The sequence below is a fragment of the Janthinobacterium amylolyticum genome (assembly GCF_051380655.1).
In the GTDB taxonomy this organism is placed as follows: Bacteria; Pseudomonadota; Gammaproteobacteria; order Burkholderiales; family Burkholderiaceae_D; genus Janthinobacterium.
The window spans coordinates 111788-167415 of the sequence record NZ_JBNYXL010000004.1 but is presented as its reverse complement, the minus strand read 5'-3'; the positions used below and the strand labels follow the sequence as shown (position 1 = coordinate 167415).

Genomic DNA, 55628 nt, shown 5'->3' with positions numbered 1-55628 from the left:
AGGCGCCACCGCCGCGCAAGTGACGCAGGCGCTGCACCTGGCCGACCTGGCTGCCGTGGCACAGGCGCAGCCGGCCGTCATGCTCAGCGATGGCGGCCAGGGCCTGTCCGGTGGCGAAGCCGTGCGCCTGGCGCTGGCCCGCGTGGCACTGCATCCGCACGCGGACTTGCTGCTGGTCGATGAGCCGACGGCCCACCTGGACAGTGAAACGGCGGCGCGCGTCACGGATGCCCTGCTGGCCCTGGCCAGGGGCAAGACGATGCTTGTTGCCACGCATGACCCCGTGCTGGCCAGCCGCCTGCAGCGCACGCTGCTGGTCGATGCCCGGCCGAGTCATCAGGAAGAAGCGGCGGTGCGCGCATGAACACTTCGCTCGCCTTGAACCCTGTGCTGCGGCAGTTGCTGCTGGCCCAGCCGGGCAAGCTGATCGGCGGCGCCATGCTGGCCGCCCTGACGGTGCTGGCCGGCATGGCCTTGCTGGGACTGTCCGGCTGGTTCATCACGGCCACCTCTGTTGCCGGCCTGCACGCTTCGACGGCCATCGTGTTTGATGTCTTCGGCCCATCGGCCGGCATCCGTTTGCTGGCCATCGGCCGCACGGGGTCGCGCTATGCGGAACGGCTGGTCACGCATGACGCCACGTTTGCCGCGCTGGCCAGCATCCGCGTGCAGCTGTTCCGTGGCTGGTCGCGCCCGGAAGCGGCCAGCCGTTTGCTGCGCCAGCCCGCCAAACTGCTGTTCCGCCTGACGGCCGATATCGACGCGCTTGAATCGCTGTACCTGCGCCTGCTGGTGCCCGCCTTCACGGCCCTGTGCGCCGCCTTGCTGGCGGGCGTGGCGCTGGGCGTCATGCAGTGGCAGCTGGGCGTGGGCATGGCCGTGTGGCTGCTGGCCGCCGGCGGCGGCATCAGCTGGATCGTGGCGCGGCGTGCGCGCCGTCCCGCCATCGTACGCTCGCGCGCCATTGAAAAGCTGCGCTCGGGCAGCATCGACCTGGTGGCGGGCCAGACCGACCTGGTGATGGCCGGGCGCATCGACGCCCAATGCGCCGCGCTGGCCCGGATCGACCAGTCGCTGGCGCAGGCCGACCTTGCCTTGCAGCGCCTGGAAACTTCCGCCGGCGCCGCATATGGCGTGGCCGGCAGCGTGACCCTGGCCGGCGTGCTGCTGGCCGTGGCCGCGCTGGTGCAGCAGCAGGCGCTGGACCTGCCGCTGGCGGCCCTGGCCCTGCTGATCGCCCTGACGGCCGTCGAGCCGTTTGCCGGACTGCGCCGTGGCGCGCTGGAAGCGGGCCGCATGCTGCTGGCCATGCGCCGCCTGGCGCCGCGCCTCGATGGCAGGCAACAGCCTGCATCGTGCATCGGGACGGCACCGGGCCTGCACCTGGAACATGTCAGCGCCGCGCATGCGGGCAGCCAGGTGGCCATCCTGCACGACATCTCGCTGCACATCGGCGAGGGCGAGCGCGTGGCCTTGATCGGTCCCAGCGGCGCGGGCAAGTCCACCTTGCTGGCCATTGCCGCGCGCGAGCTGGCGCCGCTGGCGGGCACAGTGCATGCGGGCCGCGCCTGTCTGTTCACGCAGAAAACGGAACTGTTCCAGGACAGCCTGCGCGACAACCTGCGCCTGGCCGATCCGAGCGCCAGCGACGCGCGCCTGTGGGACGCGCTGCACGCTGCCGGCCTGGACGAGGAAGTGCGCGCGTTTGCGGGCGGCCTGGACACCATGCTGGGCGAGGGCGGCCTGGGCCTGTCCGGCGGGCAGGCGCGCCGACTGGCGCTGGCGCGCCTGTTCCTGCACGCATCGAACGTGTGGCTGCTGGACGAGGCGACAGAGGCGCTCAATGCGCAGACGGCGGTTGACGTCCTGCAGCGCCTGCGCGCGCGCAGTGAAGGGCGCAGCTTGCTGATCGCAACCCACTTGCGGCGCGAGGCGGCGCTGGCGGACCGGCTGGTGACATTGCGCGACGGCCGCATTGCGGGCGACGCGCTGCGCGGTACGCCAGCCTTCGAGGCGGCACTGGCGCGATTGCGCAACGATTGAAGAAGAGCAGGGGAGACGCAGGCGGCGCTGCCTGACAGCTTTACAACACCGGCGCCAATCGAACAGCATCAGATAGATACCAAGTTTACAATTACAGTAGGGAAACACCAAGGAAATCATATGGACTTCGATATTGTCGCTTTATCCAGACTGCAGTTTGCGCTGACAGCTCTGTACCACTTTATATTCGTTCCGCTGACGCTGGGCCTGTCAGTGATCCTGGCCATCATGGAAACGGTTTACGTGATGACGAACCGCACCATCTGGCGCGACATGACCAAGTTCTGGGGTGTCTTGTTCGGCATCAACTTCGCCATGGGCGTGGCGACGGGCATCGTCATGGAATTCCAGTTCGGCATGAACTGGAGCTACTACAGCCATTATGTGGGCGACATTTTCGGCGCGCCGCTGGCCATTGAAGGCTTGATGGCCTTCTTCCTGGAAGCGACCTTCGTCGGCCTGTTCTTCTTTGGCTGGGACAAGCTGTCGAAGCGCGGCCACCTGGTCACCACCTGGCTGGTGGCCATCGGCTCGAACTTCTCGGCCCTGTGGATCCTGATCGCCAACGGCTGGATGCAAAATCCCGTCGGCGCAGCCTTCAATCCGCAGACCATGCGCATGGAAGTGAGCGATTTCGGCGCCGTGCTGACGAATCCCGTGGCACAGGCGAAATTCGTCCACACGGTATCGGCCGGCTATACGGCGGCGGCCGTGTTCGTGCTGGGTATTTCCGCCTGGTACCTGCTGAAAGGCCGCCACGTGCAGCTGGCCAAGCGCTCGATGACGGTGGCCGCCTCGTTCGGCCTGGCCGCCTCGCTGTCGGTGGTGGTGCTGGGCGATGAAAGCGGCTACCTGTCGTCGGAACACCAGAAGATGAAGCTGGCCGCCATCGAAGCCATGTGGACCACGGAGCCGGCGCCTGCCGCCTTCACGGCTTTCGGCTTCCCGGACGCGGAAGCGCGCGAGACGCATTACGCCGTGCACATCCCGATGGTCATGGGCCTGATCGGCACGCGTTCGCTGACGACGGAAATCCCCGGCATCGAGCAGCTGGTCGACCGTGGCGAACTGCTGATACGCGACGGCATCAAGGCGTATGACGCGCTGCAAACCATCCGCGGCGTGCCGCAGGGCGCGCCGGTGCCGCAGGAGGCGAAGGACATGTTCGAGTCGAAAGGCCAGTCCATGGGCTACGCCCTGCTGCTGAAACGCTACGTCGATGATCCGCGCCAGGCCACGCCCGAGCAGATCCGCAAGGCCGCGCTCGATACCGTGCCGCCCGTCGCGCCGTTGTTCTGGTCGTTCCGCGTGATGGTCGGCCTGGGCATGTTCTTCATCTTGCTGATGGGTACTTTCTTCGTGCTGTCGACGCGCCGCACCCTGGACAAGCACCGCTGGCTGCTGAAGGTGGCCGTGTTCGCCATTCCGCTGCCGTGGGTGGCCATCGAGGCGGGCTGGATCGTGGCCGAAGTGGGCCGCCAGCCGTGGGTCATCGAAGGCGTGCTGCCGACGGCCGTGGCGGTGTCGAATCTGGGCGCGACGACCTTGCTGCTGACCATCGCCGGCTTTGCCGCCATCTACACCGTGCTGTTGATTATCGAAATGAAGCTGCTGCTCAAGGCCATCCGCAAGGGGCCGGAAGAGACGGCGCCGGCCCCCGTGCCTGCCGCCCCGGCCATTCATACTCAACACGCCTAAGGAGGGCAGACCATGATTTTGCATGAAATGATTTCGTATGAAACACTGCGCCTGATCTGGTGGCTGCTGATCGGCGTGCTGCTGGTCGGCTTCGCCATCACGGACGGCTTCGACCTGGGCACGGGCATCCTGCTGCCGTTCGCCGGCAAGACGGACCTGGAACGCAGAGTCATCATCAACAGTATCGGTCCCGTGTGGGAAGGCAACCAGGTGTGGCTGATCCTCGGCGGCGGCGCCATCTTTGCCGCCTGGCCGCAGCTGTACGCCGTCTCATTCTCGGGCTTTTACCTGGCCATGTTCGTCATCCTGGTGGCGCTGATCATCCGCCCCGTGGCCTTCAAGTTCCGCAGCAAGCGCGAAGATCCCCGCTGGCGCGCCCGCTGGGATGCGGCCCTGTTCGTCGGCGGCTTCGTGCCGGCCCTGATCTGCGGCGTGGCGATGGGCAACGTGCTGCAAGGCGTGCCGTTCCGTTTCTCGCCAGACATGCACATCTTCTACGACGGCAGCTTCTTCGCGCTGCTCAACCCGTTCGCCTTGCTGTGCGGCCTCGTTTCGGTCGCCATGCTGGTGATGCACGGCGCCACCTGGCTGCAATTGAAAACGGACGGCGCCGTGGCCGAAAGCGCACGCCGCTATGGCAGCGTGGCGGCCCTCGCCACCGTCGTGCTGTATGCGCTGGCCGGCGTGGCCCTGTGGCTGTGGGTCGATGGCTACCGCGTCACCAGTACGGTGGTGGTCGACGGCCCGTCGAACCCGCTGCTGAAAACGGCCGAAGTGCACGTGGGAGCGTGGTTCCTCAACTTCGCCGCCCATCCGTGGATCTGGATCGCGCCTGCGCTGGGCTTGCTGGGTCCCTTGCTGGCCTTCGCCTTTTTGCGCGCGCGCCGCGAAGTGCCTGCCTTGCTGGCCAGCGCGGCCAGCATCGCCGGCATCATCCTCGGCGTCGGTGCGGCCATGTTCCCGTTCATCCTGCCATCGTCGATCGACCCGCGTGCCAGCCTGACGGTATGGGATTCCTCGTCCAGCCACCTGACCCTGTTCATCATGCTGGTCGTCACGGCCGTCTTCATCCCCCTCATCGTCGCGTACACGACGTGGGTGTATAAAGTGCTGTGGGGTAAGGTTGATGCAAAAGCAATTAAAGATGAGAGTGGTCACGCCTACTAAGCCTGATCGTCCCATACGATCTAGTTGGAATTAACGAAAGGAAATAATTATGTGGTATTTCGCCTGGATACTGGGTCTGCCGCTGGCGGCGACCTTCGCCGTGCTCAATGCGATGTGGTATGAAATTGCCGATGGCGACACGACGCCCGAGCAGTACCGCGACTAGATCCACTGGCCGCAGTACGGACTGAACAGCCCCGCCCGGCGCAATGCCCGGCGGGGCTTTTTGCTTGCTACAGCAAGATGAATTCGCCGCGGATGCGCAGCTTCATGCCGCGCGGCGCGTCGGCACCCGCCGCCACGGCCCAGGCGGTGACCCAGCGCGCGCAGCGTTCGCGCGCCGCCGCATCGGCCAGCGCCTCGTTCAGCCGCCGCAGGCGCGCATCGGCAAGGTCGATGCGCTGGGCCAGGTACAGGCGCTGGTCCATGGGATCCGTCTTTTTGCTGTAATGCTGCATGGCTTTCCCTTTTCGCGTGGCAACAAATCAGGTGATGGCATAGCCATCTACGCACGGGAGCGCCATTTGGATGCGGTGCAGGCACAAAAAACCACCATGGCGGTGGCTTGGCACGCTTGCAATGGTGGCGTCGGCTTACGCGCTGCACGCCAAGCCGACCTACGGGCTGGTGGATGAGTTAGCGGGGATAGGAAGTAGGTCGGATTAGCGGGGCGAAGCCACTCGTAATCCGACAATATTGTTGGCCGCGACGTGGTGTACAGCGGGTTTGTTCAGGCAGACGGCTTGCCCGCCGGCTTGGGAATGGCAATGGCGATCGGGTCGCTGGCCGGGAAGCTTTCCTTCAGCGCTTCATCGAGGATTTCCTCGGCGTGGCTTTCGCTGGCCGGGGTGGGCGAGTCGCGCTCCGGTGGCGGGGCGGGTGCGGTGGCGGCGTTGGTGCTGGAATGCATGATGATCCCCTTGCAGTCAGTGTTCGGCAACGCCATGCGGCCGGGATGGCCGTGGCGCGGGCTGATGCTTGCAGACTAGCACATCGCCCGAAAATGGCGCGCCCGCCGCGCCAGCCACGGCGCTGGTCAGGCCGGGTCTGCTACACTGCGCTCCACTTTTATCGATGGAACCGCCATGACCTTGTCTTCCTTGCCTTACCGCGCCACCGCCACCGAAGCCTGTGCCTGGCTGGCTGAACAGACGGGTTCCCCGTGGACCCTGGCGCGCCTGCTGGAGCAGGGCGGCTTGCCGTATGTGTGGCTTGACTACAGTGAGCAATGGGCCGAACTGTTCCATGACGGCGTGACGCGCTACGCGGCGCCCGTCGTATTTATCGGCGACAAGCAGCACCTGGCCTCGGGCGCCGACGATGTGTGGCTGCGTTTTACACGCGACTCGGGCAATCTCGCCATTGAACTGAAGGGCGATGGCTTGCGTGCGCCGAATGACGGCCTGCATTTCCAGGAACGCGATCTGCTGCGATTGTTGAAGGAACTGCAGCAGCCGCAGCCAGCCGAGGCCGGGCATGAACAAGCCGCACCCGCCGTCCTGCCCAGCGCCTTGAAGGGCCTGGGACGCGAGCAGATTTTGCTGGCCTTTGCCGGCGTGGGCAAGATCGACCTGGACAAGGGGCTGGCCAGCGGCGTGGGCATCTTTGGCGACGATGGCGCCCGCGTGCGCAAGAATTCGCGCGGCGGCAAGAACAGCCACCTGTGGCATCCGGTGACCTTGGCGTTCGGCCTGCACGACGTGCACCGCGTGCCGATGGCGCACCTGAAGAAGGCCTTCGCCACGCAGCCCCTGCTGCGCGAGTGGCAGGCGGACTGGCTGGAATCGCTGCGCCTGCTGGGCGAGTGAAGGCTGGCAGGCTTATAGTTCGATCGGCGCCACCTCGGTGCCGATATCGGGTGCCGCGTAATGCAGGCTGAAGTACACGAAGGCGCCGATATTCATGGCGACCGTGATCCAGAACAGGATACGGAACGAGCGCTTGCTCGACTTGTGGCGCAGCCATTGCTGCGCCAGCATGGCGCCCGGCCAGCCGCACAACAATCCCAGCAGCAGCAATGTACGTTCCGAGGTGCGCCAGCGGCCCTGTTTGGCGGCGGATTTGTCGATCGCATAGGCAACAAAGCAGCTCAGGCTCAGCACGCCATACACGAGGGCGACCAGCGCGGGAATGTGGAAAAAGAAGGTGGCCAGCAAATACAGGACGACAAAGAACAGGATGACAAGGTAGGACATAGGATGTGTAGGCTTGAGCGGAAGGCGTGAGTATCCCACAAGGGGCGCGCTGCCGTTGCCTAGAACAGGCAGCCTTGCGCCGTATCGATGTGCACGGCGCGGCGGCGGGCGTGCCCCGTCTTCAGTGCTTCGCGGTCGCTCGACAGGGCGATGCCTTCCAGCGCCAGTAACGTTTCCTTGGCATGCAGGCCGCCCGCGAAGCCTGTCAGCTCGCCCGTGGCGCCGATGACCCGGTGGCAGGGGGCGATGATGGAAATGGGATTCTTGCCGTTGGCGGCGCCGACGGCGCGCACGGCGGCGGGGCGGCCGATCTGGCGCGCGATCTCGCCATAGCTGCGCGTCTGGCCGTAGGGTATCGTCAGCAGGGCGCGCCAGACTTCCTGCTGGAAAACGGTACCGGCGAAATCGAGCGGCACGTCGAAACGCTGCAGGGTGCCGGCAAAATAGGCGCGCAGCTGGCGCGCCGTTTCCTGCAGCACGGCGCTGCTGTCATCGACGCGCATCGTGCCCAGGCGCACACGGCTGGGCTTGTCGTTTTCCCACAGGATGGCGGCCAGGGCTTCCCCGCGCGCCACCAGGGTCAGCTCGCCGACGGGCGAGGGCACCACAATATAGACGTATTCCATTGCCGTTCCTTGTGCACGCCGTGCACGATGAGATGAGCGCCAGTGTAGCAGATGCCGGCAAGACGCCTATTGCGTGTAGCATGGGGTTTTTCGGCATGGAGAATTTGCTTTGACGACGATCCCCACCTATGACGCCATCCGCGCGATTGCCGTGCGCCTGGTGCGCGAACGCTATCCCTCGGCCGTGGTGGCCATCATCGGCGGTTCGTTCGCCACAGGCCGCCAAACGGCCAGTTCCGATATCGACTTGCTGCTGCTGTTCGACCATGTCGAGTGCGCGTGGCGCGACACCCAGGTCGCCGAGGGGCGCACGGTGGAATTGTTCGGGCACGACCTGGCCACGTTCGATTATTTTTGCCGTGAAATGGATGCGCCCGGCGGCAAGGTGCCGCTGGCGATGATGGTGGTCGAAGGCGAAAACATCCTGGATGCCGGCGAAGCCCACGCACGGCTGCATGCTCTGGCGCAAGCCATCGACCTTGCCGGGCCGCCCGTGCTGGACGAGGAAAACCTGCGGCGGCGCCGTTACGCCGTCACCACCGCGCTGGAAGACCTGGTTGACAGCACGCAGCCGGGCGAGGCGCTGGCCGTCGCCTGCCAGTTGTACGAATGGCTGGCCGACCTGCATTTGCGCGCGGCTGGCCAGTGGAGCGGCGGCGGCAAGCACCTGTTCCGCCGCCTGCAGGCACACGACGCCGATGTCGCCGCCCAGCTCGACGGCGCGCTGCGCCTGGCGGCCAGCGACTTGCCTGCCGGCCAGCAGGCGTTCGGGCAGGTCGCCGCCGCCGTGCTGGCGCCCGTTGGCGGCCCCTTGCTGGCCGGCTTTACCTTGCCGGCACCGGCGCACTGGCGCAGCACGCCGGCCTGAAGCGACGCCTTAGAACATGCCGCGCACGCTCAGGCTGATGTTGCGCGGCTCGCCCCAGAACACGCCGTCAAAGAAGCCCACGTTGCGGTAGTATTTTTTGTCCAGCAGGTTATTCACGTTCAGCTGCACCATCGCATGCTTGTTGACGGCGTAGCTGGCCATGGCGTTAAGCAGCGCGTAGCCGGCCTGCGGGATGTCGGTGATGGTGCCCGAGGGCGGACGGCCGTACCACGACTCGCTGTAGGTGGCGCTTTGCGCCGTCATGCTGCCGCCCACTTTCAAGCCCGCCAGCTGGCCGTTGAAACGGTAGCTGGTGGCCAGGCGCAGCAAGTGGCGCGGCTGCGTGGTGGCGGCGCGGCGCCCGTCGGCCTCGGCCGCGTGCAGATAGGTATAGCCGCCGTTCGCTTCCCAGGCGGGCGTGATCTGCCCGGCCACGTCGAATTCCACGCCCTTGGCGGTCACGCCGGCGCCGTTGGCCACCATGGCCTGGCCGCCGTCGGGCAGCAGGAAGCCGGGCGGCACGGTGCGGTCGAGTTCCGCCAGGTTCTTTTTCTTCGTGTGGAACAGCGCGGCCGATGCGTTCAGCTTGCCTTCGTAGAATTCGCCCTTGATGCCCAGCTCGGCGTTGTCGCCCGTTTCCGGCGACAGGAACTTGTCGTTGCGGTCCTTGCTCGTTTGCGGGTTGAACAGCTGCGTGAAGCTGGCATAGGCCGAATACTGCTTGCTGATGTCGAACACGGCACCGACATAGGGCGTGACTTCATTGCGCGTTTCCACGAAGTCGCTGCTGCCCGTGTACACGCCCTGCGTGTCGTAGTTGCGCGTGTCCGTGCGGTAAGTGCTGCTGCGCGCGCCGATGATCAGGTGCAGCGGGTCGGCCAGGCTCAGGCGCGTAGCCACGTAGCCGCCCGCCAGGCGGGTAACATCCACCGTGTGCGAGCCGTCAGCGCGGAAGACGGGGCGGGGGATGTTGCCCGTCCAGCTGCGATAGTCGGGAATGGCGGCCGGATAATTGATTTCCGCCTCGCCGCCCAGCGAGCGGGCGCGCTGGTTGCCGCCGTTCCAGCCGATGATGGCCGTGTGCTTGCGCCCCAGCAAGGTGAACGGGCCGCTGGCATACAGGTCGAAATTGTCGTTGGTGGTCTTGCCGGGGCCGTAGGCGCCCGTCCACAGGCGCATGCCCTCGCCGGTGGCCGGGTCGGGATGGCCCGCGCCCGCATACGCGACCGTGGTGCGGTTGGTGCTTTCCGTGCGCGCATAGCCGAGGTGCATATTCCAGTTGCCCGGCAGGCGCTGGTCCAGCGACGTGAACAGCGTGTGCTGCTTGTTGGCCCAGGTGCTCCACGGGGTCGTGAAACTGGTGTTGCGCGGCAAGTTCGCCAGGCTGCCATCCGCATTCCAGTAGGGCACGGCGCCCCAGGTGGCGCCCGTGGGCTTGTTGTCCTGGAAGTCGACGCCGGCCGTCAGCAGGGTGCCGGGGCGCAAGTCCGCTTCAAGGATGGCCATGCCGACCGTCTTGCGCTCGTGATACATGTCCAGGTAGGAATCGCGCTTTTGCCATGCCAGGGCCGCGCGCGCCCGCACGCTGCCGTCCGCGTTCAGCGGCGCGGAAATGTCCGTCTCGAGGCGCTGGTCATCCCAGCGGCCCATGCTGAGCCCGGCGCTGGCCTGGAAGGCTTTCGTTGGCCGCTTGCGTATCATGTTGATGGTGGCCGACGGGTCGCCCTTGCCGCCCATCAGGCCGGTGGCGCCGCGTATGACTTCGATGCGGTCATACAGGATCGTATCTTGCAGTGGCGCATTGCCGCCGCGCGCCATGCCGTCGATCTGGATGTTGTTGATGCCGAAGCCGCGCGCATAGAACGTCGTGCGTTCCGTATCGTTCTGGCCCACCTGGATGCCCGTCGTCTGCGCCAGCGCCTGGTCCAGGCGCACGGCACCCAGGTCGTCGAGCAGTTGGCGTGTGATGATGCTGACCGATTGCGGCGTTTCGCGCAGCGACAAATCCATGCGCGTGGCGCTGCGCGCTTCGCCCGCCGTGTAGGAGCCCGTGCCTTGCGTGCTGGCCGTCGACTGGCCGAGGATGGTGATGGCGGGCATGGTCTTCTCGGCCGCATCGGCCTCGGCTTCGGCCGCCAGTGCCGGCAGCGACAGGCCGGCACACGCGATGCCGGTGGCCAGGCTGAGCAGGCAATTGTGTAGCAAACGGGGCAGGGGACGCAAGGCGGGCTGGCGGGAAGAGCATGGTACTGGAGTCGATTGCATTATTTTCCTGGAATATTCTAGTCGTGAGTTTTCCTATCTCGTCTGGCGAGTGGCGCAGTGGCTGGAAGGGTGGCGTGACGCTGGCCCGGGATCTGGCTCGGATAGCAGTTCCACCATGAAGCCCGGCGCGGATGGGCGTGGAAAAGTAGTGCGCGCATTGCTTGGGGTCTTGCCTGATCCTTGCTCTTTTTGTGAATAAGAATCATTATCAATATAAGCTGTGTTTGCCAAATATGCAAGCGTATGCACCAATTGAGTGCGCGCTGCCGGTCCACGGCGGCTTGCGTGGGCATCTGCGATAATGCAGGCGCTGACCAATTATTTTCCTCAATGAAAGAAATGCATGCGTACATGGATTGCCTGTGCAGGATGGTTGTGTGTCGTGTCGCTGGCCCAGGCCCAGGAACACGCGCCGCCAGCGGCTGCGCCCGCGCCGCCGCAGAGCGCCAGCGTGCCGCCGGCCGCCGACGCGCCGCAGCCGGCCACGCCGGCCACGCCCGCCGTCGCGCCGCAGGAACAGAGCGCGGCGCCAGCCCAGGATGCCTTGCCGCCACAAACAGTGACCATCACGGCGAATGCCGACGCCAAGCCGCCGCGCGTGCATTTCATGTCTTACCGCGACAGTTATCTGACGGCCCGGAAAGTCTGGCAAGTATCGAGCGGCAATGTTGTCATGGCCCTGCGGCTGATTCCTGCCAAGCTGAGCGCCACCATCGACGACGTGCGCGTGGCCTTGCAAGGCCATGGCGTGGCGATGCCGATCAAGGTGAGCGAAGGGGGCGTGTTTGTCGTGCCCCTGAACGACGATATCGCCGCACAGGATGGCCATTTCCTGGTGAACAAGGGACGTGGCGAATTGACGGCGAATATCGTCATCCAGCCCGCTGTCGCGCGCGACGCGTGGAATGTGACGCGCGTGGGCCAGGTATTGCAGGATGCGCGGCGTGCCGTGCGCGCCATCACGCCGTGGTACAAGCGGCCGTTCGCCAATGACGTGCAATCGCTGGCCTTTTGCGAGGCTGAGCGCGGCAGTGCCTTGCAGCTGATGGATGGCGAGCAGCTGATCGCCACCTTGCCGATGAACGAAGCGGCCGTCAATGACATCAACCAGCCCGTGTACTGCAAGATTTTTGACGGCGAAGACAAGTACCCGGGCCACTACCGCGTCGTCTTGCCGGAGCAAGCCAGCGTGCTGCTGCTGTAAAGCGTCTTAGTTGGGCTGGCGCTGCAGCATTTCCAGCGCCGCCGCCAGGGCCAGGTCCATGGTGGCCTGGTGAAATACCAGCCATTGCGGCAGCAGCGACAAGGCATGGCGCCCTTGCTCCAGGTCGCCTTCATCGACCGCCGCCCAGGCATGATGCAAGCCGCTGAGCACGCGCGCATGCTGCTCGCGGTGGTTCGCCAGTGAAGGAAAGCCGATTTCCTCCATCAATTCCTCCTCCTCGCGGAAATCGCGCTCGACGGCCGCGATCAGGTCGCGGAACGCCACGCTGAAATGCTGGTCGCTCAATTGCGACAAGCGCGCCAGCTCCAGAAACAGCGCCTCATGCGCCTCGTCGATGGCAGGCACCCCCAGCGCCATCTCCTCTTTCCAATGCGAATCATGCATAGCGAACCTCCCCGTTAAACCCGTCCCGATGCGAAGCGGGCTGTTCCAGTGTGGGCGCAGCGAAGAGGTAAATCCATGATCTGGATCAAGAGAGTGGTGAAGAGGGAGTGAGCGGGAGCGCTGAAAAAACGGATGGGGAACAAATGAGCGGGATACGAATCACGTCCCACTGAAAAGCAGGTTTTAACGCTGCGCTTCGTTACCGGGCGCCGCTGAAAAACGTCGCTGGCAAGGCGTCTTTGACCCAGGCAGTACCAGACAGTACGCTAGTGCGGCAAGTCAAAGCAACGCAGCCAGCGGTGCGCCTGTTCAACTGTTCTCAGCCGCGCGTATTACTCGGGCTTAGTGCTTGGGCCAGTGCGCCCACAAGGCCTGCGCATCCACGTTCGGCACCTGCATCAGTTGTCCGGCCGACGTCTGCATGGTGTCCCTCAGCACGAGGGGAGCGAGCAACAGGGCCGACAGGGCAAGGCAGGCCAGCACTTTCAGCGTCAACATGGTCGTCTCCTGATGAGCCGGTGGCGGCGCGGGGATGCGGCGCCTGCCGGTCACTTCAATCGCGTGCGCATATCTTTCATATCCTGCTTGCAGTTTAGTCCACCTGATTGAAACTTCAACTAATTGCTGTGATGCACTGCACCAGTTTGCCTGCCCGCCACGCTGCTATCTGGCGCTATTCTGATGTGGCGCCGTTATCTGGCGCCGCTATGTGGCGCCGTTATCCAGATTTCCTGCGCTTGCGCGGCTGGCCCGCAGCCGGCAGGAAAGAGTCGATCCACACTTGCGTCAATTGCCGGGTATTTTTTGCCGCCTCGCGCTTGACGGCCGCCGTGGCGTGGCCGCGCGCCGTGTTGGCGATGCGGTTGGCGGCGCTCAGATACATGCTCATCCAGGGGTTTTTCATGGCTAGCCTCGCAGAAGTGGGTGGGGGCGGCATGCCTGCCGCCATGTCCCCACTGTAGTCTGCTGGCCATGTTTCACCGTTCGCCGCCGCACACAGGGCGCCGGCAGGCAAGGTGGTTTGATATGCGTCAATACACGTCGCGGCGGTAGCGTCCTGCCGCCAGCAGGGCATCGACGCCATCCTGGCCCAGGATTTCTTGCAGTACAGCATCGATTCCTGCCGCCATGCCTTGCAGGCTGCCGCACACGTAGAGTATCGCTCCCTGTTCCAGCCAGGCGCGCAGTTCCTGCGCACTGGCGCGCAGGCGGTCCTGCACGTATTCGCGCTGGCCAGTCTCGCCATCGCGCGAAAAGACGCGGTCCAGGCGCGCCAGGTGGCCATTGTCGAGCCAGCCTTGCAACTCTTCAGCGCAGATGCTGTCAAACGCTTGCTGGCGTTCACCGAATAGCAGCCAGTTGCGGGCCAGGCCCGCCCGCTGGCGCGCGCGCAAATGCGAGCGCAGGCCCGCCAGGCCGGAGCCGTTGCCGATATAAATGCAGGGCACGTCGACCAGCGCGGGCGCGAAGGCAGGGTTGGCTTGCAGGCGCAGGCGGATGGTGCCGCCCAGCGGGGCGAAGCGCGTGAGCCAGCCGGAGCCGAGGCCGTAGCCCTGCCTGGCGCCATCCGCATGGGTTTCCTGGCGCACCAGCAATTGCAGCTCGCCGTCCGACGGCAGCGAGGCGATCGAGTAGCTGCGCGGGGCGTGGTGGGCGTTGCTGGCCTTGCTGGCGCAATTTGCGTTGCCTGCAGTGCCGACGTTACCATTCTCGCCATCGCTGCCATCGGCATTGCAGGGAATGATTTCAGCCAGCGCGCCCGCTTCCCATGTGGCGCCGGCAGGCATGGCCAGGGTAATTTCATGCAGCTCGCCGCCAGCGCTGCCTGCATTGAGCAGCACGCGGCGCGTCAGGCGCCACTCGGCATAGGACGCTTCTTCCTGCACGCCGATGGCGTCGATGGCGCTGCCGCTGCAGCGGGCCAGCGCTTTGGACCAGTCGGCCAGGGCGGCGGGGTCATGCTTGTCCACTTCGATCAGCGGGAACAGCGCGCGGGCACCCAGCGCGTGCAGCTGACGCGCCAGAGCATGGCCAAAGCCGCAGAACTCGCTGTAATGGCGGTCGCCCAGGGCCAGCATGCCCACTTCCAGGCCGGCCAGAGGCGTGCCCGTGGTCGCTTGCAGCAGGCGCGCGAAGCGGCGCGTGCCGTCCGGCGCCTCGCCTTCGCCAAAGGTGCTGGCGACGATCAGGGCCCGTTCATACTGGCGCAATTGGGCGGGGTCGAACTGGTCCAGCGACTGCACGTCGACGGCCACGCCCGCCTGCTGCAGGGCGCGCGCGCTTTCCAGCGCCAGGCGTTCCGCTTGGCCAGACTGGCTGGCGTAGGCTACCAGGGTCGGCAAACCTGTGTCCGTGTTGCCTGGCGCGCCGGCGCCCAGCATGGCGCGCTGCGCCAGTACGGCCCGTTTGGCCTTGCGCCGGCCCAGGTACAGCATCCAGCCCGTGATGGCGAACAGGGGCAGGCCCAGGCTGGCCAGGGTGACGATGATGCGCCCTGGCAAGCCAAAATACGTGCCCATGTGCAGCGGATAAATGATGTTGACGAGGCGCGAGCCCAGTCCCTGCTGGCTGTATGGTTCGTTTTCCGTGATGCTGCCGTCGGCCGCTGAAATCGCCATGCGGCTGCGCGCCCGCTCGTGTGGCGCATCGCTGGCCAGCCATGTGAATTGCACGGCTTCGCCGGGGCGCGTGGGCAGGCGCACGCTCGATAGCGTCCAGCCGGGAGCGTGTTGCTGGAAGCTGCGCCAGGCCAGGCTGATGTCGATGGCAGCTGCTTCCTGCTTCTCTTTGGGCGGGCCTTTCTTGCCGGGCGCCTGCGCCACGCGGGGCGGCTTGCCGGCCCAGGCGTCGATATTGTCGCGCACCACGTCATAGCTCCAGTAAATGCCCGTCAGGGTCAGTGCGACGTAGACCACCAGGCACCAGGTGCCGGCCACGGCGTGCAAATTCCACAGGAAGGAACGGCCTTTCAGTGCGGGATCAAAGGTCAGCCAGGTGCGCCAGTCCAGCGGACGGCGCGGCCAGCGCAGGTAGAGGCCGGACAATGCCAGGCCCAGCAAACACAGGGCCAGCGCGCCCGCCACTTGCCGGCCAGGGTCGCGCGGCAGCAGCAGCCAGCGGTGCAGGGATTCCGTCCACTCGAAAAATGCCGCGCCCGCCAGCGCCGGCTGGGTGGCGCCCGTGTACGGGTGCATATAAATCGACTCGCCGCGCCGCTGGCCGTTCTTCGGCGCGAAGAACAGACGGGGCGCCGCGCCCGGCTCGGCGTACATGGTGACGGAGGCAACGCGCTGACCATGCTCGGCTGCCGCGATGCTGCCCAGCTGGGCTGGCGTCAGCGCTGCGCGCGTTTCCACGGGCACATGGCGCACCCCAGGATTCATCAAGTCCAGCAATTCATCCTTGAAGGCCAGCGTGGCGCCGCTCAGGCCGATAATCACCAGTACCGTGCCGGCCGTGATGCCGATAAACCAGTGCAGCTGGAACCAGACCTGCTTCCAGTTCCAGTGCCAGCGCCGCTGTTGTGGCGTGGCGGCAGGCTGGCGCTGCTGTTGGCTAGCCGGCGCCGTGTCGGCGCTGGCGCGGGGCAGGGGCAAGGAAGGAGAGGTCGTCATGAATCAGCTTTCGATTGCGCCGCCATGCTGGGCGTCACGCATGGCGGGGAGAAGATGGAAGGCTGACATAGTATCGCAAACGAGAATCATTCGCAAATGAAGCCGCCAAGGCCTGATGGCGCTAAATGGCTACGGAATGCAAAAATGATGAGCTTGATAATTTACATCGCAGTGAAATTGTGTGAAAATGAAAATCATTCTCATTCGTGATTCATTCGTGATCATGCGCTATGCGCAGGCATGCCGATCATGGAGCGTGAGACAGGCTGACCCACTTGGCAGGCAAGTTCGGCAGCCCCTTTGCTCGTTTTCCCGTGTCCACCATTTCTCCCTCCATCGACGTATTCAGTGAGCTGTACAGTAGCCATCACGGCTGGCTGGTCAACTGGCTGTGGCGCAAGCTGGGCTGCCGTGATGGCGCGGCCGATCTGGCGCAGGACACTTTTCTCCGCATGCTGGCCACCGAATCGGCGCACAGCCTGCGCGAACCGCGCGCCTACCTGAGCACGGTGGCCAATGGCTTGCTGGTCAACCACTGGCGCCGCCTGACCCTCGAGCGTACCTTCCTCGCCGCCCTGGCCAGCCGGCCCGAATTGACAGCGCCGTCGCCGGAAGAGCGGGCCCTGGTGGTCGAAGCCCTGTGCCGCATCGATGCCATGCTCGATAACCTGTCGCCACGCGCGCGCCAGGCCTTCCTGCTGGCGCAGCTCGACGGGCTCACCTATGCGCAGATCGCCGGCCAGCTGGAGGTGTCCGAGCGCATGGTGAAAAAATACATGGCGCAAGCCATGCTGCAATGCATGCTGTGCATGGACGATGCGGCCTGAGCCAGCCATGCCGCCAGCGCAGCGATCCTCTGATTACGCCATCTTGCAGGAGGCGGCCGAATGGTTCGCCGTGCTGCGCGGCGACGCTGCCGGGCCTGCCGAGCAGCAAGCCTGGGAACGCTGGCATGCCAAGTCTGCCGCCCATCGCGCCGCCTGGCGCCGGGTGGAAGCCGTCAGCGCCGAATTTCGCCATTTGCCGGGCGAGCCGGCGCGCCAGGCGCTCGACGATGCGGGCCCGCGCAATACTGATGCTTCGCGCCGCAAGCTCGTCAAGGGCTTGCTGGCACTGTGCCTGACAACGGGGCTGGGCGGCGCCATGCTGCTGCGGCGCGACACGCGCAGCTGGGTCGCCAGCCTGAACGCGGCCGAAATGACGCCGGTCGGCACGATACGCGAGCTGGCGCTGGCCGACGGCTCGCAACTGTGGCTCAACACGGCCACCTCGGTCGACATCGATTACAGCGCGCGCCTGCGCCGCATTGCCCTGCACGGCGGCGAAATCTATATTGCCTCCGCGCGCGACCACCAGCGGCCGGCGCGTCCGCTGGTGGTCGACACCGTGCATGGCCGCGTGCGCGCGCTGGGCACGCGTTTCAGCGTGCAGCCGCAAGGCGAACGCACCTTGCTGGCCGTCTACGAGGGCAGCGTCGAGGTCGCGCCCCGCGATGGCGGCGTGCCGCGCATCGTGCCGGCGGGCCAGCAGATCCGCTTTGGCGATGGCGATATCGGCGAGCCATTCGCCGCCGACCCGCATGCGGCCGCCTGGATCGAGTACCGCCTGCAGCCTGAGCAGATGCGGCTCGACGATTTCCTCGCGCAACTGTCGCGCTACCGGCGCGGCCACCTGGGCTGCGCGCCCGAAGTGGCGCACTTGCGCCTGGTGGGCAGTTATCCGCTGGCCGACACGGACCGCATCCTGGCGGCGCTGGAAGCCACTTTGCCCGTCAAGGTCAGGCGCGTGCACGACTGGTGGGTGACGGTGGAAGCCCTGCATCGGCCAGCGCAGAACAAATAAAATATTTTTTCAAAGTCGGTTCCCTTTTTGCACAGTTGTTTGGCAAGGTAGAAGTAACTGCCCTACACAAAAGGAATGCCGTGCCCCTGTCTTTCATTTCCCCGCCGTTTGCCCGCTGCCTGCTGCCATGCTCCATGGCCGCGGTGCTGCTGGCCGCGCCTGCCATGGCGCCGGCGGCGGAGGAGGCCGCGCGCACCTTTCGCATCGCCGCCGCGCCGCTGGGCCAGGCCTTGCGTCAGTTCGCTGGCCAGGCGGGGATCTTGCTGTCGGCCGAAGGCGGCTTGACGCAGGGCAAGCGCAGCACCGGCTTGCACGCCAGCGTGCCCACCAGCCAGGGCTTGCAGCAATTGCTCGCAGGCACCGGCCTGGTGGCCGTGCAGTTGCCGGATGGCAGCTTCATCGTGCGCCTGGCACCCGCGCCCCTGCGCGCCGATGCGGGCGGGGGCGCCGGCCTGCAAGTGCTGGCGCCCGTGACGGTACTGGGCAGCAACGATGCTGGCTACCGCCGCAGCAGCTCGGCGGCCGCCAGCCGCAATGACACGGCCTTGCGCGACACGCCGCAAGCCGTCAGCATCGTCAGCGGCGAACTGATACGCGACCAGGACATGCGCAGCCTGGCCGACGCCATGCGCTACATGCCGGGCGTGGGCACGGCCGCAGGCGAGGGCAACCGCGATACGGCCGTGATGCGCGGCAACAGCTCGACCTCGGATTTTTACCTGGATGGCATGCGCGACGACGTGCAGTACTACCGCGATTTCTACAATATCGAGCGTGTCGAAGCCATCAAGGGAGCGAATGCCATGGTCTTTGGCCGTGGCGGCGGGGGCGGCGTCATCAACCGCGCCACCAAGCAGCCGCAATGGACCAACGGCGGCGACGCCACGGCCAGCCTGGGCAGCTGGCGCAACCGGCGCGCCGCGCTCGACGTGCAGCACGTTGTCGGCAGCGACGTGGCCGTGCGCCTCAACGCCATGGCGGAAAACAGCGACGCGTTTCGCCAGGGCGTCAACGTGCGCCGCAGCGCCATCAATCCCGTCGCCGCCTGGCGCTTGTCGCCGCGCACCACGGTGCTGGCCAGCTATGAGCATTTTCGCGACAACCGCGTGACGGACCGGGGCGTGCCGTCTTACCAGGGGCGGCCGTTCCAGACGGACCCGTCCACCTTCTTCGGCATCGCCGGCAGCAGCCCGTCGTGGGCGTATATCGACGCGCTGGGCGTGACGGTGGAGCACGATCTGGGTGGCGGCGCCAGTGTGCGCAACCGTAGCCGCCTGGCCGATTACGACAAGCTGTACCAGAACGCCTTTCCCGGCCCCGTCAGCGCGGACGGCACCAAGGTAACGGTGCTGGCGTACAACAGCGCCACCCGGCGGCGCAACCTGTTCAACCAGACGGACGTGGAATGGACGCTCGACAGCGGCGCCGTGCGCCACCGCTTGACGGCGGGCCTGGAACTGGGCCGCCAGACGACGGACAATCTGCGCAACACGGGGTATTTCACCACCCTGGGCGACGGCGTCACGCACATCAGCCTGCCCACGGCGCACCCGGTGACGGACTTGCCCGTGACCTTCCGCCCCAGCGCCACGGATGCGGACAACCATGGCGTGGCCGACACGGCCGCCCTGTATCTGCAGGACCAGCTGCGCTTGAGCCCGCAATGGCAGGCGGTGGCGGGCCTGCGCTATGAGCGTTTTGCCGTCGATTTCATCAACAAGCGCAACGGCGCGCGCATCGCCCGCACGGATACGCCGTGGTCGCCCCGTGTGGCCCTCATTTACCAGCCCGTGCCGGCGCTGTCGCTGTATGCCAGCGTCAGCCAGTCTTTTCTGCCGCGCGCGGGCGAGCAGCTGGCGTCGTTGACGCCCAGCAATGCCGTGTTCGAGCCCGAGCGTTTCCGTAACGTGGAAATGGGCGCCAAGTGGGACGTCACGCCGGATCTGATGGCCAGCGCGGCCGTGTACCGCCTGGAGCGCAGCAATGTCGCCGTCACCGACCCTGTCGACACCACGCGCGCCATGCTGGTCGACGGCCAGCGCAGCGAGGGGCTGGAACTGGAAGTCAATGGCAAGGTCCAAGCTGGCTGGAGCATCGTTGGCGGCTATGCCTGGCAAAAAGCCGTGCTGACGGCCACGCAATCGTCCACGGCGCTGGCCGGCGCCACGGTGGCGCACGTGCCCAGGCACAGCCTGTCGCTGTGGAACCGCTACGATTTTTCACCGGTGTGGGGCGCGGCATTGGGCGTGATCGCCCGCAGCGCCGTGTATGCGTCCGTGTCGGATACGGTGGCGCTGCCCGGCTTTACGCGTGTTGACGGCGCCGTCTACTTCAAGCGGCAGGGGAAGTTCCAGCTGCAGCTGAATCTGGAAAACCTGTTGAACAAAAAGTATTACGCCTCAGCCCACAGCAACGACAACATCGCGCCCGGTTCGCCCCGGGCCGTGCGCATGACGGCGCTGTGGCGCTTCTGATTTTGTTGTATCCAAGTTTGCAGTACCAAGTTTGCAGTACCAGGCAATCAATGAGCCAGCCATATTTAATCCATCCGATAGATTGAAAGATAGCAATGACATCGAAAGACACAGCGGGCGTCACCATCCGCAGCCGCAAGCACCACACCACTTCCACGCCGCGCCTGCATGGCACGGCACTGGCCGCGTTTGCCACCCTGGCCATGCCGCTGGCGCTGCACGCGCAAACGACGGACAAGCCGCAGCAATTGCAGGAAGTCAAGGTGGTGGGCACGGCCGAGCGCCTGATCCAGGCGCCGGTCAAATCGGCCAACGACAAGCTGACGGCACCGCTGCTGGACACGCCGAAATCCGTCACCGTGATTCCCGCCGAGATCATTTCGCAAACGGGCGCCGTCTCGCTGACGGATGCGCTGCGCACCGTGCCGGGCATTACCATCGGCGCCGGCGAAGGCGGCAACCCTGTGGGCGACAATCTGTTTATTCGTGGCTACAACGCGCAAACGGATACGTATATCGATGGCATCCGCGACACAGGTTCGCAATCGCGTGAAATCTTTGCGCTGGAACAAATCGAAGTCGTCAAGGGCCCGAACTCGGCCTACGGCGGACGTTCGTCCGCAGGTGGCGGTGTCAACCTGATCAGCAAGACGCCCAAAGCCGACAACTTCAGCAACGCCACCGTGGGCCTGGGCAGCGCCAAGTACCGCCGCGCCACGGCCGACGTGAACCGTGTCATCAGCGATGACGTGGCCGTGCGCCTGAACGTGATGGCGCACGACGCCCACGTTGCCGGCCGCGACTTCATCAATGGCGACCGCTGGGGCATCGCGCCATCGATCACCTTCGGCCTGAAGTCCGCCACGCAGGCGACCCTCAGCTACTACCACATGCAGGCTAGCGAGTTGCCGGATACCGGCTTGCCGTTCAACAACCCGTTCTCGTCCGGTGCCAACGTGTCGAAAAACGGCAACGGCACGCCCGTCAACGTGCCGCGCGATACCTTCTATGGCCTGGTGAACCGCGATTTCCGCGACACGCAGAGCGATATCGGCACCATCGACGTGCGCCACGACTTCGGCAACAAACTGGTGCTGCGCAACGTGACGCGCTACGGCAAGACCAGCAACGACTACGTGTGGACCCAGCCCGACGATTCCAAAGGCAACACCATGCTGTACGGCACCGTCTGGCGCCGCGCCAACACCCGCGTCACCGACACGGACGCGCTGGCCAACGCCACCAGCCTGGGCGGTGAATTGATGAGCGGCACGGTCAAGCATACCTACACGCTGGGCATGGAAATCAGCCGCGAGGAAACGGACCGCAGTTCGTACCTTTTCAAGCCGGGCACGAACAACCTGCTGACCGGCACCACCGCTTGCCCGACCTCGGGCGCCGCCACCGGCTACAACTGCGCGCCGCTGCTCAACCCGAACGCCAACGACCCATGGGTCTACACGCGCTCGGTGTCGCCGGCACGCACCAACGTGGTCACCAACACGCGTTCCGTGTACGCTTTCGACACCTTGGAATTCACGCCGCAATGGCTGTTGAACGTGGGCATCCGCTGGGATGACTACAAGAGCTCCCTGAACACGCCGCAATACACGCTCGACGGCAAGACCACCGCCGCCACCAGCGCCAACGTGCACGCCACGTTCGCCAGCTACCAGGCGGGGCTGGTGTACAAGCCATCGACCAACAGCAGCGTGTATGTTTCCTACGGCACCTCGTCCACGCCGCCGGGCAATGACGGCGGCGACGGCATCGACGGCCTGTCGGTGGCCATCCAGAACCTCAAGCCGCAAGAAAGCAAGAGCTTCGAGCTGGGCACGAAATGGGAAGTATTGCCAGGCGGCCGTTTGTCACTGAGCGGTGCTTATTTCCAGAGCGACATGAGCAATGCGCGCGTGACGGCACCCGATGGCAGCACGCAGAACGTGGGCGACAAGCAAGTCAAGGGTATCGAACTGGGCGTGAGCGGCAACATCACCCGTGAATGGTCGGTCTTCGGCGGCTACACGCACCTGAACGCCATCGTGGAAAACAATGGCTACGTGACGAACGGCGTCGTCAATGGCGTGACGCAATACGCACCGTCGCCGTACAACGGCAACCAGTTCCCGACCACGCCGAAAAACAGCGCATCGCTGTGGACCTCCTACCTGGTGACGCCTGCCATCACCATCGGCGGCGGCGTGAACTATGTCGATAAAGTCTACGCGAACGTGGCCAACAACAAGTATGCGCCGGCCTACACCCGCTTCGACGCCATGGCCAGCTATGTGCTCAGCCGCAACGTGACCCTGCAGCTGAACATCCAGAACCTGACGAACAAGCTGTACTTCGACAAGGTGTCGTCGCCGCATTACGCCGGCGTCGCGCCAGGCCGCTCGGCGACCCTGACGGCCAACATGAAGTTCTGATGTTTTTCAAGTTGATGTAGCGCAAGGCGCCGTTTCAGTGACTGAAACGGCGCTTTTTTCATTTTACGGTTCCCTTTTGAGCTTCTCGCTTGGCAATGTCAGTAGAGCAGAACGCAGAAGCGGAGCATTCCATGCAAGACATTCACCCGCAGGACAATGGCCGCGTGTTCGAACGCCTGCGCACCGTGCGCCTGCGCCCGACCAGCGCGCGCATCTGCATCCTGCAGGTGCTGGCCGGCACGCAGCGGCAGGCGATGAATGCGGACAGCATTTATCAGCAACTGCTGCACATCGGCATGTCCGTGAGCCTGGGCACGATCTACCGCGTGCTGAAGGAAATGGAAGGGGCGGGCTTGCTGCTGCGCGAGCGCGAGGCCAGCGCCAGCGGCAACAAGGCCCGCTATTTGATCAAGCCCGACCAGGTCGAGGCGGACAGCTGCTACCTCGTGTGCCGGGTCTGCGAACGCAGCGTGCTGGTGCAGGACGCGCCGCTGGTGGAGCAGTTGCGCCAGGCGGCGGCCACCTACGGCATGGAAATTGGCGCGCACGTGATTTCCGTGCAAATGCGCTGCAGCCATTGCTCTGGGGAAGCGCAGGCAGGGCGGGGCAAGGGCTTGCGCCCCGGCTGACGCAGACGTTGGCTTGCTGCGCTGCAACAGCAGAGGTGGGCGCTTGCACTCCTCGCCTGGCGGATTAGGCGCTACAATAGGGCACCTCTTTACTCTCCACTCGTTTCTTGCTGCCATGACCACTTCCACACCGAATCTTGTCGTCACCCCATCCGCCCACCCCTTGTCCGATAGCGAACGCGCCGCGCGCATGGTCAGCCCGGCGTTTGGCCGCATCTTCACCGACCACATGGTGGTGATTCCTTACCGCGACGGCAAGTGGCAGCAAGGCGAACTGAAAGCTTACGGCCCGCTGATGCTGGACCCGTCCGCTTCGTCGCTGCACTACGGCCAGGCCATCTTCGAAGGCTATAAGGCGTTTGCCCAGCCGGATGGCAGCATCAAGACGTTCCGTCCGGAACAAAATGCCGAGCGCTTCAACCGCAGCGCCGCGCGCCTGGCCATGCCGGCCATTCCTGTCGAGCTGTTCCTGGAAGCGGGCGACGCGCTGATCGCGCAAGACCGCAACTGGGTGCCGAAGAACACGGGCGAAAGCCTGTACATGCGTCCGCTGATGATCGCCACCGACCCTTACCTGGGCGTGCGTCCGTCGGAAGAATACCTGTTCGTGCTGTTCGCCTCGCCGGCTGGCGCCTATTTCCCGAAAGGCGTGAAGCCTGTCACCGTGTGGATCAGCGAAGACTTCGTGCGCGCCGCGCCAGGCGGCACCGGTGAAGCCAAGTGCGCGGGCAACTACGCGGCCAGCCTGATGGCCCAGTCGCAAGCACAGGAAAAGGGCTGCGACCAGGTCGTCTGGCTGGACGCCGTGCACCGCGAATTCATCGAAGAAATGGGCGGCATGAATCTGTTCTTCGTCTACAAGGATGGCGAAAAGATCACCGTCGTGACGCCGGAATTGACGGGCACCCTGTTGCCAGGCATTACCCGCCGCAGCCTGCTGGAAATGGCGAAAGACCTCGGCTATGCGACGGAAGAGCGTAAATTGTCCGTCCAGCAATGGCGCGACGACATCGCCTCGGGCCGCATGACCGAAGTGTTCGCCTGCGGCACGGCCGCCGTCATCACCCCGGTGGGCGTGGCCAAGGCCAACGGCTTTGAAATGACCATCAACAACAATGAAAACGGCGCCGTCACCCTTGCCCTGCGCGAAGCGCTGCTGGGCTTGCAGCATGGCACGGCGGCCGATACGCATGGCTGGATGCACAAGGTCTGCTGATAAATGTCACCTGACCAAACCTGCTGCGCGTCGCGCTTTGCGGCTGGCGATGCTCACCGTACTACAGTACGGTTGCGCTTCTCGGCCACAAATCACTGCCGCTCGCTACGCTTTTGCCAGGTGTCGTGACTGATGTTTTCGCTCTGATTGCGCCGGCACTGTGTTGCCGGCGTTTTATATTCTGAAAGGGAAACCTGATGCAATTCCGAACTGTCTTGCCCGCGCTGGCCGCCGTTTTCCTCAGCCTGTCCGCCAGCGCCGCCCACGCGGCCGACGCCAGCTGCGCCATTCCCCGCAACGTCAGCTACGTCGATTACGACGTGAAACCGTCGGACGAGAAAAACACCTGCTACAAGCAAAACACCAACGTGCCCACCGATCATTTCATGCTGGCGCTGTCGTGGTCGCCGGGCTTTTGCGACAGCCAGCGCCGCCGTGGCGAAGTGTCGAAGAAGGCCGCCTTCCAGTGCGCCGAGAGCAATCACTTCGGCTGGATCGTACATGGCTTGTGGGCGCAGTCGGACAACCCGGCCACCTGCGAAGACATTTCCGTGACGCCGCCGCGCAAGACGGACTTGCATCCGCGCTACTGCAAGGGCAATTTGCCGAAACTGGCGCCGTCGGACATCCTGCCGTATATGTGCATGCAGCCGGGCGAAGCCTTGCTGCAGGGCGAGTGGGAAAAACATGGCGCCTGCGACTTCGACACGGCCAAGCAGTATTTCGAGAAGGAACGCGAACTGTTCCAGGCCTTGAAGTTGCCGGACACCACCATGCCAAAGAACGAACTGTTCCAGTGGATGAAGCAGCACAACCCGCAGCTGAAAGGCCGCTGGCTCGGCTATGAGAAGCACTCGGGCGAATTGCGCATCTGCTACTCGAAGGACTTCAAGGTCATCGATTGCAAGAAATAACGTTCCCGTAGTCATCCGATAACAGGCCGGCCGGCTGCCGGCAGACTGCGTTCATCCATGCTAGTGTGTTGCCTGCGGCCATATTGCTGGCAGTACCAACAAGAAGATGCCCGGCGCAGGCGTTGCCGGCGGCGCGGCATGGCATTCGTATCGGATAGATGATGTTCAAGCAAAACAGGGCGCAGCCCTTCCTCGTGGGCGAGGACGGCTTGCCGCCCAATGCCCGTTTGTGGGCCATGCTGTCGCTGGCCATCGGCGTGGGCATGGCTTCGCTCGATACGGCGATCGCCAACACGGCCTTGCCGGCCATCGCCAGCGAGCTGCACACCACCCCGGCCGCTTCCGTCTGGATCGTGAATGTGTACCAGCTGGCCATGGTGGCAACCTTGCTGCCGTTTTCCGCCCTCGGCGAAATCGTTGGCTACCGCCGCGTGTTTATCTCCGGCCTGTTCCTGTTTACCCTGGCCTCGCTGGCCTGCGCGCTGGCCTGGTCCTTGCCGTCGCTGGTGGTGGCGCGCCTGTTCCAGGGTGTCGGCGCCAGTGCCATGATGAGCGTCAATACGGCGCTGCTGCGCGCGCTGTATCCCAAGCATCTGCTGGGCCGTGCGTTTGGCAACAATGCGCTGGTGGTGGCCGTCGCGTTCGCCATCGGTCCCACGGCCGCTTCCCTGATCCTGGCGACGGCGTCATGGCCGTGGCTGTTCGCCATCAACGTGCCGCTGGGCGTGCTTGGCTTCTTCCTGGCCAGCCGCATGCTGCCGGCCACCAGGCTGTCCGGCCACACGCTCGATGCGCGCACGGCGCTGTACAACGTGGGCGCCTTCGGCCTGCTGATCCTGCTGTTTGGCGACGCCGCCCATCACGCGTCACTGTCGACCTTGCTGCCGGAACTGCTGGCCGTGGCGGTCTTCTTTATCCTGCTGCTGCGCCGCCAGGCGGGGCATGCGGCGCCCATGCTGCCCGTCGACCTGTTCCGTCGCCCGCTGTTCCTGCTGTCCTCGCTGACGGCCATCTGCACGTTTGCCGCGCAGGGCCTGGCCTTCGTGTCTTTGCCGTTCTATTTTGAAGTGACATTGGGCCGCTCGCCCGTGGAGACGGGATTTTTGATGACGCCATGGGCCGTGCTGGTGGCCGTGATGGCGCCCGTGGCCGGACGGTTGAGCGACCGTTATTCCCCAGGCGTGCTGGGCGGCATCGGCCTGGCGGCGCTGGCTGGCGGCTTGCTGACCCTGGTATGGATACCGGCGCAGCCCAGCGCCTTTGACATCGGCTGGCGCATGGCCGTGTGCGGCATCGGCTTCGGCTTTTTCCAGGCGCCCAACCTGAAAGCCATCATGGGCAGCGCGCCGCCCGAGCGGGCCGGCGGCGCCAGCGGCGTGGTGGCCACTTCGCGCCTGATCGGCCAGGCCACGGGCGCGGCGCTGGTCGCCTATTGCTTCACGGTCTCCGCCACCCGGGGCACGACGTTTGCGCTGTGCCTGGCGGCAGGGTTTGCCGCTGTGGCCAGCGTGGCCAGCTTCTCGCGCCTGGTGGTGGCGCAGCCGGCGTGGCTTGCCGGCAAGCGCGACTGAGCGATCGCGGCCGTCAGACGTCGATGGCCTTGTCGGACTGCATGCGCTTGCGCAGTTCGAACTTCTGGATCTTGCCCGTCGACGTGCGGGGCAGGGGGCCGAAATAAATGGCTTTCGGCACCTTGAATCCGGCCAGGTTGTTCTTGCAAAAGGCGATCAGCTCCGCTTCCGTCACCGTGCCGCCTTCGCGCAATTCCACAAACGCGCATGGCGTTTCGCCCCATTTTTCATCGGGCTGGGCGATGACGGCGGCGGCCAGCACTTGCGGATGGTGATATAGCGCGTCTTCCACTTCCACGCTGGAAATGTTCTCGCCGCCGGAGATGATGATGTCCTTGCTGCGGTCCTTCAGCTTGATATAGCCGTCCGGATACATCACGCCCAGGTCGCCCGTGTGGAACCAGCCGCCCGCGAACGCTTCCTGCGTGGCCTTTTCATTTTTCAGATAGCCTTTCATGCAGATGTTGCCACGGAACATGATCTCGCCGATCTGTTCGCCGTCGGCCGCCACCGGCTGCATGGTGTCCGGATCGAGCACGGCCACGGCGCTTTGCAGATGGTAGCGCACGCCCTGGCGCGACTTTAAAACGGCGCGCTCTTCCTGCGACAGCGCGGCCCATTCATCCTGCTCGGCGCAAATGGCGGCCGGGCCATACACTTCCGTCAAGCCATACGAGTGGATCAAGTCGAAACCCATGGCTTCGATCTTCGCCACCATGGCCGCTGGCGGCGGCGCGCCGGCCACCATGCCGCGCACGGTCCAGTCGATTCCTTCGCGCCAGTTGGCGGGCGCATTGGCCAGGGCCGCGTGGACGATGGGTGCGGCGCAATAATGGGTGATGCGCAGTTCACGCATCAGGTCGAACACCAGCTTGGGTTCGAACTTGCGCAGGCACACGTTCACGCCCGCGCGCGCGGCAACCGTCCACGGGAAGCACCAGCCGTTGCAGTGGAACATGGGCAAGGTCCACAGATACACGGCATGCTTGGGCATGTCCCATTCCAGGATGTTCGACAGGGCGTTCAAGGCCGCGCCACGGTGGTGGTAGACCACGCCTTTCGGATCGCCCGTGGTGCCGGACGTGTAGTTGAGGGCGATGGCATCCCATTCATCGGCGGGCGGCTGCCAGTCATACTCGGGGTCGCCGCTGGCCAGCAAGGCTTCATAGTCGAGCTCGGCGAAGGCGTCCACTTCCGGGCCCAGCACATCGTTGACCTGGATCACGCGCAAGCCGGGAATTTGCGCTGCCATCTGGCGCGCCAGTTCCGCGAATTCCGTGTCGGCCAGCAAGACTTTCGCCTGGCCATGACGCAGCATGAAGGTCAGCGAGGCCAGGTCGAGGCGGATATTCAGGGCATTGAGCACGGCGCCGGCCATGGGCACGCCAAAGCTCGCTTCCACCATGGCGGGCGTGTTCGGCAGCATCACGGCTACCGTATCGCCCGTGCCCACGCCCAGCTTGACGAGTCCTGAGGCCAGGCGGCGCGTGCGCGCATATGTCTCGCGCCAGCTCTGGCGCACGGCGCCATGTGCAATTGCCAGGCGATTGCCATATACTGCGGCTGCCCTGGCGATATAGTCGAGCGGGGTCAGGGCCGCGTAGTTGGCGCTGTTTTTGCCGAGGCCGGTGTTGAAATCAGCTGTCATGCTTGTCTCCTGGTAAAAGAATCTGGTAGCTCCCTGTTTCGGGATTGATAGGGCTTAGCATAGCACCGGCGCTGGAAAATCACTGTCATCTTAGTGACAGCTGCGGTGTGAAACTGAAGGATGGAATGGATAGCAGCGATAGTGTAGACCGTGCGGTGCCTGAACTCGACAGCCACGAGTGGTTCACGGCCCTCGACAGCGGGCATCAGGCCCTGTTGCGTGGCGGCAGCGTGATCCGGCATGTCGAGGCGGGCGCCTTCATTGCGCGGCGCGGCGAGCCGTCGCAGCACTGGATCGGCGTGCACACGGGCTTGATCAAGCTGGCTGTCTACAACGCCGATGGGCGCGGCGCCACGTTTTCCGGCGTGCCGGCCGGCGGCTGGAGCGGCGAGGGAAGCGTGCTCAAGCGCGAATTGCGCCGCTACGACGTGGTGGCCGTGCGCGCTTCCGATATCATCCTCGTGCCGGTGGAGCTGTTTCATCTGCTGCTGGCGGAAAGCCTCTCCTTCAATGCCTTCGTGATCCGCCAGCTGAACGAGCGCATGGGGCAATTCATCGCCACCATCCAGAACCAGCGCCTGCTGGCCGTCGACGCGCAAGTGGCGCAGGCGATCGCGCAACTGTTCCACCCCATGCTATATCCGCGCACGTCCCGCGTGCTTGAGCTGTCGCAGGAAGAGATCGGCATGCTGACGGGCATCTCGCGCCAGCGCGTGAACCTGGCGCTGGGCCGGCTGGCCGAGCTGAACCTGATCAATATCGCCTACCAGTCCATCCGCGTGGTAGACCTCGGCGGCTTGCGCCGCTACGGCGTGGCGTCGCTGTGATGACAGACGGCTTGCGCGATGTGTGGCATGCTGGCGCCTGGTTCATGACATTGACTTGACGCATGGCACTCGTTTCCGACCATCCCTTGCACTTGCTGGGCTTGCGCTTTCCGCTCAGGCTGCGCGTGACCGTGCGCCAGGGATTTGTTACCCTGCATAATGAAATCACCACCAAGAAACTCGGCAGCGGCGACAGCTTCGTCGTGCCCGCGTTCCTGCGTTTCGCTTGCGACGTGATGCCGGGACGCGGCAAGCCTGCCGTGTTCACCCTGGCGCTGGAAGCGGAGGAAACGCCGGAGTGCCATGGCGGCGGCAAGCGCTGGAGCCAGGCGCTGGCGCAGCATATCTTTCACTCGCCGCAAGGCAAGTGGACGGCGGCGCGCCTGGCCGCCCTGTGGCAAGTGACGCCGCACAAGGCGCGGGCGCGGCTGTTTGCGGAAGGCGAAGCCTTGCTGAGCCTGGTACGCGAACAGCGACTGGCGCACGCGCTGCACACGGCCGCGCAGGCCGGCGGCGAAGGTGAGGGAGAAGACGAGGGCGAAGGTGAGGGCGGTACGGCGCGCGACCTGGCGCAAGTGGCGGCCGGCTCCGGTTTCGCCTCGATTCCCGCGTTTTGCGATGCCTGCGTGGACGTGGCCGGCGTGCGCCCCAGCCTGTTCCTGCGCGGGCAAGGCGGCGTGTCCGCCCGCGTCTCCAGCGCCGCGCCCGGATAGCCATACTCCGCTATAATCGTGGGCATGGGACAATTCTTGAAGCGCAAACAGTGGCATATGTGGTTCGCCTGCCTGGCGATACTGCTCAATGCGCTGTCGCCATCCCTGTCGTACGCGTTTGCCTCCCTGCACGCGAACGCCAACGGTGCGTCCATCGAAATCTGTTCGGCCAGCGGCGCCGTGTACACGCAAGCCGACCTGGCATCCGCCTTCAAGACGGCCAAATCCACCACCGATTCCGTGCTGCACCACATCGAGCATTGCCCGTTTTGCATGAACCATGCGGGCAGCGCGGGCTTGCCGCCACCGCTGTCCGCGCCGCTGGCCGTTGTCACGGGCCACGATGCCTACCCACCGCTGTTTTACCAGGCGCCGCAAGCGCAGTTTGCCTGGCTTGGCGCCAGCCCGCGCGGCCCGCCGTCCCTGGCTTGATTCCAGCTGTCCTGCCTGCCGTCCTGCGGTAGCCAATCTACGTCCACACTTGTCTCAACTACGCCCATTGGGCCGGAACTACCATGAAACGTCGTCTTTTTCTTCTCGCCGGCACGGCGGGATTGCTGACGCTTGCCGCTTGCGAGCCAGCACCGAAACCCCATTACAACGGCCTCGACCTGACGGGCGGCGATTACAAGCCCGATTTCAGCTTGAGCGGCCCCGACGGCAAGGTGTATACCCTGGCCGACTTCAAGGGCAAGTATGTGATGGTCTTCTTCGGCTTCACGCAATGCCCCGACGTGTGCCCGACGGCACTGTCGCGTGCGCTGGAAATCCGCCAGAAGCTGGGCGCCGATGCCGACAAGCTGCAAGTGATCTTCATCAGCATCGACCCCGAGCGCGATACGCCCGAGTTGCTGGGCGAATACATGCGCGCCTTCGATCCCAGCTTCCTCGGCTTGCGCACGGACCCGAAAAACACGGCGCAGACGGCCTTCAACTACAAGGTCTTCTACCGCCGCGTGCCCAGCGGCAGTTCCTACACCATGGACCACACGGCCATCAGCTATGTGATTGACCCGCAGGGACGCATGCGCCTGGGCTTGAAGCACCAGATGACGGGCGACGAGTGCGTGCAGGACATCAAGACCTTGATGAAATCGAAATACACTTTATAACAATCTCTGGAAGGAATGACCATGACCCATCTGAAAACCCTGCTGGCCACGGCCCTGGCCGTACTGTCGTTCTCCGCCACGGCCCAAAGCGGCGTGCAAATCACCGATCCATGGGTGCGCGCCACCGTGCCGCAGCAAAAGGCCACGGGCGCCTTCATGCAGATCACGGCGCCGAAAGCCATGCGTTTGCTGGAAGTGCGCTCGTCCGTCGCGGGCGTGGCGGAAATCCATGAAATGAGCATGGCGGACAATATGATGCGCATGCGCCAGGTCAAGGAAATCGCCTTGCCGGCCGGCAAAGCCGTAGAGCTGAAACCTGGCGGCTACCACGTCATGCTGCTGGACTTGAAAGGCCAGGTCAAAGCGGGCGACAAGATCCCGCTGACCCTGGTGCTGGAAGGCGAGGACAAGCACCGCGAAACCATCGAAGTCAACGCCGTGGGCCGTCCGCTGGGTGCTACGTCGGCCCCGATGCCAGCCATGAAACACTAATCGCTGGCATGCTGCACGAAAGCCCGGTACGCCGGGTTTTTTTGTGTCCGCCTGAAAATTAAACAGCTGTTTGATATAATTCCGTACAATATTAAACAGCTGTTTAAAAAATGGGAATGGCATGACAGAAGAACCTAGGAACGACAAGGAAACGGAACCGGCCCGCGCGCGCATCCTGCAAGTGGCGGCGGGCCTGTTTGCCGACGATGGCTACAAGGCCACTTCCGTGCGCAAGATTTGCGAGGCGGCCAGGGTCAACGTGGCGATGGTCAATTATTACTTTCATAGCAAGGAAGAGCTGCACCTGGCCGCCTTCGACTATGCGCGCGAACTGGCGCGCGCCTCGGCCGCCGAGGTGGCTGCCGCCAGCGTGCAGGCACAGTTGCCGCCCGAGCAGCAGTTGCGCCTGGCCATCGAAGCGCTGGTGTTTGACATGCTGCGCGCGGGCCACGCATCGCTGTTCAGCCGCCTGGTGGCGCGCGAACTGATCGAGCCGACGGCCGCCATCCACAAGCTGGCCGAACGCAATGTGCGCCCGCAGCACGCGCTGTTCACGGGCCTGGTGCGTGGCGTGGTGGGCCCGGCAATGCCGGCGCCGGTGGTGCAGAAATGCGTGTTCAGCGTGATCGGCCAGGTCGTGTTCTATGCCCGTTCGCGTATCGTGCATGAACTGGTGGTGCCGGAAATTACCTATGACGAGGCCGGCATCGCCAGCATCGCGCAGCACATCGCCGCCTTTTCCCTGGCGGCCCTCGACGGCTTGCGCCGCCAGCATGACGATGTACAGGTGAGCGCATGAAGGCGCGTAAGCTGACCCTGGTGCTGGCCGGCCTGTCCATGCTGGGCCCGTTCGCCACGGATACCTTCCTGCCGTCGTTTCCCGCGATTGGCACGCATTTCGATGTCAGCAGCGTGCTGGTGCAGCAGACCCTCAGCGTCTACCTGGCCGCCTACGCCTTCATGACCTTGTTCTACGGCACCTTGTCCGATTCGTTCGGCCGCCGTCCCGTCATTCTCGCCTCGCTGCTGATCTTTGCCGTGGGTTCGATCGGCGCCGCCTTTGCGCCCAGCTTTGGCTGGCTGCTGTTTTTCCGCGGCATGCAGGGCGCGTCGGCCGGTGCGGGCAGGGTGATCGGGCAAGCCATCGTACGCGACAGCCTGTCGGGCGCGGCCGCGCAAAAGATGCTGGCCAACATCATGATGGTGTTCGGCATCGCGCCCGCCATCGCCCCCGTCATCGGCGGCTGGCTGCACGTGGCCTACGGCTGGCAATCGACCTTCGTCTTTACGTTTGGCGTCACGGTGCTGCTGTTGCTGGCCTGCTTGAAAGGTTTGCCGGAAAGTTTAGCTGTCGAGCAACGCCAGCCGTTCCACCCGGGCACGATCGGCCGCAACTACTGGCAGGCGCTGCGCCACCGGGCGTTCCTGCTGCGCTCGCTTGCCGTGGCCTTTGCCTTCGGCGGCTTTGCCCTCTACATCGCGTCGGCGCCGCATTTCATCCTGGAGTTGCTGCGCTTGCCGGAAACGGCGTTTGGCTGGATGTTCATCCCCATGGTGGCGGGGCTGGTGCTGGGCTCTGCACTGTCCGGCAAGCTGGCCCACACGGTCAAGAGCACCGTGCTGGTGCGCTGGGGCTTGCTGGCCATGGCCGCCACGGGTGCGCTGAACATGGCGTACAACCACTGGTTTGCCGCCAGCATCCCGTTCGCCGTCGTGCCCGTGATGCTGTATGCGTTCGGCATGTCGCTGGCCCTGCCGGGCATGACCATGTCGACCCTGGATATTTTCCCGCAGATGCGCGGCCTGGCCGCCTCGCTGCAGAATTTCGTGCAGATGGTGCTGTTTGCGCTGGTGTCCGGTTTTGTCGCACCACTGCTGTTCGACAGCGCCTTCAAGCTGGCCCTGGGCCAAGCGTCGGCCGTTGCGCTGGCCAGCCTGTTCTGGTGGCTGGGCACGCGCCAGGGCGTGGCCCAGGCCGCTTCGAAGGTTGCCAACGCGGCATGAGCGCAGCCATTACTGGTGGGCATGCTTCCTGCTTTGTTACACTGTGACAATCAGACCCGTGCGGCGGGCGCCACGGCACGCGCGCGGGTCTAAGCAGTTTTGCAACTTTACCTTTGGCTATCATGCACTTGATTAACTCCAGTTTGAACCACGCCTTGCGCGTGCCGCTGGCTGCGGAAATCCACTCGCGGCCATTTTTGCAGCTCGACGCCCCCGAGCTGATTACCCATCTGGCCGTCTACCGCGATGACGCCGGGGCGAACGGTGCATCGAATATGTCGGCCCAGCACGCCACGCTGGCGGCGCTGTGCACGCATTTCGGCGTCACGCCGCCTAGCACCGAAGCCAAGTATTTTTATTACGACTTTGGCCGCTTCCGCCTGAAATGGGAATGCCATACGGAATTTGCCACGTTTACCTTTGCCGAACATCCTGGCGCCGCCTTGCCTTTGGCGCAGGCGTTCGAGCGCATGCCTTTGGAACAATTGCCGCAGCAGTGGCTGGCAGGCTTGAAGGGCAAGCTGATGGTGGCCGCGCACGTGGTGCTGGAGCAGGCAACGGAACCTGCCGAAATTTTCATGCAAGGCCTCTCGCGCGTGTTCGAGGGCAATACCCTGGCCGGCAGCAAGGTGCTGCAGGGCGGTGAGTTGTGGACGGATTTCACCATCCAGTCCGATGGCTTCAGCCGTTTCGTCATCCGCGACGCGGGCATGCGTTCGCAGCAGTCGGGCCGATTGGTGCAGCGCGTGCTGGAAATTGAAACCTACCGCATGATGGCTTTATTGGGCTTGCCGTATGCCATGCAGGCGGCGCCATCGCTCAATGCCATCGAGACTGAACTGGCGACCCTGGCCGCCGCCATGGTCGACACGGACGACGCGCCCGGCACCGGCAAGGCCGATGACGGCGTTGCCGAGCAAACCTTGCTTGACCGCATCACGCGCCTGGCCGCCCGCATTGAAAAGCTGTCGCTCGACAATAGCTACCGTTTTTCCGCCTCGAAAGCCTACATGGGCCTGGTCAAGGCGCGCATCGAGGAACTGCGCGAGGAGCGCATCGAAGGCATTCCCACGGTCGAGGAATTCATGGACCGCCGCCTGACGCCGGCCATGAACACCTGTGAAGCGATGGCCAGCCGCCAGGAAGCCATGGCGCAGCGCATCGCCAACACGAATGACTTGCTGCGCACGCGCGTGGGCATCGTGCAGGAATTGCAGAACCGGCAAATCCTGCAATCGATGAACGCCCGCGCGGCGCAGCAGCTGCGCCTGCAGCAGGCGGTGGAAGGCTTGTCGGTGGCGGCGATCTCGTATTACGTGATCGGCCTGTTCAGCTACACGGGCAAGGCAGCCAAGGTGATGGGGCTGCCCGTGAATCCGGAAATCCTCGTCGGCGCGCTGGTGCCGTTCGTGGCTGCCGGCGTGTGGCTGGGCTTGCGCCGCATGCACCACAAGTTGCACGCGGATTGAACCGGGCGACTAGAAAAAAAGTTCTAGACATGACGTTCTAGAATCGGTATTCTAGCGTCATGTTAAAAAATATTCCCACTCCCCATCCCACGGCCGCCGAACTGGACCTGCTGCGCATCCTGTGGCAGCGCGGCCCGGCCGACGCCCGTGCCGTGTACGAAGCCCTGGCGGCGGAACGTGCAGACGCCAGTTACGCCACCGTGCTGCGCCAGTTGCAGCTCATGCATGGCAAAGGCTTGCTGAGCCGCGATGAAAGCCAGCGTCCCCAGCTGTACGCGGCCGTCGAGGCGCAGGAAAAACTGCAAACCAGCTTGCTCAAGGATTTGATCGGCAAGGTATTTTCCGGTTCCGGCAAGGCGCTGGTGCTGGCTGCGCTGCGCGAGCACGTGAGCGATGCGGAGCGCGCCGACATTGAAAAAATCCTGCGCCGTGAAAGCGATGACAAGGGCGCAGGCAAGCCATGAGCCTGCCCACCATTTCAACCCTGCACCTGCACCTGCTGCTGCCCGCGCTGGGCTGGGTGCTGCTGTATTTTGTCTGGCAAGGGCTGCTGGTCGGCGCCGTATCCGCAGCCGGCCTGTGGCTGCTGCGCGGCGCCGCGGCGCGCTGGCGCTATGCGCTGTGCGCGCTGGCCTTGCTGCTGTGCCTGGCAATCCCCGCCGCGCATCTGCTGGCCCTGCTGCTGGGCGACGCTCCTGTCCCGCCATCCTCGTCCACGCCGCTGCCCGCCTGGCGCGCCGCCATCGATGCCTGGCTGCCGGCCCTGGTGCTGGCCTGGAGCGCCGGTGTCGGCCTGATGAGCTTGCGCCTGTGCCTGGGCCTGGCCTGGGTCGGCAAGCTGCGCCGCCAGGCGGTGGCGGCACCGGCCATCTGGCAGGCGCGCCTCGATGCCCTGGCACAGCGCATGGGCTTGCGCCAGGCGCTGCCGCTCAAGCTGCATGCGGGCTTGTCCAGTCCCGTGACCGTGGGATTCTGGCGTCCCGTGGTGCTGTTGCCCGTGGCCTTGCTGAGCGGCATGCCTGTGGCCCTGGTCGAAGCCTTGCTGGCGCATGAACTGGCCCATGTGCGGCGCTGGGATTACCTGGTCAACCTGCTGCAAAGCGTCGCCGAGGCGCTGCTGTTCTTCCACCCCGTTGTCTGGTGGCTGTCGGCCCGCATGCGGGCCGAACGGGAACAAGTGGCCGACGCGCTGGCCGCGCAAGCGCTGCACGATCCGCAGCAGCTGGCCAGCGCGCTGCACGCCCTGTCCTTGCAGGCATCGTTGCCTGGGTCCCCGCATGCACCGGAAGCAGCCCAGTCTGGCTTGCTGCTGTCGGCCCGGGGCGGCGCGCTGCTGACGCGCATCCGCAGCCTGGTGGCGCCAGCCCCCGCCGCCAGCGGCTGGAAACTGGCCGTGCCCGCCTTGCTGCTGGCGGGCGCCACCTTGTTCATGCAGACGCAGGGCAAGCCCGCCGTCGGCGCGGCGACGCTGGCCGAGGCCACGGCTGCCATGCTGGACTTGCCCGTGAGCGCCAAACACATGCTGGTGTTCGACGACAGCACGGGCCAGGTATTGATGGCGAAAGACGCGGACGCCGTGGTGCCGATCGCTTCCATCACCAAGCTGATGACGGCCATGGTGGTGCTCGACGCGGGACTCGATCCGCAGGAACAGCTGCGCATCGTGCGTGCCGATGGCGCGTCTTCGATGCAGCGCGACAGCCTGCTGGCCGATGGCGCGGCCGTGTCGCGCGGGGCCTTGCTGCAGCTGGCGCTGCTGCCATCCGAAAACCGCGCCGCCGCCGCGCTGGCGCGCACCTATCCTGGCGGCCATGACGCCTTTGTGCAGGCGCTGCAAGCAAAGATCCACAGCCTGGGCCTGACGCGCACCCATTTGCGCGAGCCAGTCGGCAGCTCGCCGGGCAATACCTCGACGGCCACGGAAGTGGCGAAGATCGTGGCCGCCGCCGCGCGCTATCCGGACATCGCCCGCATCACCAGCCACCCGCAGGCCAGCGTGGCCGTCAACGGCAAGACGCGTACCTTGCGCAATACCAATCCGCTGGTGGGCGGCAAGGGCTGGGACATCGTGCTGTCGAAAACCGGCAGCAGCCACGAGGCTGGCAGCTGCCTGAGCATGCGCATGCGCAGCGGCGGCAAGAACGTCACCGTGGTGCTGCTGGACGCCGACGGCGCGCAGCGGCGCTCGCTCGACGCGGGCAATATCCGCGACACCCTGGCCGGCAGGACGGCCCGCATGTACTGATCCCCCTGGCGCGCCGCGCCGCGGCCGCCTTTTTTTACACTCTGGAGATGAAGATGACACTATTGGCGAAGTTGATGCTGGCGACGGTTGCGACCATGTCGGCGGCTACCGTGCAGGCAAAAACACCGGCGCCCAAGCCGGATACCCCTGTCGATTGCGACAGCTGCAAGGCGTGGAACGGGGAAGTCAAGCCGTTCAATGTATTTGGCAATACCTGGTATGTGGGCACGGCCGGCTTGTCCGCCGTGCTGGTGACCAGCCCGCAAGGCCACATCCTGCTCGACGGCGCGCTGCCGCAATCGGCGCCACTGATCATCGCGAACATCGCGGCGCTGGGTTTCCGCATCGAGGATGTGAAATTCATCCTCAATTCCCACGCGCATTGGGATCACGCGGGCGGCATCGCCGCGCTGCAGCGCGCCAGCGGCGCCACCGTGGTGGCCAGTGCCTCGGGCGCCCTGGGATTGCAAAGCGGCACCAACGGCAAGGATGATCCGCAATTCCAGGCCAAGCCTGTCGTGCATGTGGCAAAGGTGGAGAAGGTCAAGGTGGTGGGCGAGGGCGATGCCATCAAGCTGGGGCCGTTGAACCTGACGGCGCACATGACGCCAGGCCACACGCCAGGCGCCACCACCTGGACCTGGACCTCGTGCGAAGGGCAGCGCTGCCTGGACGTGGTGTATGCCGACAGCCTGAATCCGTATTCCAGCGGCGACTTTACGTACACGGGCAAAGGGGGCGGACCCGATATCTCGGCCTCGTTTGCCGCCAGCATTGCCAAGGTGGCAGCCCTGCCGTGCGACATCATTCTTTCCGTGCATCCCGATTCGACGGGCGTGCTGGACAAGGCGGCCAAGCGCAGCGGCGAACACAATCCCTTCATCGATGCGAACGCCTGCCGCGCCTATGCGGCCACGGCGGACGCCATGCTGACGAAACGGCTGGCGAAGGAGCGCGGCGTGGCCCTGCCTGCGGCGGCCCCGGCTGCCGAGCACGCGCACTAAGCCGACTGCACCAAGCTGGCTGCCTAAGCTGGCTGCATCAGGCGCGCTGCACCAGGCGCTACGTTCCGGGCATGGCTGCGGGCTGCATGGCCTGGCCTGCCCGGGCTTTTTGCAGGCGCTTCAGAAATACCGCCATTTCCCTGGCGGCCTGCATGTCGCCTTGCCTCTGTGCCACTGCCGCGCCCGCCGTCCAGGCGGCTTCGGCTTCTTCCAGCCGTCCCAGCTGCCGCAGTGCCTTGCCCAGCAGTTTCCAGGCGGCCGAATAGCCGGGCTGCTGCGTGGTAGCCTGTGTCAGGTGGACGGCGGCTTGCTCTGCATCATTTTCCTTCAGGCAGGCGTCGCCCAGGCCAAAGCGCAGCAGGGCGTTGTCGCGGCCCGACGCCAGCAGTTTTTCCAGTTGTGTACGCATGCATGCCTCCATTAATATACAAGTCTATACTTGCATATTAATCCCTGCGTCGTCGGGAAACAAGGCGGCGTGCGCGGGGACGCGTCGCGCATTGCCAGGCCAAGGCACAGGTATTGCCGGAGTATTTTTCAACAAGCCTTTTAATGAGAATGCATTATCATTTATAATGCAAGCTTATTGCATTGATTTGCCCTTGTCAGGAATCCCATGTCCGTGTTTTCACGCCGCCCCGTGGCGCTTTTGCTGGCCGCCGCCAGTCCCCTGGCGCTGGCCTTCGACCCCGCCGTTGCCGTTGACGATGCTGGCGAGGCCCGCGATGTCGTCACCGTCAAGGCCGAGCGCCAGCATTACCGCAGCCTGTCGGCGACGGGCGCCACCAAGACGGATGCGCTGCTGATGGATTTGCCGCAAAGCGTGCGCGTGCTGACGGGCGACCTGCTGCGTGACGCGGGCGTGACGACCCTGGCCGGCGCGCTGGACCTGGCCAGCGGCATCTCGAAGCAAAGTCCGCTCGGCGGCCTGTGGGACAGCTACGCCATGCGCGGCTTCACGGGCGACCCGAATTTCGGTTCCGACTACATGGTCAACGGCTTCAGTTCCAGCCGCGGCTACAATGGCATGCGCGACGCGGGCAACACGCAGAATGTGGAAGTGCTGAAAGGCCCGGTCTCGGCCCTGTATGGTCGGGGCGAGCCGGGCGGCACCGTCAACATCACGACGAAAAAGCCGAAGTTCGCGCCTGAATACAGCGCCGATGTGTCGCTCGGCAGCTTCCATGCGCGGCGCGCCGCCGCCGACCTGACGGGACCGCTGAGCGAGACCATCGCCTACCGCCTGAACGCCGCCCACGAAGAGGGCCACAGCTTCCGCGACACGGTGAAAGTCGAGCGCAGCCTGTTCTCGCCCTCGTTCATCTGGCTGGTGGGCGAGCACACGAGCGTAGCGTATGAAATCGAGGCCGTGCAACAGCGCGCGCCGTTCGACCGTGGCGTCGTCGCCGTCAATGGCAAGCTCGGCGTCGTTCCCGTCTCGCGCTTCCTGGGCGAACCGGGCGATGGTCCCATGACGGTCAAGTCGCTGGGACAGCAGCTGTTCCTCCACCATGCGCTGTCCGACGACTGGACGCTGCAGGCGGGCGCTTCCTACCGCGACAGCGAATTGACGGGGTATTCGACGGAGGCGAACAACTTGCTGGCCGATGGCCGCACCTTGCGCCGCCAGCGCCGCCACCGCAATTTCTCGGCCACCGACGTCTCCGCCCGCGTGGAGGTGCTGGGCAAGTTCAGGACGGGCGCGCTGGCGCACGAGATGCTGCTGGGCGTGGACGCCTATCACTTCGATGACCACCGGGTGCAGTTGCGCCGCAATCCCTCGGCCGCGAATGCCTATGCCATCGACATTTATGCGCCCGTGTATGGCGGCCAGGCCGCTCCGCTGGCCCTGTCCATCGATACGCAGGAAGGACAAAGGGCGCGGGGACTGTATGCGCAGGACCAGGTAGACCTGGGGCCGCGGTGGAAGGCGCTGGTGGGCGTGCGCCACGATAGCTATACGCAGGACGTGATGAATAACCGCCTGCACGTGAGCAACCGCCAGTCGCTGTCGGCCACCAGCCCGCGTGCGGGCCTCGTCTACCAGCCGTCGAAAGCCTGGTCGCTGTATGCGAGCGCGGCGAAAGGTTTTCGCCCCAACAGCGGCATCAGCATCGACAACCAGGCCTTCCCGGCAGAGCGCAGCCGCGCGTATGAACTGGGCGCGAAGCTGGACACGGGCAAGCTGACGGGCACCGCGGCCGTGTACGACATCCGCAAGAGCAATGTGCTGACGACCAATCCCGCCAACACGGATTTCGCCATCGCGGCGGGCGAGGTGGGCAGCCGTGGACTGGAGCTGGACGTGTCGGGCGAGCTGGCGCGCGGCCTGCGCGTCTCGGGCGCCTACGCCTACACGGACGCCACCGTCACGCGCGGCGATAACACGATCGTCACGGGCAGCCGCTTCGCCAACGTGCCGCGCCACGGCGCCAACCTGCTGGCCACGCAGCAATTCGCGCTGGCCACGGGCACGGCCAGCGTGGGCGGCGGCGTGCAATACGTGGGCGAGCGCAAGGGCGACGTCGCCGCCAGCAGCAGCTTTACCCTGCCGGCCTACACGACGGCCAGGCTGCTGGCGTCCTACTCGCCGAATGCGAAACTGCGCCTGGCCGTGAACGTGGAAAACCTGTTCAATCGCAGCTACTATGCGAGTTCCTACAGCCAGCTGTGGGTGGCGCCGGGAGCGGAGCGCACGGTGACCTTGAATGCGCATTACAGGTTTTGATTTAATCACCCAACAGCCAAGTGCCGGGGTCGGACCCGCCGGGGGAATATGCCCCAATGGGGCATATTCCGATTCCGAAGGAACCGACCCCGGTTTCTGCCGTTGGGGTACGCACGCTACTCTTACTCTTACATTTAAAATGAATAAATGACTGCTTCCCTGACTTCCCCCGCCATCCTGCGCACCCGCATCGCCGTCATCGACGTCATGCGCGGCCTCGTCATGCTGATCATGCTGTTCGACCATGTGCGCGAAACGTTCTTTCTGCACCACCAGGTGGGCGACCCCATGGATGCGGCCCATGTCGATCCGGCCCTGTTCTTCACGCGCCTGGCAGCCCATGTGTGCGCGCCCATGTTTGTCTTTTTGACGGGGCTGTCAGCCTGGCTGTATGCGCATCCGGCGGCCGGTCCGCGCAGTGCCAGCGGCTTTCTGTTCAAGCGTGGCTTGCTGCTGGTGGTGCTGGAACTGGTCTTCGTCAACTTCGCCTGGATGGGCACCTTCACGCCCGCGATCCTGTATCTGCAGGTGATCTGGGTCATCGGCCTGGCCATGATGGCGCTGGCCGTGCTGCACAAGTTGCCGTTGAAAGTGCTGGCCGTGCTGGGCGTGGCGATTATCGCCGGCCAGCATCTGTTGACCGACCTGCGCGCGCAAGAGGGCAGCTTTGCGTATTACGTGCTGACAGTGCTGCTGCAACGCGGTTACCTGGTGGCGGACGGCGCCATGAAGATCAAGGTCAGTTATCCGCTGCTGCCATGGATAGGCGTGATCGTGCTCGGCTATGTGGCCGGGCCCCTGTATGCGCGCAGCCGTTCGCCGGAGGAGCGCCGCCGTTTGCTGCTGGCGCTGGGCGGCGGCGGCTTGCTGCTGCTGGCCGTGCTGCGCGGCTTCAATCTCTACGGTGAAACCTTGCCGTGGCTGGCGGGCGACACGGCCGTGCGCACGGCCATGAGCGTGCTGAACTTCACCAAGTATCCGCCGTCGCTGGACTTTTTGCTGTTCACGCTGGGCCTGGGGCTGCTGGGCATGGCCTGGCTGGAAAACGTCGATAACTGGTTCACGCGGGCTTGCGCCACCTTTGGCGGCGCGCCCATGTTTTATTATCTGCTGCACCTGTATCTGCTGCTGGCCATCCGCATCGCCGTGACGGCCGTGCTGGGTGCCAACTATGGCGACCGTTATGGCGTCGAGCACGTCTGGCAGGTGTGGCTGATCGCGCTGGCCCTGATGCCCGTGCTGTACTACCCATGCCGCGCGTTTGCCAACTACAAGCGCACATCGAAGCAGGCCTGGGTGCGCTACTTCTGAGTTTGCCTACTTGCAGTAGAGGCGATCAATGCTATGCGGCGACGCCAGGTAATGGCGCGTCTGCCAACCGATGGCCACCCGGTAGGCGCAGGGCGGGTCGAGCGCCACGTTGACGGGGAAGCCGCCATTGTTGCCTGAAAGGTGAGGGCCGCCCGCGCCGCCGCGGAACAGGTAGTTGCTGGGCGGCGGCGGTGGCGTGAAGCTGGCGGCCGGCAGTGGTGGCGGCGGGTGCGTGATGCCGCTGTTGTTGGAAATGGTGATATTGAAAAAGCGCAGATGCGGATGGTCGATCGTGTACAGGATATGCACGAGGCCGCCCGCGATGGGGTTGCAGGCATTGCTGCGCAACTCTTCCAGGTCCAGCGCCACGATGACGGGAGAGTTGTCAAAGATGATGGAATCGAGCCCGTCCGTGGCTAGCAGCGCCAGGCTGGTGCCATCGCGTACTTCAAAGCCCAGGCGGTAGCGGCGTATGGGTTCGCTCTCGGCCGCGCTCAAGCTGCGGCCCGCATCGAGGATGGGCAAGCCGCCCGGCAGCTTGGCCGGATGCAGGCTGGTGATGGCGGGCGTGTTGACGGTGAGCAAATCGAAGGTGCGCAGGAAGATGCCGGGCGCCACGTTGACGATCGCCGTCGTGCCGTCGCGCATGTCCACCGTGACGGGCTTGCCATCGACCCGTATCCAGCCGCCCGGTTTCACATCGCCCGTATCGATGATGACGGGCGCCGAGTCGCCCAGGCCCAGGCCGTTCGTGTAAAACACATAGCCGACGTGCGTACCGAGGAGCTGCGTCAGCGGCGCCAGGCTGGCGGGCGCGACCGAGGGGATGGCCGTCGGGTCGTCGCTGCCACCGGGCCAGGTCCATTCGCCGATGAGGAAGCGGTATTCGAGCGGATGGGCAGGAATGGCGCTGTTGCGCAGCGGACAATTGCCCTTCAAGGTGACGCCGCCGGCGAACACATAGGAAGCGCCGGGGCCGCCCGCATAGCCTTGCGCGGAAAAGCCGGCCAGCGACGGAAACGGGTGGATGTCGAAGATTTCCACCTGCTGCCAGTGCGGCACGCCTTCCACGTCGGGCGGCAAGACTTCCTTCGAGCACAGTTCGACGCAGAAACAGTGGCCCACGTTTTCGCGCCCCGGCTGGCGCCCGTTGGCCTGGGTTTCCGACAGGATGGGCACGCTGCCCAGCTGCGCCGTGAAATATACGTCGGGGCCGCTGGCGAACTCCACGTTGATGAACGGAGAGAAAGGCGTCAAGGTGAAGTCCGACGTCAGGTAATCAATGCGGAAGCGCCCGCTGGCATCCGTCACCGCAACACCTAGCGCATCGTCCTGCAGCCAGTCGGCGTCGAACGCGCGCACGGTGGCGCCGGCGATCGGCGCTTGCGGCGCATCGCAGGTGCGCAGGCGGCCGCAGATGGTCCAGGCGCCGAAGCGGGCGCGCACCAGGCACCAGAAGCGCTGCGGCAGGCAATAGTCCCAGACGGCAAGGAAATCGTTCCCGGCCTGGCGCCAGCGGGGCTGGATGGTGGTGATGGAGAACTGCAGCGGCACGGAATCTTTCGGCCCCGGCTTCAAATGGGGAACGGTCGGGCACAGCACGTCCACCTCGACGGCTTCGCCCTGGTAATTGTCATCCAGGGTATAGCTGTAGTTGCCGTCCTCATCCGTGCGCGCCTCGGCCAGCAGGAAGGGCGCCTTCGCCTGCACTTCCTCGTCGGTCAGGATGGCAAAGGTTTCCTTGGCGCTGGCCACCGCCAGGGCCGTGACGTTTTGCGTCTCGCGTGGCCGGTACAGGCGCACGATGACGTGCGACATCGGTTCAGGACACTCGGCACAGATCAAGCCGCACAGCTTGCCCCGCAAGATATAAGCCATGGTGGTCTCCAGCATGATTGGACAGCAGCACCGCCCGGAATGGCGGCGCTGTTACCAAGCTAGCAAAAGACTGACGGACGTATTTGATCTGGATTAAAGGCGGGCCGGCTATTTGATCAGCGCCAGTACCTCGCGGAAACGTGGGTGCTTGCAGTCGCGCAGCCATTCGAAGGCCAGCATCTCCACCGTCACCAGATGGGCACCGAGCTTGTCCAGCCGTGCCAGGGCAGCGTCGCGGCTGGCGGCCTGGCGCGAGCCGACGGCGTCGATGGCGATGATGACTTCATACCCGAGCTGCAGCAGGCCGATGGCTGTCTGCAGCATGCACACATGCGCTTCGCAACCGGTGACGACGATCTGTCTGCGCCCGGCGGGCAGTATCTGCTGCAAGCCGTCGAAACAGGCGCCGAAATGCGTCTTGTGCAGGGTCTGTTCGCACAGCGCGGCGATCTCTTCCACGTTCGGTCCCAGCCCCTGGCGATTCTGTTCCGTGCCCAGCACGGGCACGTCGAGCAGGCGAGCAATCCTGGCCAGGCGCAGGTTCTGTGCCAGGACCAGGCCGGCGTCGTGGATGGCCGGCATCAGGCGGCCTTGCAGGTCGACAATGACCAGTACGGCCTGGTTCGCATCCATCAGCATGGCGTTCTCCTTATTAGTATGTAGGTGGCGACAGTGTAGCGCGCCGCGGTTGGCTCAAGCTGGCCAGCTGGGCGTGGCCGTCTCGCCCATCAGGTAGGCGTGATTCAGCTCGATGGCGCTGCGCAGGTAATTCCACAGGGCGCTGACCCGGGCGATGTTGCGCCGCTCGCTGGGCGAGATCATCCAGAACGAGCGCACGAGATCAATGTCGCCATCGAGCACGGGCACCAGTTCGTTCGACTGCTGGGCCACGAAGCAGGGCAGGATCGCCAGCGCCTGGCCCGCGCGCGCCGCGTGGTACTGGGCAATCACGCTGGTGCTGCGGAACGCACGCAGCGAATCGGGCGCCACGTTGTCCATGTAGCGCAGCTCGGCGCTGAAGACCAGGTCGTCCACATAGCCGATGATGGGGTGCTGCGCCAGTTGCGCCAGGCTCGTGATCGGTGCATGGCGCGCCAGGTAGGCGGGCGTGGCGTACAGTTTCAGCCGGTAGTCGGACAGTTTCGTCACCACATACGGGCCGGACAGCGGCCGCTCGATGGATATGGCCACGTCCGCTTCGCGCTTGGACAGGCTGACGAAGCGGGGCACGGCGATCAGGTCGACGCTGATGTGCGGATAGCGGCCGCAAAACTGCGCCAGGTGCGGCGCCAGCACGACGGCGCCAAAGCCTTCCGTGGCGCCCAGACGCACCTGGCCCGACAGCAGCCGGTTGTGTTCGCCCAGCTCCTCGGTGGCGGCGAACACCGTGCTTTCCATGCTTTCCGCGTATTCCATCAGGCGGTGGCCTTCCGGCGTCAGCTGGTAGCCCACGTAATTGCGGTCGAACAGCTGCGTGCCCACCTGCTCCTCGAACTTGCGCATGCGCCGCGACACGGTGGAATGGTCGATGCCCAGCTTTTTCGCCGCATCGACGAGGCCGGCGCTGCGCGTCAGTTCCAGGAAGACCCGTACATTGTCCCAATCGAGCACTTTCCTCTCCTTGTGCATATTTGCAAAGGAATTATGCATTAATTTCACTTGAGTGCATATTTTTACACATGCAGAATGCAGATAAACATATAAGAAAAACCCTTACCCCTCAGGAGACACTGCATGAAAAAGACCGTTCTGGCCATGGGCGCGCTGGCGCTCACCCTGTCCTTTGGCGCGCAGGCGCAGATTTCCGATGGCGTCGTCAAGGTCGGTATCCTGACCGACATGTCCGGCCCGTATTCGGCCATGGGCGGGCGCGGCTCCGTCGTTGCCAGCCAGATGGCCGTCGAGGATTGTTTAAAAGCCGAATGCAAGGGCATGAAGATCGAGATCCTCTCTGCCGACCACTTGAACAAGGCCGACATCGCCGCCTCCAAGGCGCGCGAATGGATAGACCGCGACAAGGTCGACGCCATCGCCGACCTGACCAATTCCTCGGTAGCCCTGTCCGTGCAAAAGCTGATGAAAGAGAAGGGCGGCATCGCCATGTTCAGCGGCCCTGCCACGGGGCGCCTGACCAATGAAGACTGCTCGCCGAACGGCTTCCACTGGATGTTCGACACGTATTCGCAGGCGGCCGGCACGGCCGCGGCGCTGACCAAGCTGGGGCAGAAATCCTGGTACTTCGTCACCGTTGATTACGCGTTCGGCCACTCGCTGGAAAAAGACGCCAGCGACGTCGTCAAGCGCAATGGCGGCACGGTGCTGGGCGCCGTGCGCCATCCGCTGAACGCCTCGGATTTCTCGTCCTTCCTGGTGCAGGCGCAAGGCTCGAAAGCCCAGGTGATCGGCCTGGCCAACGGCGGCGCGGACACGGTGTCGGCCATCAAGCAGGCGCGCGAATTTCGCATCGGCAGCGGCAAGGACCAGCGCCTGGCCGCCCTGCTGGTGTTTCTGTCCGACGTGCACGCGCTGGGGCTGGACACGGCCCAGGGCCTGGTCTACGCGGACGGCTTTTACTGGGATTACGACGACCGCAGCCGCGCGTTCGCCAAGCGTTTCGAGGCGCTCAACAAGGGCGCCAAGCCGACCATGGTGCAGGCGGGCGTGTATTCCAGTGTCTACCACTACCTGAAATCGGTGGCGGCGGCGAAGAGCGACGATTCGAAAATCGTCGCCCAGAAAATGCGCGAACTGCCGATCAAGGATGCCGTCATGAACAACGCCTCGATCCGCCCCGATGGCCGCGTCATCCACGACATGTACCTGGTGCAGGTGAAAACCCCGGCCGAATCGAAGGGCGCGTGGGACTACCTGAAAGTGCTGTCGACCATCCCCGCCGACCAGGCGTTCAAGCCGATGGATGCGGCGGCTTGCAACCTCGTTAAAAAATAATTGTGGCTGAGCAGCAGAGAGCCGGGGTCAGTTCCTTCGGAACTGGAATTTCCCCCACTGGGGGAAATTCCCCCGGCGGGTCTGACCCCAGTACTCCGCTGCTCCGTCGAGTCCTATGAACATCGCACACCCGGAGCCTCAACCATGAACCAAGCCCTCACCCAAATCCCCGCCATCCCCCTGCACATCGCCGGCAAGCACCACGCGTCATCGAGCAGCGAATGGCGTGACGTCATCAATCCAGCGACGCAGGAAATCGTCGCCAAGGTGCCGTTTTCCACGCCGGACGAAGTCAACCTGGCCGTCGCCACGGCCAAGGAAGCGTTCAAGACCTGGCGCAATACGCCGCTGGCCGCGCGCATGCGCATCATGCTCAAGTACCAGCACCTGATCCGCGAAAACATCGGTGCCCTGGCCGAACTGATCACGCGCGAGCACGGCAAGACCCTGCCCGACGCGGAAGGGGAGGTGATGCGCGGCCTGGAAGTGGTGGAGCACGCGTGCTCGATCGCCACCCTGCAGCTGGGCGAAATCGCGGAAAACGCGGCTACCGGCGTCGATGTCTACAACATCTACCAGCCGCTGGGCGTGGGCGCCGGCATCACGGCCTTCAACTTTCCCGTCATGCTGCCGTGCTTCATGTTCCCGATCGCCATCGCCTGCGGCAATACGTTTGTCTTGAAACCGTCGGAGCAGGACCCGTCCTCGTCGATGTACCTGGTCGAACTGATGTACCAGGCGGGCTTGCCGGCCGGCGTGCTGAACGTCGTGCACGGCGGCGCCGACGTCGTCAACATGCTGTGCGACCATCCCGACATCAAGGCCGTCTCTTTCATCGGTTCGACGCACGTCGGCACGCATGTGTACCGCCGCGCCAGCGAATCGGGCAAGCGCGCGCAATCGATGATGGGCGCGAAAAACCATTGCGTGGTGCTGGCCGACGCCAACAAGGAACAGGCGATCAATAACCTGATCGGTGCCGCCTTCGGCGCGGCCGGCCAGCGCTGCATGGCCAATTCCGTCGTGGTGCTGGTGGGCGAGGCGCGTTCCTGGCTGCCGGAAATCGTCGCCCGCTCGCAGGCCCTGAAAGTGGGGCCGGGCAGCGACCGCGAGGCGGATCTGGGTCCGATGGTCTCGAAAGCGGCCATGCAGCGTGCGGAAAAACTGATCCAGGCGGGCGTGGACGAAGGCGCGCAGCTGCTGCTCGATGGCCGTGGCCACAAGGTGGCAGGCTATGAGGGCGGCAACTTCATGGGGCCGACGATTTTCTCCAAGGTGCAGGCGTCGAACTCCGTCTACACGCAGGAAATATTCGGTCCCGCCATGTGCGTGGTCGAGACGGACACGCTGGACCAGGCCATCGCCTTCATCAACGCCAATCCGAATGGCAATGGCACCTCGATCTTCACCTCGTCCGGCTGGGCCGGGCGCAAGTTCCAGAACGAGATCGACGTGGGCCAGGTGGGCATCAACGTGGCCATTCCCGTGCCCGTCGCCTATTTCAGCTTTACGGGTTCGCGCGCCTCGAAGCTGGGCGACCTTGGCCCGAACGGCAAGCAGGCGCTGTACTTCTGGACCCAGACCAAGACTGTCACGGCGCGCTGGTTCGCCCCGGACGATGGCGGCAGCGGCGTCAATACCACCATCTCGATGAAGTAAGGGGGAGGCCATGGGCACCAACATCGTTTTCATCGGCCTGGGCAACATGGGGCTGCCCATGGCGCAGAACCTGGTGCGGGCCGGCCACGCCGTCACGGGCTTTGACCTGCTGCCTGCCAGCGTGCGGCAGTTCGCCGATGGCGGCGGCCTCGTATCCGATGACCAGGCGGCGGCGATCCAGGCCGCCGATATGGTCATCACCATGCTGCCGGCCAGCCGCCATGTTCTCGGCGCGTACCTTGGAGACACGGGCATCCTGGCGCAGGCGCGGCCCGGCACCCTGTTGATCGACTGCTCGACGATTTCCACCGAGGCGGCGCGCCAGGTGGCCCGCGCGGCGCAGGAGAAGGGCATGCCCATGCTGGACGCCCCCGTCTCTGGCGGCACGGCGGGTGCCACCAACGGCACCCTGACCTTCATGGTGGGCGGCGAAGCATCCGCGCTGGCGGCGGCGCGGCCCTACCTGGAGGTCATGGGCAAGGCCATTTTCCATGCGGGCGGCGCGGGCTGCGGCCAGACGGTCAAGATCTGCAACAACATGCTGCTGGGGATTCTGATGATCGGCACCAGCGAAGCCATACGCCTGGGCGTGGCCAATGGCCTGGACCCGCAAGTGGTGTCGGACGTGATGGCAAAAAGCTCGGGCCGCAACTGGACCCTGGAAGTGTACAACCCGTGCCCCGGCGTGGCCGAGAACGTGCCCGCGTCGCGCGGCTACACGGGCGGCTTTGGCGTCGACCTGATGCTGAAAGACCTTGGCCTGGCCGTGGAAAGCGCGCTGGCCAGCGGAGCGAGCGTACCGCTGGGCGCCCTGTCGCGCAATTTATACAGCTTGCACAGTAAGGCGGGGGCAGGGGCGCTGGATTTTTCCAGCATTTATCAGATGCTGGGGAAAGAATAAGGCGTGGAACACCTGACAAAACCGTAGCGAGCGGCGATGATTTGCGGCCGGGAAGCGCGGCTGTGATCCAGCACGGCACGCATCGCCGGCCGCACGGCGCGGCGTGCAGCAGGTTTGTTCAGGTGTCAGGGCTGCTGCGCCTGCAGGGCCGCCAGTTCCGCCTTGGCTTTTTCCAGCTTGCCTTCCAGCTTGGCGATCTTCTTCGGCTCTTTGTTTGCTTCCTGGGCCAGGCGCAGCGAACGCTCCGTCTGGTTTACCTTGGCCTGCGCCTTGACGATCTTCTTGTTGTGGCGCTCGACCAGGCTGCTGTCGCGGCAGTGGGCATTGACTTCGTCAAGCGCGCGCGTCAGGCCCGCAACCTTGTCGCTCAGGCCCTGTTCCTGCGCCTGGCGCAATTCGCTGCGGATGCTTTCGCGCTTGGCGGCGCAGCCCGTCAATTGGGTGTCGGCGGCGCTGGCCGCTCCGCTTGCGGCGAAGGCAACGAGCAAGGTGAGGGCGGTTTTCGATAGATGATTCATGGTATTCCTGTGTCAGTGGTGGCTCCGTGCAATGTAAGCCCGCCGGGGTGCCCTGTCAAACTTCCCGTGCAGTGCGCGCCTGCCGGGCGCGGCATCGGCTACCATGCGTGTTTTCCTCTTTCCGACACTGTCGCATGTCCAAGCAATTACTCTGTCTGCTGCCCTTTCTCCTGCCGCTGCCCGCCTTGGCGCAAACTCCGTCCACCTTGCTCGACCTGCAGCTGCTCGCCATCCAGGCCAGGGCGGAGGCGTCGTCCAGCAGCCCGGAAAGTATCGCCGAATTTGCCGAGACGCGGCGGCTGGCGGAAACGGGGGACGCCGAGGCGCAGCTGGAACTGGCGCGCATGCTGCAGCTGGGCGTCGGCGCGCCGCAAGATACGGCGCAGTCGATGGCCTGGATACGCAAGTCGGCCGACAACGGCTATGCGCCGGCGCAGTCGGCCATGGGGGTGGCCTACACCCTGGGCGGCAAGGTGCCTGTCGACCGCGTGCAGGGCGAATATTGGCTGCGCAAGGGCGCAGCGCAGGGCAACGCGGAGGCGCAAACCATCCTGGCGCTGGAATTCATCGATGGCCGCAGCAGTGCCGAAGAGCAGGCGCAGGCCATCACATGGCTGAAGGCGGCGGCGAACGAGCAGCACTTCGTGCCCGCCTACAATGCGCTGGGCGAGCACCTGATGCGCGCCGCCCTTGATGAGCAGGAGCGCGGCGAGGCTTTCCACTGGTTTTACCGATCGGCGCGTGAAAAGGAGCCGGCCGGCATGCGCAACCTGGCCCGCGCGCACGAACTGGGCCTGGGCGTGGCGCCGTCCGACAGGCTGGCTTTGGTCTGGTACGAACGGGCGGGGTGGAGCGGCGACGTGCCTGCCATGCGGCGCATGGTCGATGTGTACGTCAAGGGCGAGCTGGGACAACAGGCGAATGCCGAAGAAGCCGCCGAGTGGCGCGCAGAACTGGCCGGGAAGGAAAAACAATGAAGATCATGCTGTTTGTATTGAGTCTGAATCTGGCGCTGGCGCAGCCCGTGCTGGCGCAGCAGGCGCCCGGCAAGGCACCGCGCCAGCATCCGGCGCTGGTGGAATTCGACATGTCCGGCCAGGATGCCATGCGCGCCAAGGTGCAGGCCGTGGTCAACCGCCCGGCCGACCTGTCGCCGGCGAAGGTCGCGGCCTTCGACAAGGCGCGGTTGGCGGCGCAAGCAGGAGACAGTGCCGCGCAGCTGGAGCTGGCGCAGATGCTGCACGAGGGCGAGGGCACGCCGCGCGACCTTGACGCCGGCCTGGCGTGGATGCGCAAATCGGCAGAAGGCGGCTATGCTCCGGCGCAGGCTTTCCTGGGCGTCGCCTATACCTTGGGACAGGGCATGCCGGTCGACCGCAAGCTGGGCGAATACTGGTCGCGCAAAGGTGCCGCACAGGGCGTGGAACTGGCCAACTTCACGGTGGCCCAGCACTTTGAAAACATCCACAGCAGCCCGGAAGAGCAGGCGCACGCGCTGCACTGGCTGAAGTTCTATGCCGAAAACGGCTTTGTCCCCGCCTACAATGAAATCGGCTATCGCCTGATGATGACGGCCAAGGATGACGCGCAGCGCAAGGAAGCGTTCGGCTGGTACATGAAGGCGGCCAAGGTGCTCGATCCGTCCGGCTTGAACAATGTCGCCTATGCATTCGAAGTGGGGCAGGGCGCGCCGCAGGACGACGCGGCGTCGCTGTTCTGGTATGAGCTGGCGGCCATCGCGAAAAGTCCGCCGGGCCAGACGGGCTTTGCCCGCCTGCTGGAGCAGGGCCGGGGCGGTTCCACCCATCAAGGTCCGGCACCCAAGCCGTTCGAGCTGTATCTGCTGGCCGCCAGACAGGGGGACGAAGAGGCGATACAGCGGCTGGTGCAAGTGTTTGAAAACGGCGAACTGGGGCAGCAGGCCAGTCCCATGCGCGCGGCGCAATGGCGCGAAAAGCTGCACATGGCGCCAGCCCCCTGATAGTCCGAGACGGCGCGAAAGCGGCATGCTATCATCATTGTTATCGATAACAATATTGAGACTTTCATGAATCCCGATTTCCGTTCCCAGGACATGCTCGAAGCGCACATCCAGCACACCATGCGCTTCTATCATCCGCGCGCCATCGACCCGAGCGGCGGCTTTTATCACTTCTTCCTCGACGATGGCACGGTGTATGACGCCAGCACGCGCCACCTGGTCAGCAGCACGCGTTTCGTCTTCAATTACGCCATGGCGTACCGCCGCTTCGGCGGCGACGATTATCTGGCGGCCGTGCGCCACGGCGTGGCCTTTTTGCGCGACGCGCACCGCGACCCGGCCACGGGCGGCTATGCCTGGCAATTGTCGTGGAAAGATGGCGTCAGGACGGTCGAAGACGGCGCCAACCACTGCTACGGCCTGGCCTTCGTGCTGCTGGCGTATGCGCATGCCCTGCAGGCAGGCTTGCCGGAAGCGCGCGCGTATCTGGACGAAACGTTCGAATTGATGGAGCAGCGCTTCTGGCTGCCCGAACATGGCCTGTACGCGGATGTGGCCAGCGCCGACTGGTCTGTTCTGGATGGCTACCGGGGCCAGAACGCCAACATGCATGCGTGCGAAGCCATGCTGGCCGCGTTCGAGGCGACGGGCGAGGCGCGCTACCTGCACCGCGCAGAAACCTTGGCGCACAACATCACGGTGCGCCAGGCGGGCCTGGCGGACGGCATGATCTGGGAGCATTACAAGCCTGACTGGGCTATCGACTGGGACTACAACCTGCACGACAAGAGCAATATCTTTCGCCCGTGGGGCTACCAGCCCGGCCATTTCACGGAATGGGCCAAGCTGCTGCTGATCATGGAGCGCCACGCCAGGTTCATGGCCGGTCCGTCGGACTGGCTGCTGCCGCGCGCGCGTCAATTGTATGACACGGCCCTGGCCAAGGCCTGGGATGGCACGCATGGCGGCATCCACTATGGTTTCGGCCCGCACGATGAAATCTGCGATGGCGACAAATACTTCTGGGTGCAGGCGGAAAGCTTCGCGGCGGCCGCCGTGCTGGCCGCGCGCACGGGCGACGCGGCCTACTGGCACAGCTATGACAAGATCTGGGATTACAGCTGGCGCCACTTCGTCGACCATGAACATGGCGCCTGGTACCGCATCCTGACGCCCGAGAACCAAAAAATCAGCCAGGAGAAAAGCCCGGCCGGCAAGACCGACTATCACACCATGGGCGCCTGCTACGAAGTGCTGAACGTGATTGGCGGTGCCGCATGAGCGCCGCTTTCCCTGCCTTTGTTTCAGCCGGCGAAGCGCTGACGGACATGCTGCGCACGGGCGGCGACCAGTGGAGCAGCCAGGTGGGCGGCTCGACCTGGAACGTGGCGCGCGTGATGGCGCGCCTGGGCGTGCCCAGCGCCTTTGCGGGCGGTGTCAGCCTCGATGTCTTCGGCGACGCGCTGGCACGGGCGACGGACGTGGCGGGCCTGGACATGCGCTTCCTGCAGCGCTATGCGAAGTCGCCGCTGCTGGCCATCGTGCATGAACTGCATCCGCCCACGTATTACTTCATCGGCGACGACAGCGCCGACCTGCATTTCGACGCGGCGCAGCTGCCGGCCGGCTGGATGCAGGGGGCGCAGTGGGTGCATTTCGGCGGCATCAGCCTGGCGCGCGAACCGCTGGCGGGCAAGCTGGTGGCGCTGGCGCAGCAGCTCAAGGCGGCCGGCGTGAAGATCAGCTATGACCCGAACTTCCGCGTCATGATGGATGAACGCTACGACGCCACCCTGCAGCGCATGACGCAGCTGGCCGACGTGGTCAAGGTGTCCGATGAAGACCTGGCGGGCCTGTTCCGCCACGGCGATGTCAATGCCGCGTTCGCCACGCTGCGCGGCTGGAACCCGCAGGCGACCTATCTGTACACCTGCGGCGCGCAGGGCGCGGCCCTGTACCAGGGCGAGCAGGTATGGCAGGCGGCGCCGCCGCAGATCGAGGTGGTCGATTCCGTGGGCGCGGGCGACGCCAGCATCGGTGGTTTGCTGTACAGCCTGATGTACCGGCCTGACGCGGACTATGGCGAGCACCTGCGCTTCGCCGTCGCTGCCGGGGCAGGCGCCTGCCTGGCCGCCGGTGGCTCCCCGCCATCCGTGGAACTGGTGGAGTCGCTGGCCGCGCGCACCGTGCTGCACTAACACAGCCACCGCGCAGTGCGCCAGGCCGGAAAGCGCCTGGCGTACCGCGCACATCTTTTGCGCAATGCAAAAGGTTTTCAAGCCTGGCTTGATCTGTGTCGAAAGACGCAAACTCTCCCGTTTGGCCTACCTTGTTATCAGCAAGACTCCTACACGTGTGCCCCGTGGCGCTGCCTAGAATGGGAACCTCATTGACGTTCACATTCGCACAACTGGAGAAAACATCATGGCCACCCAATCTCATCAGGCAGCTTCCGTTTCCTCAACACAAGCTGGCATGCCCGACATGGACGCGATCGAACTGCTGACGCAGGATCATCAGACCGTCAGGGAGCTGTTCGACCAGTACGACACCCTCAGCGACCGCTCACTGGTCAGCAAGCGCAAGCTGGCCTTGAAAATCTGCCAGGAACTGAGCAAGCATGCGATGGTGGAAGAGGAGCTTTTCTATCCTGCCGTGCGCGACGCCAGCCGCCAGAATGAAGACCTGATCGACGAAGCGATTGTTGAACACGCTTCAGCGAAGGAATTGATCGCGCAAATCGTTGCCATGGCGCCCGGCGAAGACTTGTACGATGCCAAGGTCAAGGTCTTGTCCGAACAGATCGAACACCATGTCTCGGAGGAGGAAGGAGACATTTTTCCGAGAGCGCGCGAGGCGCAGCTCGACTTGCAGGCCCTGAGCAGCCAGATCGCGGCGCGCAAGGCTGAAATCGAGCTGCCCGACATGCAGGCGTAAACGCTGGCCGCCTGCTTATGGGCTGACTTGCAGCTGGCCCGCTGGCCCCCATGGCCCCGACGAGGCCCGTGCCATCAGGGTAAATGCCATCA

Annotated in this window: 53 protein-coding genes (2 of these 53 running past the window's edge); 37 read left to right on the top strand and 16 right to left on the bottom strand. The window is 64.7% G+C overall.

The genetic code is table 11. The features are described 5' to 3' along the window. The 5 genes from cydD to cydX form a co-directional block, all read left to right on the top strand. Window positions 1–364: the end of a thiol reductant ABC exporter subunit CydD gene (gene cydD, locus ACQ4WR_RS10025; protein WP_436486987.1), read on the top strand. 1334 nt of this gene lie to the left of the window's left edge; the window shows 364 of its 1698 coding nt (coding positions 1335–1698); its start codon lies beyond the left edge, outside the window; the stop codon is at window positions 362–364. Further along, window positions 361–2043, top strand: a complete 1683-nt coding sequence (locus ACQ4WR_RS10020; RefSeq protein WP_436486985.1) for an amino acid ABC transporter ATP-binding/permease protein — start codon at window positions 361–363, stop codon at window positions 2041–2043. Before cydD ends, ACQ4WR_RS10020 begins: the two co-directional genes overlap by 4 nt. 120 nt (window positions 2044–2163) lie before the next feature. Next, window positions 2164–3741 (top strand): cytochrome ubiquinol oxidase subunit I, encoded by a 1578-nt coding sequence (locus ACQ4WR_RS10015; RefSeq protein WP_436486983.1) that lies wholly within the window; start codon window positions 2164–2166, stop codon window positions 3739–3741. A gap of 12 nt (window positions 3742–3753) precedes the next feature. Continuing rightward, window positions 3754–4908: a cytochrome d ubiquinol oxidase subunit II gene (gene cydB / locus ACQ4WR_RS10010; RefSeq protein WP_436486981.1), complete on the top strand. Its 1155-nt coding sequence runs from the start codon at window positions 3754–3756 to the stop codon at window positions 4906–4908. 49 nt (window positions 4909–4957) lie between these two features. Further along, on the top strand, window positions 4958–5074 hold the full coding sequence (gene cydX, locus ACQ4WR_RS10005) for a cytochrome bd-I oxidase subunit CydX (protein ID WP_034757467.1): 117 nt from the start codon (window positions 4958–4960) through the stop codon (window positions 5072–5074). Window positions 5075–5141: 67 nt separating this feature from the next. On the opposite strand, the gene ACQ4WR_RS10000 is transcribed toward cydX, so the two are convergent. Next, window positions 5142–5366 carry a hypothetical protein gene (locus tag ACQ4WR_RS10000; protein ID WP_436486979.1) on the bottom strand — a complete coding sequence of 75 codons (225 nt, stop codon included), beginning with the start codon at window positions 5364–5366 and terminating at the stop codon, window positions 5142–5144. A 272-nt stretch (window positions 5367–5638) separates the two neighbouring features. Continuing rightward, complete coding sequence (locus ACQ4WR_RS09995; RefSeq protein ID WP_146012562.1) at window positions 5639–5818, bottom strand: hypothetical protein; 180 nt, start codon at window positions 5816–5818, stop codon at window positions 5639–5641. A 175-nt stretch (window positions 5819–5993) separates the two neighbouring features. Between ACQ4WR_RS09995 and ACQ4WR_RS09990 the strand changes: the two genes are divergently transcribed. Further along, window positions 5994–6716 carry a hypothetical protein gene (locus tag ACQ4WR_RS09990; RefSeq protein WP_436486977.1) on the top strand — a complete coding sequence of 241 codons (723 nt, stop codon included), beginning with the start codon at window positions 5994–5996 and terminating at the stop codon, window positions 6714–6716. 12 nt (window positions 6717–6728) lie between these two features. Here the strand turns inward: ACQ4WR_RS09990 and ACQ4WR_RS09985 are convergent, their stop codons facing one another. Further along, window positions 6729–7103, bottom strand: a complete 375-nt coding sequence (locus tag ACQ4WR_RS09985; protein ID WP_436486975.1) for a DUF1294 domain-containing protein — start codon at window positions 7101–7103, stop codon at window positions 6729–6731. Between the two features lie 59 nt (window positions 7104–7162). After that, window positions 7163–7729 (bottom strand): methylated-DNA--[protein]-cysteine S-methyltransferase, encoded by a 567-nt coding sequence (locus ACQ4WR_RS09980; protein WP_436486973.1) that lies wholly within the window; start codon window positions 7727–7729, stop codon window positions 7163–7165. A gap of 109 nt (window positions 7730–7838) precedes the next feature. Here ACQ4WR_RS09980 and ACQ4WR_RS09975 point away from each other — a divergent pair, with 109 nt between their 5' ends. Continuing rightward, window positions 7839–8597, top strand: a complete 759-nt coding sequence (locus tag ACQ4WR_RS09975; protein ID WP_436486971.1) for a nucleotidyltransferase domain-containing protein — start codon at window positions 7839–7841, stop codon at window positions 8595–8597. A 9-nt stretch (window positions 8598–8606) separates the two neighbouring features. Here ACQ4WR_RS09975 and ACQ4WR_RS09970 read toward each other — a convergent pair whose 3' ends face one another. Further along, a complete protein-coding gene (locus ACQ4WR_RS09970) occupies window positions 8607–10862 on the bottom strand; it encodes a TonB-dependent siderophore receptor (RefSeq protein ID WP_436486970.1) in 2256 nt (751 codons plus the stop codon). A gap of 382 nt (window positions 10863–11244) precedes the next feature. Here ACQ4WR_RS09970 and ACQ4WR_RS09965 point away from each other — a divergent pair, with 382 nt between their 5' ends. After that, complete coding sequence (locus ACQ4WR_RS09965) at window positions 11245–12066, top strand: hypothetical protein (protein WP_436486968.1); 822 nt, start codon at window positions 11245–11247, stop codon at window positions 12064–12066. A 6-nt stretch (window positions 12067–12072) separates the two neighbouring features. On the opposite strand, the gene ACQ4WR_RS09960 is transcribed toward ACQ4WR_RS09965, so the two are convergent. The 4 genes from ACQ4WR_RS09960 to ACQ4WR_RS09945 form a co-directional block, all read right to left on the bottom strand. Continuing rightward, window positions 12073–12471: a bacteriohemerythrin gene (locus ACQ4WR_RS09960; protein WP_102298696.1), complete on the bottom strand. Its 399-nt coding sequence runs from the start codon at window positions 12469–12471 to the stop codon at window positions 12073–12075. A 342-nt stretch (window positions 12472–12813) separates the two neighbouring features. Then, complete coding sequence (locus tag ACQ4WR_RS09955) at window positions 12814–12969, bottom strand: hypothetical protein (protein WP_180979589.1); 156 nt, start codon at window positions 12967–12969, stop codon at window positions 12814–12816. A 220-nt stretch (window positions 12970–13189) separates the two neighbouring features. After that, entirely contained in the window at window positions 13190–13375 is a 186-nt protein-coding gene (locus ACQ4WR_RS09950) for a hypothetical protein (protein WP_102298694.1), read from the bottom strand. A gap of 127 nt (window positions 13376–13502) precedes the next feature. Then, entirely contained in the window at window positions 13503–16085 is a 2583-nt protein-coding gene (locus tag ACQ4WR_RS09945; protein ID WP_436486965.1) for a PepSY domain-containing protein, read from the bottom strand. A 314-nt stretch (window positions 16086–16399) separates the two neighbouring features. On the opposite strand from ACQ4WR_RS09945, the gene ACQ4WR_RS09940 reads away from it, so the two are divergent. The 8 genes from ACQ4WR_RS09940 to ACQ4WR_RS09905 all read left to right on the top strand — a co-directional run bounded on the left by ACQ4WR_RS09940 (window position 16400) and on the right by ACQ4WR_RS09905 (window position 27160). Then, complete coding sequence (locus ACQ4WR_RS09940; RefSeq protein WP_102298704.1) at window positions 16400–16912, top strand: sigma-70 family RNA polymerase sigma factor; 513 nt, start codon at window positions 16400–16402, stop codon at window positions 16910–16912. Between the two features lie 7 nt (window positions 16913–16919). Further along, window positions 16920–17927: a FecR domain-containing protein gene (locus tag ACQ4WR_RS09935; protein ID WP_436486963.1), complete on the top strand. Its 1008-nt coding sequence runs from the start codon at window positions 16920–16922 to the stop codon at window positions 17925–17927. Between the two features lie 80 nt (window positions 17928–18007). Then, window positions 18008–20401 carry a TonB-dependent siderophore receptor gene (locus ACQ4WR_RS09930; protein WP_436486962.1) on the top strand — a complete coding sequence of 798 codons (2394 nt, stop codon included), beginning with the start codon at window positions 18008–18010 and terminating at the stop codon, window positions 20399–20401. A 95-nt stretch (window positions 20402–20496) separates the two neighbouring features. Beyond that, window positions 20497–22830 carry a TonB-dependent receptor gene (locus tag ACQ4WR_RS09925; RefSeq protein WP_436486961.1) on the top strand — a complete coding sequence of 778 codons (2334 nt, stop codon included), beginning with the start codon at window positions 20497–20499 and terminating at the stop codon, window positions 22828–22830. A gap of 131 nt (window positions 22831–22961) precedes the next feature. Continuing rightward, window positions 22962–23459: a Fur family transcriptional regulator gene (locus ACQ4WR_RS09920; RefSeq protein ID WP_436486960.1), complete on the top strand. Its 498-nt coding sequence runs from the start codon at window positions 22962–22964 to the stop codon at window positions 23457–23459. A 115-nt stretch (window positions 23460–23574) separates the two neighbouring features. Next, a complete protein-coding gene (locus ACQ4WR_RS09915) occupies window positions 23575–24675 on the top strand; it encodes a branched-chain amino acid aminotransferase (protein WP_436486959.1) in 1101 nt (366 codons plus the stop codon). Window positions 24676–24872: 197 nt separating this feature from the next. Continuing rightward, window positions 24873–25589: a ribonuclease T2 family protein gene (locus tag ACQ4WR_RS09910; protein ID WP_436486957.1), complete on the top strand. Its 717-nt coding sequence runs from the start codon at window positions 24873–24875 to the stop codon at window positions 25587–25589. 161 nt (window positions 25590–25750) lie between these two features. Continuing rightward, on the top strand, window positions 25751–27160 hold the full coding sequence (locus ACQ4WR_RS09905) for an MFS transporter (RefSeq protein ID WP_436486955.1): 1410 nt from the start codon (window positions 25751–25753) through the stop codon (window positions 27158–27160). A gap of 13 nt (window positions 27161–27173) precedes the next feature. Here ACQ4WR_RS09905 and ACQ4WR_RS09900 read toward each other — a convergent pair whose 3' ends face one another. Then, on the bottom strand, window positions 27174–28808 hold the full coding sequence (locus ACQ4WR_RS09900; protein WP_436486953.1) for an acyl-CoA synthetase: 1635 nt from the start codon (window positions 28806–28808) through the stop codon (window positions 27174–27176). Between the two features lie 125 nt (window positions 28809–28933). Between ACQ4WR_RS09900 and ACQ4WR_RS09895 the strand changes: the two genes are divergently transcribed. The 11 genes from ACQ4WR_RS09895 to blaTHIN all read left to right on the top strand — a co-directional run bounded on the left by ACQ4WR_RS09895 (window position 28934) and on the right by blaTHIN (window position 38674). Then, window positions 28934–29635 carry a Crp/Fnr family transcriptional regulator gene (locus tag ACQ4WR_RS09895; protein WP_436486951.1) on the top strand — a complete coding sequence of 234 codons (702 nt, stop codon included), beginning with the start codon at window positions 28934–28936 and terminating at the stop codon, window positions 29633–29635. Window positions 29636–29697: 62 nt separating this feature from the next. Beyond that, on the top strand, window positions 29698–30348 hold the full coding sequence (locus ACQ4WR_RS09890; protein ID WP_102298677.1) for a helix-turn-helix domain-containing protein: 651 nt from the start codon (window positions 29698–29700) through the stop codon (window positions 30346–30348). A gap of 36 nt (window positions 30349–30384) precedes the next feature. Beyond that, complete coding sequence (locus ACQ4WR_RS09885; protein ID WP_436486949.1) at window positions 30385–30780, top strand: DUF2946 domain-containing protein; 396 nt, start codon at window positions 30385–30387, stop codon at window positions 30778–30780. Between the two features lie 83 nt (window positions 30781–30863). After that, window positions 30864–31460 (top strand): SCO family protein, encoded by a 597-nt coding sequence (locus tag ACQ4WR_RS09880; RefSeq protein WP_258003171.1) that lies wholly within the window; start codon window positions 30864–30866, stop codon window positions 31458–31460. 21 nt (window positions 31461–31481) lie between these two features. Then, window positions 31482–31952: a copper chaperone PCu(A)C gene (locus tag ACQ4WR_RS09875; protein WP_436486946.1), complete on the top strand. Its 471-nt coding sequence runs from the start codon at window positions 31482–31484 to the stop codon at window positions 31950–31952. 121 nt (window positions 31953–32073) lie between these two features. Continuing rightward, entirely contained in the window at window positions 32074–32751 is a 678-nt protein-coding gene (locus ACQ4WR_RS09870; protein ID WP_436486944.1) for a CerR family C-terminal domain-containing protein, read from the top strand. Then, window positions 32748–33956, top strand: coding sequence for a multidrug effflux MFS transporter (locus tag ACQ4WR_RS09865; RefSeq protein ID WP_436486943.1), 1209 nt, complete (start codon window positions 32748–32750; stop codon window positions 33954–33956). Before ACQ4WR_RS09870 ends, ACQ4WR_RS09865 begins: the two co-directional genes overlap by 4 nt. A 122-nt stretch (window positions 33957–34078) precedes the next feature. After that, the gene (locus tag ACQ4WR_RS09860; protein WP_436486941.1) at window positions 34079–35425 is read left to right on the top strand and encodes a DUF3422 family protein; all 1347 of its coding nucleotides are present in this window, start codon (window positions 34079–34081) and stop codon (window positions 35423–35425) included. A 59-nt stretch (window positions 35426–35484) separates the two neighbouring features. Then, window positions 35485–35889 carry a BlaI/MecI/CopY family transcriptional regulator gene (locus ACQ4WR_RS09855; protein WP_102298666.1) on the top strand — a complete coding sequence of 135 codons (405 nt, stop codon included), beginning with the start codon at window positions 35485–35487 and terminating at the stop codon, window positions 35887–35889. Continuing rightward, window positions 35886–37670, top strand: coding sequence for a M56 family metallopeptidase (locus ACQ4WR_RS09850; RefSeq protein ID WP_436486939.1), 1785 nt, complete (start codon window positions 35886–35888; stop codon window positions 37668–37670). The genes ACQ4WR_RS09855 and ACQ4WR_RS09850 overlap by 4 nt, the downstream gene beginning before the upstream one ends. A gap of 53 nt (window positions 37671–37723) precedes the next feature. Next, the gene (blaTHIN, locus tag ACQ4WR_RS09845) at window positions 37724–38674 is read left to right on the top strand and encodes a THIN family subclass B3 metallo-beta-lactamase (RefSeq protein WP_436486937.1); all 951 of its coding nucleotides are present in this window, start codon (window positions 37724–37726) and stop codon (window positions 38672–38674) included. Between the two features lie 58 nt (window positions 38675–38732). On the opposite strand, the gene ACQ4WR_RS09840 is transcribed toward blaTHIN, so the two are convergent. Further along, complete coding sequence (locus ACQ4WR_RS09840) at window positions 38733–39083, bottom strand: tetratricopeptide repeat protein (RefSeq protein ID WP_436486935.1); 351 nt, start codon at window positions 39081–39083, stop codon at window positions 38733–38735. Between the two features lie 207 nt (window positions 39084–39290). Here ACQ4WR_RS09840 and ACQ4WR_RS09835 point away from each other — a divergent pair, with 207 nt between their 5' ends. Beyond that, window positions 39291–41402 (top strand): TonB-dependent siderophore receptor, encoded by a 2112-nt coding sequence (locus ACQ4WR_RS09835; RefSeq protein ID WP_436486933.1) that lies wholly within the window; start codon window positions 39291–39293, stop codon window positions 41400–41402. Between the two features lie 147 nt (window positions 41403–41549). Then, window positions 41550–42713, top strand: a complete 1164-nt coding sequence (locus ACQ4WR_RS09830) for an acetyltransferase domain-containing protein (RefSeq protein ID WP_436486931.1) — start codon at window positions 41550–41552, stop codon at window positions 42711–42713. Between the two features lie 6 nt (window positions 42714–42719). On the opposite strand, the gene ACQ4WR_RS09825 is transcribed toward ACQ4WR_RS09830, so the two are convergent. The 3 genes from ACQ4WR_RS09825 to ACQ4WR_RS09815 form a co-directional block, all read right to left on the bottom strand. Continuing rightward, the gene (locus ACQ4WR_RS09825) at window positions 42720–44591 is read right to left on the bottom strand and encodes a transthyretin-like family protein (protein WP_436486929.1); all 1872 of its coding nucleotides are present in this window, start codon (window positions 44589–44591) and stop codon (window positions 42720–42722) included. Window positions 44592–44699: 108 nt separating this feature from the next. Next, a complete protein-coding gene (locus ACQ4WR_RS09820) occupies window positions 44700–45230 on the bottom strand; it encodes an isochorismatase family protein (protein WP_436486927.1) in 531 nt (176 codons plus the stop codon). 54 nt (window positions 45231–45284) lie between these two features. Beyond that, the gene (locus ACQ4WR_RS09815) at window positions 45285–46202 is read right to left on the bottom strand and encodes a LysR family transcriptional regulator (RefSeq protein ID WP_436486925.1); all 918 of its coding nucleotides are present in this window, start codon (window positions 46200–46202) and stop codon (window positions 45285–45287) included. 123 nt (window positions 46203–46325) lie between these two features. Here ACQ4WR_RS09815 and ACQ4WR_RS09810 point away from each other — a divergent pair, with 123 nt between their 5' ends. From ACQ4WR_RS09810 to mmsB, 3 genes are all read left to right on the top strand, one after another. Beyond that, entirely contained in the window at window positions 46326–47540 is a 1215-nt protein-coding gene (locus ACQ4WR_RS09810; protein ID WP_436486923.1) for an ABC transporter substrate-binding protein, read from the top strand. 144 nt (window positions 47541–47684) lie between these two features. Beyond that, complete coding sequence (locus tag ACQ4WR_RS09805; RefSeq protein ID WP_102294072.1) at window positions 47685–49199, top strand: CoA-acylating methylmalonate-semialdehyde dehydrogenase; 1515 nt, start codon at window positions 47685–47687, stop codon at window positions 49197–49199. A 10-nt stretch (window positions 49200–49209) separates the two neighbouring features. Next, entirely contained in the window at window positions 49210–50100 is an 891-nt protein-coding gene (gene mmsB / locus ACQ4WR_RS09800) for a 3-hydroxyisobutyrate dehydrogenase (RefSeq protein ID WP_436486921.1), read from the top strand. A gap of 125 nt (window positions 50101–50225) precedes the next feature. On the opposite strand, the gene ACQ4WR_RS09795 is transcribed toward mmsB, so the two are convergent. Then, window positions 50226–50618, bottom strand: a complete 393-nt coding sequence (locus ACQ4WR_RS09795; RefSeq protein WP_102294070.1) for a DUF1090 domain-containing protein — start codon at window positions 50616–50618, stop codon at window positions 50226–50228. 134 nt (window positions 50619–50752) lie between these two features. Between ACQ4WR_RS09795 and ACQ4WR_RS09790 the strand changes: the two genes are divergently transcribed. From ACQ4WR_RS09790 to ACQ4WR_RS09770, 5 genes are all read left to right on the top strand, one after another. Continuing rightward, window positions 50753–51595 (top strand): tetratricopeptide repeat protein, encoded by an 843-nt coding sequence (locus ACQ4WR_RS09790; protein ID WP_436486919.1) that lies wholly within the window; start codon window positions 50753–50755, stop codon window positions 51593–51595. Further along, entirely contained in the window at window positions 51592–52599 is a 1008-nt protein-coding gene (locus ACQ4WR_RS09785; protein WP_436486917.1) for a tetratricopeptide repeat protein, read from the top strand. The genes ACQ4WR_RS09790 and ACQ4WR_RS09785 overlap by 4 nt, the downstream gene beginning before the upstream one ends. A gap of 66 nt (window positions 52600–52665) precedes the next feature. After that, the gene (locus tag ACQ4WR_RS09780; RefSeq protein ID WP_436486915.1) at window positions 52666–53880 is read left to right on the top strand and encodes an AGE family epimerase/isomerase; all 1215 of its coding nucleotides are present in this window, start codon (window positions 52666–52668) and stop codon (window positions 53878–53880) included. Then, window positions 53877–54797 carry a carbohydrate kinase family protein gene (locus ACQ4WR_RS09775; protein WP_436486913.1) on the top strand — a complete coding sequence of 307 codons (921 nt, stop codon included), beginning with the start codon at window positions 53877–53879 and terminating at the stop codon, window positions 54795–54797. The genes ACQ4WR_RS09780 and ACQ4WR_RS09775 overlap by 4 nt, the downstream gene beginning before the upstream one ends. Before the next feature lie 286 nt (window positions 54798–55083). Then, window positions 55084–55536 (top strand): hemerythrin domain-containing protein, encoded by a 453-nt coding sequence (locus ACQ4WR_RS09770; RefSeq protein WP_436487320.1) that lies wholly within the window; start codon window positions 55084–55086, stop codon window positions 55534–55536. A gap of 15 nt (window positions 55537–55551) precedes the next feature. On the opposite strand, the gene ACQ4WR_RS09765 is transcribed toward ACQ4WR_RS09770, so the two are convergent. Then, window positions 55552–55628, bottom strand: partial view of a LacI family DNA-binding transcriptional regulator gene (locus ACQ4WR_RS09765; protein WP_102294066.1) — the 3' portion only. It continues 1018 nt past the right edge of the window; only the last 77 of its 1095 coding nucleotides appear in the window; its start codon lies off the right edge, out of view — the gene reads right to left on this strand; its stop codon occupies window positions 55552–55554.

Excerpts from the sequence above, each read along its gene's own strand:
- ACQ4WR_RS09970 (WP_436486970.1), bottom strand. The coding sequence starts at position 10,862 with ATGCAATCGACTCCAGTACCATGCTCTTCCCGCCAGCCCGCCTTGCGT.
- ACQ4WR_RS09950 (WP_102298694.1), bottom strand. The coding sequence starts at position 13,375 with ATGAAAAACCCCTGGATGAGCATGTATCTGAGCGCCGCCAACCGCATC.
- ACQ4WR_RS09890 (WP_102298677.1), top strand. The coding sequence starts at position 29,698 with ATGGCACTCGTTTCCGACCATCCCTTGCACTTGCTGGGCTTGCGCTTT.
- ACQ4WR_RS09835 (WP_436486933.1), top strand. The coding sequence starts at position 39,291 with ATGTCCGTGTTTTCACGCCGCCCCGTGGCGCTTTTGCTGGCCGCCGCC.
- ACQ4WR_RS09910 (WP_436486957.1), top strand. The coding sequence starts at position 24,873 with ATGCAATTCCGAACTGTCTTGCCCGCGCTGGCCGCCGTTTTCCTCAGC.
- ACQ4WR_RS09895 (WP_436486951.1), top strand. The coding sequence starts at position 28,934 with ATGGATAGCAGCGATAGTGTAGACCGTGCGGTGCCTGAACTCGACAGC.
- ACQ4WR_RS09825 (WP_436486929.1), bottom strand. The coding sequence starts at position 44,591 with ATGGCTTATATCTTGCGGGGCAAGCTGTGCGGCTTGATCTGTGCCGAG.
- ACQ4WR_RS09945 (WP_436486965.1), bottom strand. The coding sequence starts at position 16,085 with ATGACGACCTCTCCTTCCTTGCCCCTGCCCCGCGCCAGCGCCGACACG.
- cydX (WP_034757467.1), top strand. The coding sequence starts at position 4,958 with ATGTGGTATTTCGCCTGGATACTGGGTCTGCCGCTGGCGGCGACCTTC.
- blaTHIN (WP_436486937.1), top strand. The coding sequence starts at position 37,724 with ATGACACTATTGGCGAAGTTGATGCTGGCGACGGTTGCGACCATGTCG.
- ACQ4WR_RS09870 (WP_436486944.1), top strand. The coding sequence starts at position 32,074 with ATGACAGAAGAACCTAGGAACGACAAGGAAACGGAACCGGCCCGCGCG.
- ACQ4WR_RS09860 (WP_436486941.1), top strand. The coding sequence starts at position 34,079 with ATGCACTTGATTAACTCCAGTTTGAACCACGCCTTGCGCGTGCCGCTG.
- ACQ4WR_RS09955 (WP_180979589.1), bottom strand. The coding sequence starts at position 12,969 with ATGTTGACGCTGAAAGTGCTGGCCTGCCTTGCCCTGTCGGCCCTGTTG.
- ACQ4WR_RS09855 (WP_102298666.1), top strand. The coding sequence starts at position 35,485 with ATGTTAAAAAATATTCCCACTCCCCATCCCACGGCCGCCGAACTGGAC.
- ACQ4WR_RS09865 (WP_436486943.1), top strand. The coding sequence starts at position 32,748 with ATGAAGGCGCGTAAGCTGACCCTGGTGCTGGCCGGCCTGTCCATGCTG.
- ACQ4WR_RS09780 (WP_436486915.1), top strand. The coding sequence starts at position 52,666 with ATGAATCCCGATTTCCGTTCCCAGGACATGCTCGAAGCGCACATCCAG.
- ACQ4WR_RS09790 (WP_436486919.1), top strand. The coding sequence starts at position 50,753 with ATGTCCAAGCAATTACTCTGTCTGCTGCCCTTTCTCCTGCCGCTGCCC.
- ACQ4WR_RS09985 (WP_436486975.1), bottom strand. The coding sequence starts at position 7,103 with ATGTCCTACCTTGTCATCCTGTTCTTTGTCGTCCTGTATTTGCTGGCC.
- ACQ4WR_RS09820 (WP_436486927.1), bottom strand. The coding sequence starts at position 45,230 with ATGCTGATGGATGCGAACCAGGCCGTACTGGTCATTGTCGACCTGCAA.
- ACQ4WR_RS09990 (WP_436486977.1), top strand. The coding sequence starts at position 5,994 with ATGACCTTGTCTTCCTTGCCTTACCGCGCCACCGCCACCGAAGCCTGT.
- ACQ4WR_RS09915 (WP_436486959.1), top strand. The coding sequence starts at position 23,575 with ATGACCACTTCCACACCGAATCTTGTCGTCACCCCATCCGCCCACCCC.
- ACQ4WR_RS09810 (WP_436486923.1), top strand. The coding sequence starts at position 46,326 with ATGAAAAAGACCGTTCTGGCCATGGGCGCGCTGGCGCTCACCCTGTCC.
- ACQ4WR_RS09995 (WP_146012562.1), bottom strand. The coding sequence starts at position 5,818 with ATGCATTCCAGCACCAACGCCGCCACCGCACCCGCCCCGCCACCGGAG.
- ACQ4WR_RS09900 (WP_436486953.1), bottom strand. The coding sequence starts at position 28,808 with ATGACAGCTGATTTCAACACCGGCCTCGGCAAAAACAGCGCCAACTAC.
- ACQ4WR_RS09850 (WP_436486939.1), top strand. The coding sequence starts at position 35,886 with ATGAGCCTGCCCACCATTTCAACCCTGCACCTGCACCTGCTGCTGCCC.
- ACQ4WR_RS10015 (WP_436486983.1), top strand. The coding sequence starts at position 2,164 with ATGGACTTCGATATTGTCGCTTTATCCAGACTGCAGTTTGCGCTGACA.
- ACQ4WR_RS09805 (WP_102294072.1), top strand. The coding sequence starts at position 47,685 with ATGAACCAAGCCCTCACCCAAATCCCCGCCATCCCCCTGCACATCGCC.
- ACQ4WR_RS09880 (WP_258003171.1), top strand. The coding sequence starts at position 30,864 with ATGAAACGTCGTCTTTTTCTTCTCGCCGGCACGGCGGGATTGCTGACG.
- cydB (WP_436486981.1), top strand. The coding sequence starts at position 3,754 with ATGATTTTGCATGAAATGATTTCGTATGAAACACTGCGCCTGATCTGG.
- ACQ4WR_RS09840 (WP_436486935.1), bottom strand. The coding sequence starts at position 39,083 with ATGCGTACACAACTGGAAAAACTGCTGGCGTCGGGCCGCGACAACGCC.
- ACQ4WR_RS09785 (WP_436486917.1), top strand. The coding sequence starts at position 51,592 with ATGAAGATCATGCTGTTTGTATTGAGTCTGAATCTGGCGCTGGCGCAG.
- ACQ4WR_RS09775 (WP_436486913.1), top strand. The coding sequence starts at position 53,877 with ATGAGCGCCGCTTTCCCTGCCTTTGTTTCAGCCGGCGAAGCGCTGACG.
- mmsB (WP_436486921.1), top strand. The coding sequence starts at position 49,210 with ATGGGCACCAACATCGTTTTCATCGGCCTGGGCAACATGGGGCTGCCC.
- ACQ4WR_RS09920 (WP_436486960.1), top strand. The coding sequence starts at position 22,962 with ATGCAAGACATTCACCCGCAGGACAATGGCCGCGTGTTCGAACGCCTG.
- ACQ4WR_RS09935 (WP_436486963.1), top strand. The coding sequence starts at position 16,920 with ATGCCGCCAGCGCAGCGATCCTCTGATTACGCCATCTTGCAGGAGGCG.
- ACQ4WR_RS10020 (WP_436486985.1), top strand. The coding sequence starts at position 361 with ATGAACACTTCGCTCGCCTTGAACCCTGTGCTGCGGCAGTTGCTGCTG.
- ACQ4WR_RS09925 (WP_436486961.1), top strand. The coding sequence starts at position 20,497 with ATGACATCGAAAGACACAGCGGGCGTCACCATCCGCAGCCGCAAGCAC.
- ACQ4WR_RS09770 (WP_436487320.1), top strand. The coding sequence starts at position 55,084 with ATGGACGCGATCGAACTGCTGACGCAGGATCATCAGACCGTCAGGGAG.
- ACQ4WR_RS09875 (WP_436486946.1), top strand. The coding sequence starts at position 31,482 with ATGACCCATCTGAAAACCCTGCTGGCCACGGCCCTGGCCGTACTGTCG.
- ACQ4WR_RS09905 (WP_436486955.1), top strand. The coding sequence starts at position 25,751 with ATGTTCAAGCAAAACAGGGCGCAGCCCTTCCTCGTGGGCGAGGACGGC.
- ACQ4WR_RS09795 (WP_102294070.1), bottom strand. The coding sequence starts at position 50,618 with ATGAATCATCTATCGAAAACCGCCCTCACCTTGCTCGTTGCCTTCGCC.
- ACQ4WR_RS09830 (WP_436486931.1), top strand. The coding sequence starts at position 41,550 with ATGACTGCTTCCCTGACTTCCCCCGCCATCCTGCGCACCCGCATCGCC.
- ACQ4WR_RS09980 (WP_436486973.1), bottom strand. The coding sequence starts at position 7,729 with ATGGAATACGTCTATATTGTGGTGCCCTCGCCCGTCGGCGAGCTGACC.
- ACQ4WR_RS10000 (WP_436486979.1), bottom strand. The coding sequence starts at position 5,366 with ATGCAGCATTACAGCAAAAAGACGGATCCCATGGACCAGCGCCTGTAC.
- ACQ4WR_RS09960 (WP_102298696.1), bottom strand. The coding sequence starts at position 12,471 with ATGCATGATTCGCATTGGAAAGAGGAGATGGCGCTGGGGGTGCCTGCC.